Origin of the sequence: Cognatishimia activa (assembly GCF_026016445.1) — a bacterium.
GTDB lineage: Bacteria > Pseudomonadota > Alphaproteobacteria > Rhodobacterales > Rhodobacteraceae > Cognatishimia > Cognatishimia activa_B.
On record NZ_CP096147.1, the window covers coordinates 986,964 to 1,043,650 of the forward strand.

At 54.0% G+C, this 56,687-nt stretch carries 59 protein-coding genes (2 of these 59 cut by a window edge); 31 read left to right on the plus strand and 28 right to left on the minus strand.

The features are described 5' to 3' along the window. The 8 genes from rseP to lpxB form a co-directional block, all read left to right on the plus strand. Positions 1-757, plus strand: partial view of an RIP metalloprotease RseP gene (gene rseP, locus M0D42_RS04785; RefSeq protein WP_265020464.1) — the 3' portion only. The gene continues 590 nt to the left of window position 1, outside the view; 757 of the gene's 1,347 nt are visible here — the last part of the coding sequence; its start codon lies beyond the left edge, outside the window; the stop codon is at positions 755-757. 99 nt (positions 758-856) lie between these two features. After that, positions 857-997 carry a hypothetical protein gene (locus M0D42_RS04790; protein ID WP_265020465.1) on the plus strand — a complete coding sequence of 47 codons (141 nt, stop codon included), beginning with the start codon at positions 857-859 and terminating at the stop codon, positions 995-997. A 139-nt stretch (positions 998-1,136) separates the two neighbouring features. Further along, entirely contained in the window at positions 1,137-3,503 is a 2,367-nt protein-coding gene (gene bamA / locus M0D42_RS04795) for an outer membrane protein assembly factor BamA (protein WP_265020466.1), read from the plus strand. 1 nt (position 3,504) lies between these two features. Further along, a complete protein-coding gene (locus M0D42_RS04800; protein ID WP_265020467.1) occupies positions 3,505-4,077 on the plus strand; it encodes an OmpH family outer membrane protein in 573 nt (190 codons plus the stop codon). An 81-nt stretch (positions 4,078-4,158) separates the two neighbouring features. Continuing rightward, positions 4,159-4,623, plus strand: a complete 465-nt coding sequence (fabZ, locus tag M0D42_RS04805) for a 3-hydroxyacyl-ACP dehydratase FabZ (protein WP_265020468.1) — start codon at positions 4,159-4,161, stop codon at positions 4,621-4,623. 4 nt (positions 4,624-4,627) lie between these two features. Then, a complete protein-coding gene (gene lpxA, locus M0D42_RS04810; protein WP_265020469.1) occupies positions 4,628-5,425 on the plus strand; it encodes an acyl-ACP--UDP-N-acetylglucosamine O-acyltransferase in 798 nt (265 codons plus the stop codon). Then, positions 5,425-6,225, plus strand: coding sequence for an LpxI family protein (locus tag M0D42_RS04815; protein ID WP_265020470.1), 801 nt, complete (start codon positions 5,425-5,427; stop codon positions 6,223-6,225). Before lpxA ends, M0D42_RS04815 begins: the two co-directional genes overlap by 1 nt. Continuing rightward, positions 6,226-7,383 (plus strand): lipid-A-disaccharide synthase, encoded by a 1,158-nt coding sequence (gene lpxB, locus M0D42_RS04820; protein WP_265020471.1) that lies wholly within the window; start codon positions 6,226-6,228, stop codon positions 7,381-7,383. It begins immediately after the preceding gene. Positions 7,384-7,463: 80 nt separating this feature from the next. On the opposite strand, the gene mnmA is transcribed toward lpxB, so the two are convergent. Further along, a complete protein-coding gene (gene mnmA, locus M0D42_RS04825) occupies positions 7,464-8,606 on the minus strand; it encodes a tRNA 2-thiouridine(34) synthase MnmA (RefSeq protein WP_265020472.1) in 1,143 nt (380 codons plus the stop codon). Positions 8,607-8,733: 127 nt separating this feature from the next. Between mnmA and M0D42_RS04830 the strand changes: the two genes are divergently transcribed. From M0D42_RS04830 to M0D42_RS04850, 5 genes are all read left to right on the plus strand, one after another. Beyond that, positions 8,734-9,012, plus strand: a complete 279-nt coding sequence (locus M0D42_RS04830) for a DUF1153 domain-containing protein (protein ID WP_265020473.1) — start codon at positions 8,734-8,736, stop codon at positions 9,010-9,012. A 92-nt stretch (positions 9,013-9,104) separates the two neighbouring features. Beyond that, positions 9,105-9,827, plus strand: coding sequence for a response regulator transcription factor CtrA (gene ctrA, locus M0D42_RS04835; protein WP_265020474.1), 723 nt, complete (start codon positions 9,105-9,107; stop codon positions 9,825-9,827). A 110-nt stretch (positions 9,828-9,937) separates the two neighbouring features. Beyond that, positions 9,938-12,190 carry an NAD-dependent DNA ligase LigA gene (ligA, locus tag M0D42_RS04840; RefSeq protein ID WP_265020475.1) on the plus strand — a complete coding sequence of 751 codons (2,253 nt, stop codon included), beginning with the start codon at positions 9,938-9,940 and terminating at the stop codon, positions 12,188-12,190. Then, positions 12,187-14,277 carry an ATP-dependent DNA helicase RecG gene (recG, locus tag M0D42_RS04845; protein WP_265020476.1) on the plus strand — a complete coding sequence of 697 codons (2,091 nt, stop codon included), beginning with the start codon at positions 12,187-12,189 and terminating at the stop codon, positions 14,275-14,277. The genes ligA and recG overlap by 4 nt, the downstream gene beginning before the upstream one ends. Before the next feature lie 106 nt (positions 14,278-14,383). Then, entirely contained in the window at positions 14,384-14,506 is a 123-nt protein-coding gene (locus M0D42_RS04850; RefSeq protein ID WP_265020477.1) for a hypothetical protein, read from the plus strand. Positions 14,507-14,754: 248 nt separating this feature from the next. Here M0D42_RS04850 and M0D42_RS04855 read toward each other — a convergent pair whose 3' ends face one another. Then, positions 14,755-15,207 carry an iron-sulfur cluster assembly scaffold protein gene (locus M0D42_RS04855; RefSeq protein ID WP_265020478.1) on the minus strand — a complete coding sequence of 151 codons (453 nt, stop codon included), beginning with the start codon at positions 15,205-15,207 and terminating at the stop codon, positions 14,755-14,757. A gap of 65 nt (positions 15,208-15,272) precedes the next feature. Between M0D42_RS04855 and hisI the strand changes: the two genes are divergently transcribed. Beyond that, positions 15,273-15,647 carry a phosphoribosyl-AMP cyclohydrolase gene (hisI, locus tag M0D42_RS04860; RefSeq protein ID WP_265020479.1) on the plus strand — a complete coding sequence of 125 codons (375 nt, stop codon included), beginning with the start codon at positions 15,273-15,275 and terminating at the stop codon, positions 15,645-15,647. Between the two features lie 80 nt (positions 15,648-15,727). On the opposite strand, the gene gluQRS is transcribed toward hisI, so the two are convergent. The 3 genes from gluQRS to M0D42_RS04875 form a co-directional block, all read right to left on the minus strand. After that, on the minus strand, positions 15,728-16,567 hold the full coding sequence (gene gluQRS / locus M0D42_RS04865) for a tRNA glutamyl-Q(34) synthetase GluQRS (RefSeq protein WP_265021100.1): 840 nt from the start codon (positions 16,565-16,567) through the stop codon (positions 15,728-15,730). A gap of 27 nt (positions 16,568-16,594) precedes the next feature. Beyond that, a complete protein-coding gene (gene trmFO / locus M0D42_RS04870) occupies positions 16,595-17,953 on the minus strand; it encodes a methylenetetrahydrofolate--tRNA-(uracil(54)-C(5))-methyltransferase (FADH(2)-oxidizing) TrmFO (RefSeq protein WP_265021101.1) in 1,359 nt (452 codons plus the stop codon). Between the two features lie 368 nt (positions 17,954-18,321). Further along, positions 18,322-19,107 carry an enoyl-CoA hydratase gene (locus tag M0D42_RS04875; protein ID WP_265020480.1) on the minus strand — a complete coding sequence of 262 codons (786 nt, stop codon included), beginning with the start codon at positions 19,105-19,107 and terminating at the stop codon, positions 18,322-18,324. A 92-nt stretch (positions 19,108-19,199) separates the two neighbouring features. On the opposite strand from M0D42_RS04875, the gene M0D42_RS04880 reads away from it, so the two are divergent. The 5 genes from M0D42_RS04880 (at position 19,200) to rpsI (ending at position 23,537) form a co-directional block, all read left to right on the plus strand. After that, complete coding sequence (locus tag M0D42_RS04880) at positions 19,200-19,628, plus strand: PaaI family thioesterase (RefSeq protein WP_265020481.1); 429 nt, start codon at positions 19,200-19,202, stop codon at positions 19,626-19,628. 378 nt (positions 19,629-20,006) lie between these two features. After that, positions 20,007-21,380, plus strand: a complete 1,374-nt coding sequence (locus tag M0D42_RS04885; RefSeq protein ID WP_265020482.1) for a PLP-dependent aminotransferase family protein — start codon at positions 20,007-20,009, stop codon at positions 21,378-21,380. A gap of 64 nt (positions 21,381-21,444) precedes the next feature. Beyond that, complete coding sequence (locus M0D42_RS04890; RefSeq protein WP_265020483.1) at positions 21,445-22,422, plus strand: SLAC1 anion channel family protein; 978 nt, start codon at positions 21,445-21,447, stop codon at positions 22,420-22,422. Positions 22,423-22,587: 165 nt separating this feature from the next. Beyond that, positions 22,588-23,049, plus strand: coding sequence for a 50S ribosomal protein L13 (gene rplM / locus M0D42_RS04895; protein ID WP_265020484.1), 462 nt, complete (start codon positions 22,588-22,590; stop codon positions 23,047-23,049). A gap of 2 nt (positions 23,050-23,051) precedes the next feature. Next, the gene (gene rpsI / locus M0D42_RS04900; protein ID WP_265020485.1) at positions 23,052-23,537 is read left to right on the plus strand and encodes a 30S ribosomal protein S9; all 486 of its coding nucleotides are present in this window, start codon (positions 23,052-23,054) and stop codon (positions 23,535-23,537) included. A gap of 133 nt (positions 23,538-23,670) precedes the next feature. Here the strand turns inward: rpsI and M0D42_RS04905 are convergent, their stop codons facing one another. The 11 genes from M0D42_RS04905 to M0D42_RS04955 all read right to left on the minus strand — a co-directional run bounded on the left by M0D42_RS04905 (position 23,671) and on the right by M0D42_RS04955 (position 33,498). Next, a complete protein-coding gene (locus tag M0D42_RS04905; RefSeq protein WP_265020486.1) occupies positions 23,671-24,288 on the minus strand; it encodes a TetR/AcrR family transcriptional regulator in 618 nt (205 codons plus the stop codon). Then, positions 24,281-25,150: a polyphosphate kinase 2 gene (ppk2, locus tag M0D42_RS04910; protein ID WP_265020487.1), complete on the minus strand. Its 870-nt coding sequence runs from the start codon at positions 25,148-25,150 to the stop codon at positions 24,281-24,283. Before ppk2 ends, M0D42_RS04905 begins: the two co-directional genes overlap by 8 nt. Positions 25,151-25,191: 41 nt before the next feature. Continuing rightward, a complete protein-coding gene (locus M0D42_RS04915; protein ID WP_265020488.1) occupies positions 25,192-26,145 on the minus strand; it encodes an alpha/beta fold hydrolase in 954 nt (317 codons plus the stop codon). Next, positions 26,129-27,052, minus strand: a complete 924-nt coding sequence (metA, locus tag M0D42_RS04920) for a homoserine O-acetyltransferase MetA (protein ID WP_265020489.1) — start codon at positions 27,050-27,052, stop codon at positions 26,129-26,131. Before metA ends, M0D42_RS04915 begins: the two co-directional genes overlap by 17 nt. 45 nt (positions 27,053-27,097) lie before the next feature. Then, complete coding sequence (locus tag M0D42_RS04925) at positions 27,098-27,955, minus strand: ATPase (RefSeq protein WP_265020490.1); 858 nt, start codon at positions 27,953-27,955, stop codon at positions 27,098-27,100. Positions 27,956-28,071: 116 nt separating this feature from the next. Next, positions 28,072-29,187 (minus strand): OmpP1/FadL family transporter, encoded by a 1,116-nt coding sequence (locus M0D42_RS04930; RefSeq protein ID WP_265020491.1) that lies wholly within the window; start codon positions 29,185-29,187, stop codon positions 28,072-28,074. A gap of 108 nt (positions 29,188-29,295) precedes the next feature. After that, a complete protein-coding gene (locus M0D42_RS04935; RefSeq protein WP_265020492.1) occupies positions 29,296-30,162 on the minus strand; it encodes a DMT family transporter in 867 nt (288 codons plus the stop codon). A gap of 53 nt (positions 30,163-30,215) precedes the next feature. Beyond that, on the minus strand, positions 30,216-31,121 hold the full coding sequence (locus M0D42_RS04940; protein WP_265020493.1) for an NAD-dependent epimerase/dehydratase family protein: 906 nt from the start codon (positions 31,119-31,121) through the stop codon (positions 30,216-30,218). Positions 31,122-31,178: 57 nt separating this feature from the next. Then, entirely contained in the window at positions 31,179-31,457 is a 279-nt protein-coding gene (locus tag M0D42_RS04945) for a putative quinol monooxygenase (RefSeq protein ID WP_265020494.1), read from the minus strand. Positions 31,458-31,544: 87 nt separating this feature from the next. Further along, a complete protein-coding gene (gene guaA / locus M0D42_RS04950) occupies positions 31,545-33,104 on the minus strand; it encodes a glutamine-hydrolyzing GMP synthase (protein WP_265020495.1) in 1,560 nt (519 codons plus the stop codon). Positions 33,105-33,192: 88 nt separating this feature from the next. Further along, complete coding sequence (locus M0D42_RS04955) at positions 33,193-33,498, minus strand: DUF6477 family protein (protein ID WP_265020496.1); 306 nt, start codon at positions 33,496-33,498, stop codon at positions 33,193-33,195. Between the two features lie 235 nt (positions 33,499-33,733). Between M0D42_RS04955 and M0D42_RS04960 the strand changes: the two genes are divergently transcribed. After that, positions 33,734-34,828: a DUF6456 domain-containing protein gene (locus M0D42_RS04960; RefSeq protein ID WP_265020497.1), complete on the plus strand. Its 1,095-nt coding sequence runs from the start codon at positions 33,734-33,736 to the stop codon at positions 34,826-34,828. Positions 34,829-34,861: 33 nt separating this feature from the next. Here the strand turns inward: M0D42_RS04960 and M0D42_RS04965 are convergent, their stop codons facing one another. Both M0D42_RS04965 and M0D42_RS04970 read right to left on the minus strand, forming a co-directional pair. Further along, entirely contained in the window at positions 34,862-35,242 is a 381-nt protein-coding gene (locus M0D42_RS04965) for a VOC family protein (protein WP_265020498.1), read from the minus strand. Positions 35,243-35,311: 69 nt separating this feature from the next. Beyond that, the gene (locus M0D42_RS04970) at positions 35,312-35,857 is read right to left on the minus strand and encodes a peroxiredoxin (RefSeq protein ID WP_265020499.1); all 546 of its coding nucleotides are present in this window, start codon (positions 35,855-35,857) and stop codon (positions 35,312-35,314) included. Between the two features lie 222 nt (positions 35,858-36,079). Between M0D42_RS04970 and lipA the strand changes: the two genes are divergently transcribed. Then, positions 36,080-37,030 carry a lipoyl synthase gene (lipA, locus tag M0D42_RS04975; RefSeq protein WP_265020500.1) on the plus strand — a complete coding sequence of 317 codons (951 nt, stop codon included), beginning with the start codon at positions 36,080-36,082 and terminating at the stop codon, positions 37,028-37,030. 55 nt (positions 37,031-37,085) lie between these two features. Here the strand turns inward: lipA and M0D42_RS04980 are convergent, their stop codons facing one another. The 4 genes from M0D42_RS04980 to hpt form a co-directional block, all read right to left on the minus strand. After that, on the minus strand, positions 37,086-37,967 hold the full coding sequence (locus M0D42_RS04980; protein ID WP_265020501.1) for a c-type cytochrome: 882 nt from the start codon (positions 37,965-37,967) through the stop codon (positions 37,086-37,088). Between the two features lie 11 nt (positions 37,968-37,978). Further along, the gene (locus M0D42_RS04985) at positions 37,979-38,449 is read right to left on the minus strand and encodes a c-type cytochrome (protein ID WP_265020502.1); all 471 of its coding nucleotides are present in this window, start codon (positions 38,447-38,449) and stop codon (positions 37,979-37,981) included. 112 nt (positions 38,450-38,561) lie between these two features. Further along, positions 38,562-38,741, minus strand: coding sequence for a hypothetical protein (locus tag M0D42_RS04990; RefSeq protein WP_265020503.1), 180 nt, complete (start codon positions 38,739-38,741; stop codon positions 38,562-38,564). Continuing rightward, positions 38,738-39,277, minus strand: coding sequence for a hypoxanthine phosphoribosyltransferase (gene hpt, locus M0D42_RS04995; RefSeq protein WP_265020504.1), 540 nt, complete (start codon positions 39,275-39,277; stop codon positions 38,738-38,740). The genes M0D42_RS04990 and hpt overlap by 4 nt, the downstream gene beginning before the upstream one ends. 77 nt (positions 39,278-39,354) lie before the next feature. On the opposite strand from hpt, the gene M0D42_RS05000 reads away from it, so the two are divergent. Further along, entirely contained in the window at positions 39,355-39,810 is a 456-nt protein-coding gene (locus tag M0D42_RS05000) for a type II toxin-antitoxin system RatA family toxin (protein WP_265020505.1), read from the plus strand. Here the strand turns inward: M0D42_RS05000 and M0D42_RS16035 are convergent. The 5 genes from M0D42_RS16035 to M0D42_RS05020 form a co-directional block, all read right to left on the minus strand. Beyond that, positions 39,798-40,268 carry a GFA family protein gene (locus tag M0D42_RS16035; protein ID WP_419195960.1) on the minus strand — a complete coding sequence of 157 codons (471 nt, stop codon included), beginning with the start codon at positions 40,266-40,268 and terminating at the stop codon, positions 39,798-39,800. The genes M0D42_RS05000 and M0D42_RS16035 overlap by 13 nt on opposite strands. Before the next feature lie 56 nt (positions 40,269-40,324). Continuing rightward, complete coding sequence (locus M0D42_RS05005; RefSeq protein ID WP_265020506.1) at positions 40,325-40,771, minus strand: universal stress protein; 447 nt, start codon at positions 40,769-40,771, stop codon at positions 40,325-40,327. Positions 40,772-40,919: 148 nt separating this feature from the next. Next, the gene (locus M0D42_RS05010) at positions 40,920-42,101 is read right to left on the minus strand and encodes an ammonium transporter (protein WP_265020507.1); all 1,182 of its coding nucleotides are present in this window, start codon (positions 42,099-42,101) and stop codon (positions 40,920-40,922) included. A gap of 158 nt (positions 42,102-42,259) precedes the next feature. Further along, positions 42,260-42,733: a CinA family protein gene (locus M0D42_RS05015; protein WP_265020508.1), complete on the minus strand. Its 474-nt coding sequence runs from the start codon at positions 42,731-42,733 to the stop codon at positions 42,260-42,262. Next, positions 42,730-43,242, minus strand: coding sequence for a phosphatidylglycerophosphatase A (locus M0D42_RS05020; RefSeq protein WP_419195961.1), 513 nt, complete (start codon positions 43,240-43,242; stop codon positions 42,730-42,732). The genes M0D42_RS05015 and M0D42_RS05020 overlap by 4 nt, the downstream gene beginning before the upstream one ends. A 159-nt stretch (positions 43,243-43,401) precedes the next feature. Here M0D42_RS05020 and dusB point away from each other — a divergent pair, with 159 nt between their 5' ends. The 9 genes from dusB to hflX all read left to right on the plus strand — a co-directional run bounded on the left by dusB (position 43,402) and on the right by hflX (position 55,285). After that, the gene (gene dusB, locus M0D42_RS05025; protein WP_265020509.1) at positions 43,402-44,400 is read left to right on the plus strand and encodes a tRNA dihydrouridine synthase DusB; all 999 of its coding nucleotides are present in this window, start codon (positions 43,402-43,404) and stop codon (positions 44,398-44,400) included. Then, positions 44,397-45,476 carry a two-component system sensor histidine kinase NtrB gene (locus M0D42_RS05030; protein WP_265020510.1) on the plus strand — a complete coding sequence of 360 codons (1,080 nt, stop codon included), beginning with the start codon at positions 44,397-44,399 and terminating at the stop codon, positions 45,474-45,476. The genes dusB and M0D42_RS05030 overlap by 4 nt, the downstream gene beginning before the upstream one ends. Positions 45,477-45,479: 3 nt before the next feature. Next, positions 45,480-46,844 carry a sigma-54 dependent transcriptional regulator gene (locus tag M0D42_RS05035; RefSeq protein ID WP_265020511.1) on the plus strand — a complete coding sequence of 455 codons (1,365 nt, stop codon included), beginning with the start codon at positions 45,480-45,482 and terminating at the stop codon, positions 46,842-46,844. A gap of 100 nt (positions 46,845-46,944) precedes the next feature. Next, complete coding sequence (locus M0D42_RS05040; protein WP_265020512.1) at positions 46,945-49,191, plus strand: sensor histidine kinase NtrY-like; 2,247 nt, start codon at positions 46,945-46,947, stop codon at positions 49,189-49,191. Between the two features lie 16 nt (positions 49,192-49,207). Continuing rightward, on the plus strand, positions 49,208-50,608 hold the full coding sequence (locus M0D42_RS05045) for a sigma-54 dependent transcriptional regulator (RefSeq protein ID WP_330221188.1): 1,401 nt from the start codon (positions 49,208-49,210) through the stop codon (positions 50,606-50,608). A gap of 94 nt (positions 50,609-50,702) precedes the next feature. Next, entirely contained in the window at positions 50,703-52,082 is a 1,380-nt protein-coding gene (gene trkA / locus M0D42_RS05050; RefSeq protein WP_265020514.1) for a Trk system potassium transporter TrkA, read from the plus strand. 6 nt (positions 52,083-52,088) lie between these two features. Further along, positions 52,089-53,609 (plus strand): TrkH family potassium uptake protein, encoded by a 1,521-nt coding sequence (locus M0D42_RS05055; protein ID WP_265020515.1) that lies wholly within the window; start codon positions 52,089-52,091, stop codon positions 53,607-53,609. A gap of 123 nt (positions 53,610-53,732) precedes the next feature. Next, positions 53,733-53,972 (plus strand): RNA chaperone Hfq, encoded by a 240-nt coding sequence (gene hfq, locus M0D42_RS05060; protein ID WP_058314310.1) that lies wholly within the window; start codon positions 53,733-53,735, stop codon positions 53,970-53,972. A 41-nt stretch (positions 53,973-54,013) separates the two neighbouring features. Further along, complete coding sequence (gene hflX, locus M0D42_RS05065; protein WP_265021103.1) at positions 54,014-55,285, plus strand: GTPase HflX; 1,272 nt, start codon at positions 54,014-54,016, stop codon at positions 55,283-55,285. 64 nt (positions 55,286-55,349) lie between these two features. Here the strand turns inward: hflX and M0D42_RS05070 are convergent, their stop codons facing one another. After that, positions 55,350-56,687 carry the 3' portion of a penicillin acylase family protein gene (locus M0D42_RS05070; protein WP_265020516.1) on the minus strand. The gene runs 1,122 nt beyond the window's last position, so the window shows 1,338 of its 2,460 coding nt (coding positions 1,123-2,460); the start codon falls outside the window, past its right edge — the gene reads right to left on this strand; its stop codon occupies positions 55,350-55,352.

A 56,687-nucleotide genomic window follows, 5' to 3' on the forward strand; every position in this document is an offset into this window, starting at 1 on the left:
GCCAGTGCTGGATTATCTGGTTGTCCGCGATGGGGACGAGCAACTGGTCACAGGCCCACATCTGTATCCGCCTTATGTCACCCATGTGGCACCGCAAAGCGCTGCCTATGCGACAGGTTTGAAAGAAGGTGATGTGATCACCGGAGTTGATGGCACGCCGATACATGTGTTCAGGGAACTCAAGACTGCTGTAGAGTCCTCTGATGGCGCGACGCTCGCGCTCGACGTGTGGCGCGATGGGGTTGTTGATCAATTCGATCTTACACCAAAACGCGTTGACGAACCTCTGCCCGAGGGCGGTTTCCATACGCAATGGCGTATTGGTATTGGCGGAGGTCTGGCCTTCCAGCCTGCAACTGAACCTGCAGGTTTGGGAACAGCCCTCAGTGTGGCCGTGTCTCGTACAGGCGATATCATCCAAGGGTCTCTGTCTGGCCTCTATCACATGGTCACTGGGGCGATCAGCAGCTGCAACCTTTCCGGCCCAATTGGCATTGCGCAGGTGTCTGGTGCTATGGCGAGCCAAGGCTCTGGTGATTTCATTCGCTTCATTGCGGTTTTGTCGACCGCCATTGGCCTGCTTAATCTTTTCCCAATCCCGGTTTTGGATGGGGGCCATTTGGTATTTTACGCCTATGAAGCGGTCACGCGCCGGAAACCAAATGACAATGTGGTTCGCGTTATGATGACCTTTGGTCTTATGATCATCATTGCGCTTATGGTGTTTGGGGTCAGTAACGATCTTTTCTGCCCGTAAATTCTGACGATTAACCCTAAAAATCGTTTGTTGCCCTAATGTTGCCCAATTGCTGGTAGATACTCCCTGCAAAGAGGCAATTAAGCAGCGGAGCGACGCATGCAAACGATTCAAAACGGTTACCGCGCCATGAACGTGCTGTGGAATGTGAACTGGGAACGCGTGATGTTTCCGGCGGCAATTTTGCTGTCTTTGGGCATTGCAGCTCAGCTGGGCAGCATGGGCTTTTTTTGGCACTGATTGCTGATTTATTTCAGACCGTAACAACTTGAAATTATTAGCCACGCGTTCTTGCCGATCGCGTGGTTTGTGCTTTTGACATTAAGCCATATTCCCGGTACTCACGATGCCACTGGGATGTCTGACAGGAATTGGGTTAATGAGCGAGCAAGCAGGGGGCGTAAGCCGCCGTCGCAACCATAAAAAAGGGTTGCTACGCAGGACAACATTTGCATTTTCCGTAGTATTATCAATGGGTTTATTGGCTTCGCCTGAATTGGCTGAGGCGCAGAGCTACCGTTTTACGACGCTCGCCATTGAAGGGAACAACCGTATCGAGGACGCTGCCATCGCCTCTTATGCGGGAATCGCGCGGGGCCAAGTGGTCTCTGGTGGCGATTTAAACGATGCATATCAACGCATTTTGGGCAGCGGGTTGTTTGAATCCGTTGAATTGACACCGGCAGGCAATCGTCTGGTCATTCGCGTCGTCGAGTTTCCTACGATCAACGTGGTGCGCTTTGAGGGTAACCGTCGTCTCAAGGATGATGTGTTGGAAGCCGTGGTGGAGTCCCAGTCCCGCCGTGTGCTGAACCCAGCGACCGCAGAGCGAGATGCTGATGCCATCGCTGATGCCTATGCGCAAAGCGGACGTATTGCGGCCCGCGTGACCCCACGGATCATCCGCCGCTCGGAAAATCGCGCGGATTTGGTGTTTGAAATATTCGAAGGTTCGTTGGCTGAAATTGAACGCCTGAGCTTTGTTGGCAACCGGGTCTATTCAGATCGTCGCCTTCGCCGCGAACTGGATACGAAGCAAGCCGGTCTTCTGCGCGCTGTCGTGAAACGCGACACGCTGGTTGAGGACCGTATCGAGTTTGATAAACAGCTTCTGCGCGATTTCTATCAATCCCGCGGTTACGTCGATTTCCGTGTCACCGGTGTAAATGCCGAGCTTGCGCGTGAACGAGACGCATACTTCATCACATTTAATGTGGAAGAAGGTCAGCAGTTTACATTTGGTGAGATCACAGTCACTAGCGATTTGCCGGAAGTTGATGTCGAGACCTTCGAGAAGACGTTGAAGGTCCGCTCCGGCAAGACCTATTCTCCGCTCCATGTGGAGAGTGCTATCTCTCGAATGGAACGTGAGGCGACAAGGCAGGGCCTTGACTTTGTACGGGTTGAGCCTCGCATCAGCCGCAACGATCGTGACTTGTCGTTGGATGTCGAGTTCGCTCTGGTGCGTGGTCCGCGTGTCTTCGTTGAGCGGATTGACATTGAAGGCAACACAACGACATTGGATCGCGTTGTACGCCAACAGTTCAAAGTGGCCGAAGGTGACCCTTTCAACCCGCGTGAAATTCGTGACGCAGCAGAGCGTATTCGCGCACTCGGTTTCTTTTCAGCTTCTGATGTGAATGCACGACAGGGCTCAACACCTGATCAGGTGATCGTTGATGTGGATGTGGAAGAACAGCCCACCGGATCTTTGTCCTTTGGCGGTACCTATTCGACGGATTCTGGCTTTGGCTTGGTTGCTGGTTTTTCAGAGCGTAACTTCTTGGGTCGCGGCCAAACGCTCTCTGTGAATGTTTCAACATCCCCCGATGTGAATGACTATACACTGAGTTTTGTAGAACCAGCATTCCTTGGACGTGATGTCGCGCTTGGATTTGCTCTAAGTTATCAGGACAGCAACCAAAGCTCGGTTCGCTATACGAATACCACGGGTCAGTTCCAACCGTTCCTTGGCTTTTCACTCGGAGACCAAAGCCGTTTGCAGGTGCGCTATACCTATAGTGACGTAGATATGGTCGTGCCGACAGCTTCCGCTGTGGCTGGATCGATCATTGACACGGAAGCCGCGCGCGGTCGTCTGAATAGCAGCGAAGTGGGCTATACGTATACTTACGATAGCCGCATTGGTGGACTTAACCCCGATGCTAGTATTTTGCTTGAGTTTGGACAGGACTTTGCTGGTCCTGGTAGCGATGTTGAATACGTTAAGACAACAGCACGTGCGGTGGCTCAAACCAAAGTCTTGAATGGCGACGTTACATTGCGTGCGAGCCTGGAAGGCGGTGCGATTTATGCGCCTGACAACAATACGCGTGTTCATCAGCGCTTTGCCCTCGGCAGTCGCCAGTTCCGCGGGTTTGAGCCCTTTGGTATTGGTCCACGTGAAGTTTCTCTTGGTGATGGCGGCACCACCGTTAACGACGGTTTGGGTGGTAAATTCTTCGCAGTCGCGCGATTTGAAGCGGAATTCCCGCTCGGCTTGCCTGAGGAATACGGCATTTCAGGTGGTGTATTTTATGACGTTGGCTCGCTTTGGGGGACTGACGGTGCTGCTGGTGCGGGGACATTGCTCTATGATGACTTCACAGCCCGTCAAACAGTCGGTGTTTCGATATTCTGGGATACACCAATTGGTCCATTGCAGTTCAATTGGTCGAAAGCCTTGGACAAGCAGACATTTGACAGGGATCAGAGCTTTAACCTGACGATCAGGACAGAGTTCTAAGGTGACATCTGTACTGAAGGCCCTGATAATAACGATTGGCATGTGCCTCATGCCAATCGTCGCTGATGCGCAATCGCGAAGCCTTCCTGCGAGTTCCGTTCTAATTATTGATAGCGAAAGACTGTTTTTGGAGTCTGACTTCGGCAAACGAGTTGTGGCCGAGCAGCAAGCAGAAACGGCGCTTCTTGCCGCGGAATATCGACGCATTGAGGCAGAGCTATCCCAGGAGGAACTCGCGCTTACACAAAAGCGTCCTGATATGACACCTGAGGATTTCCGAAAGGTGGCTGACGCCTTTGATGAGCGCGTAGAAACCATACGCACAACGCAGGAACGACGCGAAGTTGAACTCGCTGCATGGGGAGAGCAAGAGCGTCAGAGGTTCATCCAATTGCTGAGACCAGTGTTTGAGACGGTTCTGAGCGAGAGAGGAGCCGTGGTTGTGATGGAGAAACGTACAGTGTTCGCATCTAGCAGCGCGCTTGATGTGACCCAGATTGTCCTTGAGCAGGCCAACCTGATGTTGGGCGATGGTGCCCAGCAAACCGAAGACAGTGAAACAAACGAAAACTAACGTGTTGCGGGTTCCCTTGCCCTGACGTCGAGCTGTTGTTAGGGACGGAAAGAGACCGCGAAAGAACAGCAGGAGCCAAAAATGAGCGAATCTTTGAAATCCGCCGACATCCATCTGATCCAACGGATAATCCCACATCGTTATCCTTTCCTGCTGGTAGACAAAGTGGTTGATATTGACGGCTACCAAACCGCGACCGGCATCAAGAATGTCACCATGAACGAGCCGCATTTTCAGGGCCATTTCCCGGGCAACCCGATTATGCCAGGTGTGACCATCATCGAAGCAATGGCGCAGACCGCAGCGATCATGGTGGGCACGGAACTTGGTATGGAAGACAAGAACATGCAGGTCTATTTCATGGCCATCGACAAGTGCAAATTCCGCCGCATGGTGGTGCCGGGCGATGTGCTGGAGATGAAACTGACAACTGTGCGTGGCAAGCCCGGCGGCAAGGTCTGGAAGTTCTCAGGTGTGGCGGAAGTTGAAGGTGAAATGGCCGCAGAGGCTGAATTCACCGCGATGATGGAATTGCCGAAGGCCTAAACGAATGGCAATTTCCCCCGAAGCTGAGGTCCATGTATCCGCGGTCATAGAAGATGGCGCAAGCATTGCTGCAGGCTGCAAAGTTGGCCCGTTCTGCGTTGTGGGACCCAAAGTCGTACTGCACGCGGGCGTCGAGCTCAAATCTCATGCCATCGTGATCGGTGATACTGAGATCGGTGAAGACAGTGTTGTTTTCAGCTTCGCCGTGATTGGAGAGATCCCGCAGGATCTGAAGTTCAAAGGTGAGGCGAGCAAGCTCGTCATCGGCAAGCGCAACCGTATCCGCGAACATGTGACGATGAACTGTGGCACCGAGGGCGGTGGCGGCTTGACCAAAATCGGAGACGATGGGCTCTTTATGGCCGGATGCCATGTTGCGCATGACGCACAAATCGGGGATCGGGTTATTCTGGTGAATTCGGTCGCCGTGGCGGGGCACTGTATCATTGAGGATGATGTGATTGTCGGCGGTCTGTCAGGTGTGCACCAGTTTGTTCGTATAGGCCGTGGCGCCATCATTGGCGCGGTTTGCATGGTGACAAACGACGTGATCCCGTATGGCCTCGTGCAGGGTCCTCGTGGGCAGCTTGATGGCTTGAACCTCGTGGGTCTGAAGCGCCGTGGTGTGCCGCGCGAGGATATCTCTGCCCTGCGCAAGGCGTTCCAAGAACTGGGCAACGGCGAAGGCTCTTTCCAGGAGAGAAGCAAGCGTGTTGGCGAAAACGCCGAGAGCGACTACGTCAAAGAAATCATTGATTTTGTACTGGGCGAAAGCGATCGCTCCTATCTGACGCCTCAATAATGGGGCGTCTTGCCATCATCTCGGCCAAGGGGCTGCTGCCAGTGGAACTGGCGCGCGCCGTGCCTGACGCTTTGATTGTCACGCTGAAAGGCGTAGCTCATGATCAAAGCGGACCAGTGCATGAACACCAGTTTGAAAAGCTTGGCGCGTTGTTTGTGGATTTGAAATCCGAAGGTGTAACTGAAGTTGTTTTTGCTGGGGCTATGTCGCGGCCAAAGCTAGATCCTGCGGACTTTGATGATTTCATGCAGGCCACTGCGCCGCGGCTGATGGCAGCCTTCGGTGCGGGGGATGATGCGCTGTTGCGTTTGGTTGTCTCTCTTTTTGAAGAAAATGGTCTCTCGGTTCGTGGTGCACATGAGATTTTGGAAATCACCGCCAAGACAGGTCTGATCGCAGGCCCTGCGCCGGATGAAACCGCGTTGAAAGATGCTCAACGAGGCACAGAGATTCTGTCGGTCATCTCTTCGCTAGACGTCGGGCAGGGTGCTGTTGTTGCTGGTGGGCTCTGCTTGGGAATTGAAACGCTTCAGGGCACCGATGCAATGTTGAGCTTTGTCGCTGAAACCCCAGAGCATCTGCGCCGCGCTAAGGGCGTTTTTGTCAAAGCCCCAAAGGCTGGCCAAGACCTGCGCGTTGATATGCCCGCCATCGGGCCTGACACCATCAGGAACGTTGCACAGGCGGGCCTCGCCGGTGTTGCGCTTGCTGCGGGTCGGGTTTTGGTGCTGGATCGCGAGGTATCGCTTAAACTTGCTGAGGATCTGGGCGTCTTTATCTACGGATTGGAGGACCTTTAAATGAAGGTCTATTTGATCGCTGGTGAGCTGTCTGGCGATAAACTTGGGGCCTCTCTGATGCAGGGGCTGAAGGCGCTTTATCAGGGCGATCTGGAGTTTCATGGTGTCGGTGGCCCATTGATGGAGGCCGAGGGACTGTGCAGTCAATTCCCGATGCAAGAGCTTTCTGTGATGGGCATTGCAGAGGTTCTGCCGAAATACTTCCATTTGAAACGCCGCATCAAGGAATGCGCTGAGGCCGTTGCAAGTTTGCAGCCCGAAGTGATGATCACCATTGATAGCCCGGATTTCTGTCTTCGCGTGGCGAAGCTAGTGAAGGCAGCAAGCGATATACGCACGGTGCACTACGTGGCCCCATCAGTTTGGGCTTGGCGTCCCGGACGCGCTGACAAGATGGCCAAGCACATCGACCAGGTGCTCGCCCTTTTGCCGTTTGAGCCGCCCTACATGGAAGCCGCAGGCATGCGGTGTGATTTCGTTGGCCATCCGGTCGTATCAGAACCAGTGGCGACAGTGGATGAGGCGATGGATTTTCGCGCAGTACATGGGATTGAAGAGGCTCCGCTGGCTTTGATCCTACCGGGAAGCCGCAAAAGCGAAGTCTCGCGCCTGCTGCCGATCTTTTTGCCTGCCATCGAGGCTCTGCAATCTGCGCGACCTGATCTGCGCTTTGTGCTGCCAACAACTGGCCCCGTGGCAGAGATGGTCAAAGAACAGGTTGCGGCTATGGCCCATCCGCCGGTGATCCTTGATCCAACCGGTCAGGACATCGAGGACTTCGCAGCCAAGAAACGCGCGGCTTTCAAAGCTGCTGACGTGGCGCTTGCCGCATCGGGGACGGTGTCTCTGGAACTCGCGGCTTCCGAAACGCCAATGGTCATTGCCTATGACGTCAGCCCGATCAGCCGCATGATTTTCAAACGGATGCTCAAGATCGACACGGTGACCTTGGCGAACCTGATCACAGATACTCGGATCATCCCGGAGCATCTTGCTGAGAATTGTACTGTTGAGAACATCGTGCCGAGTGTCCTGAGTGTCCTGGACGCACCTGATGCGCAGCTGAAGGTCGTACGAGATACGATGGTTAAGCTTGGACAAGGTGGAGAAGACCCGGGATTGCGGGCGGCCAAAGCTGTGCTGGATGGGTTGGCGTAGGCCGGGCTTTAACCCGGAAATCCCACTGTCATTTCAAAAGATAGAAAAGCCGGGCTGAAGCCCGGCCTACTAATTGCTGATCAGCCTTTCCAAATCCAGCCGCCGCCAAAGATGCGGCTGCCTTCGGAAGCATAGAACACGCAAGCCTGCCCCGGAGAGACGCCTTCTTCGGGTGTCAGCAGTTCGACTTCTGCCGTAGTTGGTCCGGTTGGGCGCACAATCGCTTCGCGTGGAGGACGTGTCGAGCGGACTTTCACCGAAAGATGCCATTCTTTTTGGCTCTCAAACGGCTCATCACCCAGCCAGTTGATTTCACGCACCGGAACGGTGCGTGTCGCCAGCATGCTTTTCGGGCCAACGATTACCTGTTTGTTTTCGACATCCAGCTTCACGACGTAAAGTGGTTCAGACAGACCGCCGATACCAAGTCCACGGCGCTGGCCGATGGTGTAGTGCAAAACACCGTTATGTTGACCGCGCACATTGCCCTCGTGATCGACAATATCACCGGGTTCAGCAGCGCCAGGACGCAGCTTCTCAATTACTGACGCATAGTCCCCGTTCGGGACAAAGCAGATGTCTTGACTGTCAGGTTTATCCGCAACCGACAGACCGTATTCTGCTGCCAGTGCACGTGTCGCTTCTTTGTTAGGCAAGTGCCCCAGTGGGAAACGCAGATAGGCCAGCTGATCGGGCGTCGTGGAGAACAGAAAATAGCTCTGGTCTTTGCTGGGATTCTCAGCGGAATGCAGCTCTGGGCCGTATTCGCCAACCTTGCGCTGGATGTAATGGCCCGTTGCCATGCAATCCGCATCCAGGTCCTTGGCCGTTTCCAGCAGGTCTTTGAACTTCACACGTTCATTGCAGCGAATGCAGGGCACCGGAGTGGCGCCGGCCAAATAGCTGTCAGCAAATTCGTCGATCACCGCGTCCTGGAAGATGTTCTCGTAGTCCAGAACGTAATGTGGAAAGCCTTTTTCCTCGGCCACGCGGCGCGCGTCATGGATATCGATGCCAGCGCAGCAGGCACCTTTCTTGGCCAAGGCCGCCCCGTGGTCATAAAGCTGCAGGGTCACGCCGACCACGTCATAGCCTTCGTCTGCCAGTTTGGCGGCCACAACTGAGCTGTCCACGCCACCAGACATGGCGACAACAACGCGCGTCTCTGACGGCGGTTTCGCGAATCCAAGCGAGTTGATCGGATGTGTTTCGTCTAGGGCCATTTTGCCGTCCAATGTGCAAGAAGGGGTGAAAGTGAGGAATATAGGAAAATCCTAATCACTCTCAACCCCTCGTTTCACCAGTCGTTAAGCCCCTTTCTGGCAAATACGCAAGCGAAAGGGGATGGCTATGTTTTTAAAGAAGGTGGAAGGCCGCCGTGCGGTGACCCTACAGGATGGATCTGTGTTCTCTCAGGCGGATTTGCCTCCGCGCAATACAAATCGCTGGGTGGCGTCGAGAAAAGCGGCAGTTGTACGTGGGGTAATCTATGGTTTGATCAGTCAGGAAGATGCCCTGGAACGGTATGCGCTGACGGAAGAAGAGTTTCTGGAGTGGTTGAAAGCCATTCGGACCCATGGTGAGGACGGGCTCAAAACAACAGCGTTACAAAAATATAGACAACTTTAACGGGTTTTTATAGTTTCAAATTGATATTAGCCAAAAGTTAAGACTTTGGTGTTCAAGGTTAATTTTAGCTGTACCATTCTCGGAGAAATTGTATGCGCGTTTTATTGATTGAAGATGACCCGGCAACGGCGAAAAGCATTGAGATGATGCTGACCCACGCCAACCTAAACGTCTATGCGACGGACCTGGGAGAAGAGGGCATCGATCTCGCGAAACTCTATGATTACGATCTTATTTTGCTCGATTTAGGTCTGCCAGACATGGTGGGGCATGAGGTGCTGCGCCAAATTCGTTTGGCGCGGGTTGAGACACCGATATTGATCCTCTCCGGTGCAGATGACACGGATAGCAAACTTAAGGGATTTGGCTTTGGCGCAGATGATTATCTGACCAAACCTTTCCATCGCGAAGAATTGGTCGCACGCATTCACGCCATTATCCGTCGTTCTAAAGGACATTCGCAGTCGATTATCAACACGGGCCGAGTCGCGGTTAATCTGGATGCTAAAACCGCAGACGTAGATGGCAAACAGGTGCATTTGACCGGCAAAGAATATCAGATGCTAGAGCTGCTTTCTTTGCGCAAAGGTACGACACTGACCAAAGAGATGTTCCTGAACCATCTCTATGGCGGCATGGACGAGCCGGAACTTAAAATTATCGACGTTTTTATATGCAAGTTGCGCAAAAAGCTTACCGAAGCGACCGGTGGTGAGAACTACATCGAAACGGTTTGGGGGCGGGGCTATGTGCTGCGCGATCCCGATCCACGCGTGGCAGAACCTGAGGAACCCTTAGCGCTCAAAGCCTCCTGATATTTGTCCTGACAAAAATTGGCCTGATAGAGGCCGATTGAACGAAGATGTCTTCTGGACGAAGCGCGAACCCCGATTTATCTAAATAGGTAAGCAGGGGAACGCGCCTAATGACAGAAGAAAAAGACATCTCACGGCTCACCGATTCTGAAGCCAGAGCTGAATTAGCGAAATTGGCGGAGCAGCTTGCTGCCGCCAATCAGGCTTATCACACCAATGATGCGCCTGATATTTCAGATGCCGAGTATGACCGGTTGAAACGTCGAAATGCTGCGATTGAAGCGGCATTTCCCGATCTAAAACGCGCAGATAGCCCAACTGACCAAGTGGGTGCACAGGTTGCCGATGGCTTTGGCAAAGTGACGCATGCGGTAGCCATGCTCTCACTTGGCAATGCCTTTGAAGACGAAGATGTGACGGGATTTGCCGACCGTGTGCGCAGTTTTCTCGGATTGCCTTCAGCGGCCCCGTTGGAGTTTACCGCAGAGCCAAAGATCGACGGGCTAAGCCTGTCTTTACGCTATGAAGACGGCAAACTTGTTCAGGCCGCTACGCGAGGTGATGGGGCGACGGGTGAGAATGTGACAGCCAATGCGCTGACCATCTCGGATATTCCTCATCAGATTGAGGGCGCACCACAGATTTTGGAGGTTCGCGGCGAAGTCTATATGAGCCACGCGGATTTTGCCGCGTTGAACGAGCGCCAAGAGGCTGCAGGTGATAAAGCTTTTGCAAACCCGCGCAACGCGGCTGCGGGATCGCTACGGCAACTGGACTCGTCGATTACTCAGTCTCGACCATTGAAATTCTTCGCCTATGCTTGGGGTGACCTTAGCGCTCCGCTCGCAGAGACGCAGTTTGAAGCGGTGGAGCGTCTTGCGACACTAGGGTTTTCAACCAACCCTTTGACAAAGAAATGCAATTCTGCACGCGAGTTGATCTCACACTATCGGTCAATCGAAGAACAGCGGGCGACGCTGGGCTATGACATCGACGGTGTTGTCTACAAGGTGAATGACCTGGCGCTGCAGAGCCGACTGGGGTTCCGGTCAACCACGCCTCGCTGGGCCATCGCCCATAAATTTGCTGCAGAGACCGCTTGGACCAGATTGGAAGCCATCGATATTCAGGTTGGGCGCACCGGGGCCTTATCACCTGTTGCACGGTTAACACCGGTGACCGTAGGGGGGGTCGTGGTTTCCAACGCGACGCTACACAACGAAGATTACATTCGTGGCTTGGACAACAAAGGCGAAGAAATTCGTGGTGGTAAAGATATCCGCGAAGGTGACTGGGTGCAGGTCTATCGCGCTGGTGATGTGATCCCGAAAGTGGCAGATGTGGACCTGAGCAAACGGCCTGCCGATTCAAAACCCTACGAATTCCCGCCGACTTGTCCTGAATGTGGAAGTCCCGCCGTCCGCGAAGAGGGGGATTCGGTTCGGTTCTGTACTGGCGGAATGATTTGTCCGGCGCAGGCCAAGGAAAAGCTGAAACATTTCGTGGCGCGTAAGGCCTTTGACATCGAAGGGTTGGGTGCCAAACAGATCGAGATGTTCTTTGACGATGAAACGCTGCCGATCAAAGAGCCTGCTGATATTTTCACGCTTGCAAAACGCGATGAGGCGCAGCTGACCAAGCTCAAAAACCGTATGGGCTGGGGTGAACAGAGTGCCACGAACCTCTTTGCGGCCATCGAAGACAAACGCGAGATTGCCTTTGGGCGGATGTTGTTTTCTCTTGGCATTCGCCATGTCGGAGAAACGGCGGCAAAAGATCTCGCGCTTCATTTCATGGAATGGGATGCTTTGGTGAAAGGCGCTGAGACTGCGCGCGAAGCGGCCGTTGCATGGCGGAAGGCAGATGAAGCTGAGGAGACCGAACGTCATGCGGCAAAGGCCGAAGGGCGTTCCGCCAAAATCAAAGCGACACGGGACGCCACCATTGCTGGCTGCAGTGTACCCATCACCTCAACCGCCGCTTGGCAGGACATGACCGGCATCGACGGGATTGGTGCCACGGTTGGTCTTTCTTTGACCGACGCTTTTGCCAACGCGCAAGAGCGTGCCGCCATCGACCGGCTGGTGGCGGAGTTGACGATCATTCCTCCTGAAGCACCCTCAAAAGAAAGCCCTGTGGCGGGCAAAACCGTTGTTTTCACCGGTAGTTTGGAAAAGATGACACGTGCCGAAGCCAAGGCGCGCGCTGAGGCGCTTGGCGCAAAAGTGGCGGGCTCTGTATCGGGCAAGACCGATCTACTGGTGGCAGGTCCGGGGGCAGGCTCCAAAGCCAAGAAAGCCGCTGATCTGGGTGTGGAAACCATCGATGAAGACGCATGGCTTGCGTTGACGGAAGGCCTGTGAGCAGCCGTCCCGAAATCCTGTTCCCGCTTTTTGCGGCGATCACCAAGCTGGATGGCGTTGGCCCGAAAGTCGCGCAACATATGGCGCAGATGGGCCTCGAAAAACCGCGCGATATGCTGTTCACACTACCGCATTCGGTGATTGATCGCCGTCGTCGCGATACGGTTCAGGGCGCAGAATTGCCGGGAATCGTCACAATCGCGGTGACGGTCGGTACACATCGTCCCGCCCGTAATCGCAACGGCGCCTATCGCATCACTGTGCAAGACTCGCAGACAAGCTTCCAGCTGGTTTTCTTTCATGCGCGTGGAGATTACCTGCAAAAACAACTGCCTGAAGGGGCGCGGCGTTTGGTGTCAGGGCGCGTGGAGCTCTTTGATGGCATCGCTCAGATGGTGCATCCGGATCATATGCTGGCTGAGGAAGATGCGGCCAGCATTCCGGAGTTTGAACCGGTCTACCCGCTGACTTCGGGTGTAACGCTGAAGACGATGACCAAAGCGGCGCGCTCTGCTTTGGGAATGGTCCCTGCCTTGGCTGAGTGGATTGATCCCAATCAAAAAGAACAGGCCTCATGGGCTGATTGGAACGAGGCTATTCCCGAAGCGCACGCACCGCAGGGCCTTAAGGATATTTCCGCCACAAACAAAGCACGGGAGCGGCTGGCATATGATGAGTTCTTTGCCCATCAAATGACGCTCGCTCTGGCGCGCAGTCAGCTGAAACGTGCGCCGGGGCGTGTCAGCCAGGCCACCGGCAAGCTGCAAGGTAAGGTGCTTGCGGCTTTGCCGTATCGTCCAACCGGCGCACAGCAACGCGCAATTTCCGAGATTGCCGATGACATGGCGACCCCGCACCGCATGAACCGTCTTCTGCAGGGCGATGTGGGGGCTGGTAAGACTTTGGTGGCTTTCATGGCTATGCTCAATGCCGTCGAAGCAGGTGGGCAGGGTGTGATGATGGCTCCGACAGAAATCCTCGCGCGCCAGCATTTGCAGGGGCTGCGGCCACTCGCAGAACAGGCAGGCGTGGTAGTTGAAATCCTCACAGGCCGCGACAAGGGCAAGGAACGTAAAGCTAAGCTGGATGCGCTGAAGGCTGGCAATATTCATATTCTGGTTGGCACCCATGCGGTGTTCCAGAAAGACGTGGAGTTCATGGATCTGCGCCTCGCCATCGTGGATGAACAGCACCGGTTTGGGGTGCGCCAGCGCTTGGAGCTTGGCAAAAAAGGTGCGCAGGCGGATGTCTTGGTGATGACAGCCACACCGATCCCGCGCTCGCTGGCTTTGGCGCAATATGGCGATATGGACGTGTCAGTGCTGGATGAAAAGCCACCGGGGCGGCAGCCGATCACCACTGTGATGGTGTCGGATAATCGCATCGATGAGGTCGTAGACCGGCTACGCCAGGCCGTGGCCGAGGGCAAGCAGGTCTATTGGGTCTGCCCATTGGTGGAAGAAAGCGAGGTCATGGATCTGACCGCCGCCGAGGATCGGTTCAAGATGCTGCGCGCGGCTTTAGGAGAAGGTGTTTGTGGCTTGGTGCATGGCCAGATGCCGCCGTCTGGGAAAGACGCCGCCATGGCTGATTTTGCGAGTGGTCAGACCAAGGTATTGGTTGCGACGACTGTGATTGAGGTGGGCGTAGATGTGCCTAATGCGACAATCATGGTGATCGAACGGGCGGAAAGTTTTGGTCTGGCGCAGCTCCACCAGCTACGTGGGCGTGTCGGGCGTGGGGATCAGGCTTCAACCTGCTTGCTGATGTATCAGGCGCCGCTCTCAGATAATGGGCAGAAACGGTTGAAAGTGATGCGCGATACCAATGATGGGTTCCGAATTTCGGAAACCGATCTGGAGATGCGCGGGGCAGGGGATTTGATTGGCACCGCACAATCCGGCCTGCCGCGCTTCCGTATTGCCGATATGGAATCACAGGCCGCACTAATGGCTGTGGCGCAATCGGATGCGCGCAAATTGCTGAATGATGATCCGGACCTGACATCTGAGCGTGGGCAGGCGGCACGCGTTCTCCTTTGGCTCATGGAGCAGGATCAAGCCATTCGTTTGATTTCAGTGGGTTAGCGTTTATTTCGCTTAATGTTCTCAAATGTTCTCAAAAAGTTCTTGCATGTGAGAACAAAAAATGAGAACAAATAGGCAACAAAGAATTGAGAGCAGGAGCAACACAATGATGACTCAGATCAAATCAGTGATCCGCAATTCACAATCTACTCTGCTGCAAGACGCAATTGGCGTTGGCGCATTGGCTGTAATGATGATTGTTGCCCTGCATATCCCTGGCATTGCCTAACCCCGAATTTAAAGGAATTTGACGAACCTCTGACTGCCTGGCGTTCTCAGGTGAGGGCTGTTCATTTTACGCACCTGTCCCCAATTTGTGCGTTTTGACGACACTGCCTGTCCCACTGTTTTCAGTACTGTCTTTATGGGTCTGCCTCACAACATCCCATTTAGAACATCCCTCGCGATAGAGAACGCGAACTCGCCGCCTTCCTCCCCGGGAAGTGCGGCGACTTTTTTTGGGTTTAAGGAATGAGCTTACGCGCAGGCGCTTTGATCTGCCTGATCAAAGGCTTCCAGTGTTGCTTCAAGAGAGAGCAGGATGGAGGCATGGCGGTTGCGGTAGTCTTGCGCCGGGCGCAGGACTTCCAGGCCTTCAAAAGGCGCAGGAGGTGTCTGTCCGCCATCCTTCAGCATGGCTTTCAGACCGTCACGGCCCGCTTGGACTTGAGCTTTGGTGCAGCCGACAATGTTTTTACCGACGACAGATGCGGCGGCTTGACCCAAGGCGCAGGCCTTCACGTCCTGCCCATAGGCGGCGATCTTGCCGTCTTCGATTTTGACGCCAACGGTGATGGTAGATCCGCACAAAGGCGCGCGTTTCTTTACCGTGGCATCGGGGTCGCTCAGCATATCCGTATGTGGCATATCCGAGGCCAGCGCCAGAATTTGGCCTGAGTAAAGTTTGATCAGATCGGTTTCACCGGACATGGCTGTTTCCTTTTGCCTAGATTTCCTAGATAGAGGCCCTGACCAGAGATGCAAAGGGGCTTGAGATGTCTTTTGATGTGAATGCGCTGAAGTTTAACGAGGCGGGTCTGATCCCGGCGATTGCGCAGGATGCAGACACTCATGAAGTCTTGATGTTGGCTTGGATGAATGCTGAAGCCATTGAAAAGACAATTGAAACGCGGAAAGTGACCTACTGGTCGCGGTCGCGTCAGGCGTTTTGGATCAAGGGCGAATCCAGTGGCCACACGCAGGAACTCATTGATTTTCGCTATGACTGCGACCAGGACTGCATCCTCGTGGTGGTGCGACAAGAAGGCCCGGCCTGCCACACCAACCGTCGGTCCTGCTTTTATACAGCTGTACGCGATGGGGAAAACGTCGAGCTGATGAAACCGATGTGTGACGATCACGATCACTAATTTCTAAGGGGCTTTGCCCCTCTGAACCTGCGGTCCATTCACCCCAGAGTATTTTTTGCAAAGAAGAAATGGAATTGGCGCTAGAGGCCGATCATGGCGCGCATGTCTTCGGGCGTGGCGCCGTCCTCTCGATATTTGGCGATGGCGCGCGCGTCGTCACGTTTGGCCAAGCGTTTCCCCTTGTCGTCGCGGATCAAACCGTGGTGGTGATAAATCGGGATTGGTTGATCAAGTAAGGCCAGCAGGATCACCTGGATCTGAGTGAAGTCAAAAAGGTCTTCACCACGCACAACATGGGTGATGCCTTGTGCTACGTCATCCAGTGCGGATGCGAGGAAATAGGCGACGATTTCTTCGCCTTTGCGCGAAAGGACGATGTCTCCAATTGCGCGTAGCGCTTGTTCTGGATCGAGTGTGTGGATGCCTTTGTGACGTTCTCCGGTTTCCTCAAAGCGAACATCGCGATGACTTAGAATATCCAGTGCGCGGTCCAAGTGTAAGCGTAAGGCGTCACCGGGTTTGCGATCCGACATCAGGCGATGTTTACAGGTGCCTGGATAGACATCATGCGCAACGCCTTCTTGAGGCGCGGAGAGCGCTGCGCGAATGTCGGCACGCGTGCAGGAACAGGGGTAGAGTAGGCCCATTGCTTCAAGCTTCTCAAGCGCAGGATCGTAAGAGGCCAGCTGATGTGACTGACGCAGAACGGGCTCGTCCCAAGTCAGACCCAGCCACGTCAGGTCATCGATGATCTGCGCATCCCACTCCGGCTTGGACCTTTGAAGATCAGTATCCTCCATCCGCAGCAAAAATTCTCCACCCGCCGCCTTGGCCATGTCATGCGCGACTATCGCTGAATAGGCGTGGCCGATGTGCAGAGGTCCGGTTGGAGATGGGGCAAATCGCGTGCGAAAGGTCAAAGGTTTCAAAGCCTTGTCTGGAACACCTCAGACCTTAACAGAGCTTTCTTGCGTGTCCAACCATACTTGCCATTCCGCCTTTGCGCGGTCTGTGTAGGCCTTGTAACGATCCTTGCGCCCGCGGCGTCCGCCCTTCAGGCCTTCTACCGGTTGGAAAAGGCCGAAGTTGACGTTCATCGGCTGGAATGTTTTTGCCTCGGCACCACCGGTGATGTGATGCACGAGGGCACCCATCGCAGTGTTCAGAGGCGCTGTTTCCATCGGTTGGCCGAGGATTTCGGCAGCGGCCAGACGTCCTGCAAGCAGGCCCATGGCGGCGCTTTCAACGTAGCCTTCGACGCCTGTGATTTGGCCAGCAAACCGAATATGCGGTTTGGATTTCATGCGCATCTGGTCGTCCAGAAGCGTTGGTGAGTTGATGAACGTATTGCGGTGAATGCCGCCCAGGCGCGCGAAGGACGCATTTTCCAGACCCGGGATCATTTTGAAGACCTCGGTTTGCGCTCCGTATTTCATCTTGGTCTGAAAGCCGACGATGTTCATCAGCGTGCCCAGGGAATTGTCGTGGCGCAGTTGGACTACCGCATGTGGTCGGCTTTCTGGGTCATGCGGGTTGGTCAGCCCAACCGGTTTCATCGGGCCAAAGCGCAAAGTTTCGCGGCCGCGATCCGCCATGACTTCAATAGGTAGGCAGCCGTCGAAATAGCCAGCGGTCTCACCTTCGTGGAATTCTGTTTTGTCCGCAGCCAGAAGCGCGTCAATGAAGGCTTCATATTGCTCTTCGGTCATAGGGCAATTGAGGTAGGCCTTTTGCTCTTCCTCGGTTTCGCCTTTGTCATAGCGCGACTGGAACCATGCAACGTCCATGTTCACGGACTCGGTATAAACAATCGGAGCGATAGCGTCGAAGAACGCAAGGGAATCTGCGCCGGTTTCGGCCTGAATGGCCGCTCCAAGGCCCGCGGAGGTCAGAGGGCCGGTTGCGATGATCCAGTGGCCTTCGGTTGGGAGTTCTGTGATCTCGCCATATTCAACCGAGATGTTGGGATGAGACTTGAGTGCTGCGGTCACGCTTTCCGCAAATGGCTCACGGTCCACGGCCAATGCACCACCTGCGGGAAGGCGGTGCTTGTCAGCGGTTTGCATGATCAATCCGTTTGCAGCGCGCATCTCCCAGTGCAACAGGCCAACGGCATTTTGCTCATCATCGTCAGAGCGGAAAGAGTTGGAACAGACCATCTCTCCCAGATTTCCGGTCTGGTGCGCAAAGGTCTCCACCTTCGGGCGCATTTCGTGGATGACCACCTTCACGCCCATGTTCGCGGCCTGCCAGGCGGCCTCGGATCCGGCCATACCGCCGCCGATGATATGCAATGTCTCAGTCATGCGCGCGACATAGGCCAGTTCGGGCAATTTGAAAAGAGCGCGGCTTAGATTGTGAGGGGTAAGAGTCATTTGGGTCGCTGCGGCTGGGACTGTCGAGGTCAGAGAGAGTTGACCTTGGAGGGACCGTCCGCCGTTCAGCGACCCAATGGTTCATCTGACGAAGTTGCCTTCGTTGGGATCGTTATGGCACGTGGATTTTCGGTGCGCTAGTGCAATTTGGGAAAAAGTTGGGCGCAAAATAGGAAACAATGCCTAAAATGGGCGAAAAATCGCTGAAGTGCATCAAAATCAATAGGTTAAAGTGTGGTTAACGCGGCTTTTTGGATGTGTGTTGCCATGATTTCGCCACATTTCGGAGGGGTTTCGCACTATTGATCCCAAGTTGGCGAACGTTTCTCTAAAAAGGCCGCGATTCCTTCTTCCGTGTCGCGGTAGAGCATATTTTGAACCATCACATCCGCGGTGTAGTCATAGGCTTCTGGTGTGGGCATAACGGCTTGGGCATAGAAAGCTTCTTTGCCGATTTTTACCACGGATCCAAGTTTTGCAGTGACGGCTTCAGCGAGCCTTTCGGTTTCTGACTGGAGATCCTCAAGCGGCGCTACTCTGTTCACCAGGCCAACCGCCTCAGCTTCCTCAGCAGTCAAGAAACGACCTGTTGTGAGCATTTCAAAGGCTTTTTTTCGCGGGATATTACGTGTCAGTGCAACCATTGGGGTTGAGCAAAAAAGGCCGATGTTGATGCCGTTGACCCCAAAACGTGTACCTTCAGCAGCCACGGCCATGTCGCAGGTGGCCACAAGTTGACATCCCGCAGCTGTGGCAATGCCATGGACCTCAGCGATGACGGGCTGGGGGAGGGCTTGGATGGTCAACATCAGCCTTGTGCAGCGCGCAAAGAGGTCTGCGAAATAAGCTTTGCCGCCATCTTCAGCCTGGCGACCGGCTGTCATTTGCTTCAGATCATGACCCGCGCAAAAGGCTTTGCCCGTGCCCGCTAGAATCACGGCGCGAATGCTGGGGTCAGATTTCAACTGTTCAAATTGATATTGCAGTGCGGTCAGCATCTTATCTGACAGGCTGTTGAGGCATTTGGGAGAGTTCAATGTAAGCCGAGCCACAGCCCCGGTGTCGCAACGTTCTAAAATTGCCATCTTGTTCTCCTATGCTTTTGCCGCAAGCCTAGGTGGCAACGAATGTCTGGGAAAGTCATTGCGCGTAAGACGTTGCGGCAGAAAGAGATGGGATGAAGCCAGTTTTAACAAGATCGGAAGCGATCAGCTTTCTTGATGAGGTGTTTCCACAGATCAACGGCGAGTTTCATTTGGATCAGATGGATGGGGAGACCACTATCATGCGCCTGTCGCCGCAGGAGAAACACCTACGTCCAGGCAATACCGTGTCTGGTCCGACGATGTTTGCACTGGTTGATGTCACCGCCTATGTCGCCACGCTTGCCATCATCGGCCGCGAAGCCTTGGCAGTGACCACACATTGTTCCATGGATTTCATGCGAAAACCGCTCCCGGATCGGGATCTGGTAGCGACGGGAACCCTGCTGAAACTTGGGCGTAGCCTCGCGGTGGTGGATGTGAAGCTGCATTCGGAAGGGCGCGAAGGCTTGGTGGCTTCAGCGAGCCTGACCTATTCCATTCCGCCGTTGAAGCAGACCTAGAAGAAAAAAACCGGGGACAGGCCCCGGCTAAAGTAAGTTCTGGCGTCCGACGGGGTTTGCGTCCGCCAGAAGGGTGGTTGGTTGCCCAAAGCAACCCGCTTCATCGGGAGTGACACCGAATCTGCGTTACGCCGAAGTACTGATCCAGTAGGACAAAGTACGGGAGTACGATGGCGCCGATCCCATGACTGCGGCCTTTGTGTCTCAAGCGCACGTTGAAAAGATCCGGAAGAGGTGTGGACCGATCAGCGATCAACTTGTCAACAACACGCAGGCTTACGCCACGGAAACCTTCTGAATTGTATTGATACAAAACGTTAGGTGTACTACGAGTGCTGGGTACAATAGCGAAATTGTTCAGTCTAGGAAAACATTGTAATGGGTACAAATTGGGAACCAATGTTGGCGCAAACGGGCCGGGCGAAATACAGAGCTTTGGTTGAAAGCATCGGCAAAGGGATCGCTGAAGGGGCGCTTGTGCCTGGGCAAAAATTGCCCCCAGTACGCGAGTTGGCTTTCCGGCTGAACATCACACCGGGCACTGTCGCGCGGGCTTATTCGATCCTCGTCGATGACGGAACCTTGGTCGCTGGCGTTGGTCGCGGAACCTATGTGGCGGAACCAACGCCGGCAGCGTTTGAGGCCGATGCGGGTGGGATGATTGATTTCTTCAGTCCGCGCATTCCCAAAATGGGGCAAGAGGAATTGATCCGTGATGCGCTCAAGAGAGTCGCCTTAGATTTGCCGTCTAACGCATTGATGCAATACCCAAAACGCGAGACCAATCTTCCCGCAAGGAAGGCCTTCGCAGACTGGATGAAAGATGCGCCGGTTGGACATTATTCGCTGGATGATATTGTCATCACCCACGGTGGCCAGAACGCCATTTTGCATGTCATGCAGGCGTTGCTGCGGGGGCATGATCCAGTTGTCTTGGTCGATGAAGTAACTTTTTCGGGCTTTCGAAAAGCAGCCGAGCTTTGTCGCGCGAGGGTTGTAGGAGTCCCTTGGGACGGCGAAGGTCCCGATCCTGTTGCGCTCGAAAATTTGGTACAATCGACGGGGGCAGGCCTGTATTGTACCTCCGCCGAGGTGAATAATCCGACCACCCGATCGACAACCGCGCGGCGTCGTCGTGAAATCGCCGCGATTGCCTTAAGGCATGGGATGCATGTGTTGGATGACGATTGTTATCACACAGGGAACCACACGGCAGAAAGCTACCGCGCATTATTGCCTGACCTCGGCTGGTACATCAGCTCTCCATCCAAACTTGTTTCCCCAAGTCTGCGAGTGGGTTTCACTATTCCGCCGCGAGGCTGGGTGGGAGAGATGCTGCGCAGCGTGCAATTCAGTCATTTTGGCGTCTCCAGCATCCTGACAGAGGCCTTTGCCCTGGTGATGTCAAACCCGAAGCTGCCGGGCATCATTGAAAAGGTTCAGAGCAGGATCAATTCAGATCTGAGGTTTGTGGTTAATCAGCTCGGTGGCTATCCAATCCGTTGGCGGAGCAACGTTCCCTTGGTCTGGGTCGAGCTGCCAAGTGGTTGGCGCGCGCCGGCCTTTGCTCAGGCAGCGGAAGCGCGTGGGGTTGAAATGAAGTCTGCGGATGAATTCACCCTTCGAGAAGGGCGCGCAGTGCATGCGGTGCGCATTGCATTGAATGGACAAATGGATCAGTCGCGGTTTGAAGAGGGTATCCGGATCATTCGCAGTCTGCTGGATAACCCACCGCGCAGTTTCACAACTTGAATTGAGCATTGAAAACACATTCCATTATTTGTATGTGATTGAAAAATGCCCCCGGAGATAGACAATGACCGATGCCACGGCGCCAGATACTTCGCTTAGCCTGAGACATTTTCCAATTGCTTTCTTTGCCGTGGTTATGGGGATGTGGGGTTGGGTTTTGGCGTCTCAGGCAGCGGTTGGGGCAGGGGTTTTACCCTCGGCGTTCTCAGTTAACTTACGCTGGCTTGCGGTTCTGATTACAGTTCTGATCTTTGTGACCTACGGAATAAAAGCGGTCCTCTATCCATCTGCCTGCAAGGCAGAGTGGCGCACACCACCGAAACTCGCATTTTTTCCTGCGGCGTCTATATCGCTTTTGTTGGTTGGAACGGCTTTTCTAGATGACGCTCCTGCTTTTGCTGAAACGATCTGGTTGATCGGCGCGATTGCGCAAGGAGTGTTGGCACTGGCGGTGGTGTCCAGTTGGATAAACCACCGATCTCTTGAAGTTGGTCAATTGAGCCCTGCCTGGTTCATTCCTGCGGTCGGGAATGTAGTTGCGCCACTCGCAGGGGCTCAGCTTGGCTATATCGAATTGTCGTGGCTGTTTTTGTCTGGCGGATTGATCTTCTGGCTGGTGCTTTTGACGCTGGTGATCAACAGGTTGATGTTTCACGATCCTTTGCCCGGAAAGCTCCTACCGACACTCGTTATTCTGATTGCACCGCCTGCGGTTGCTTTTTCTGCTTATGTTGGTTTGACCGGGCAGGTGGATGGCTTTGCCCGTATCTTGATAAACGCTGCATTTGTGTTTGGCCTTTTGGTGCTGATTCAATTGCCTAAATTCAGAACCTTGCCATTCGCTCTAAGCTGGTGGGCGCTAAGCTTTCCGGTTGCCGCACTTGTCGGCGCAACATTCACCTTTGGCAGGCTAGTTGACTTGCCTGTTTACACCAATATCGCGGCTTTGATCCTCGGGGCGCTGACGCTTGTCATGGTCGCATTGGTGCTGAAAACCCTCTTGGTGCTTGCAAAGGGGCATTTTTTCCGCCCAGAGGGGTGATTTTTATGGGGTAAAATAATACCTATTTTTTAAGTCGTTGATTTTAAACATATAATTAGCTATTGATGCGCTTGACTGCGTTTTCCACAGCTTTATAACCCGCCCATCGAATTAAGACATGTCGAGTGACTCGTCATGTTTGTCACCAAACTTAGGTAGACCATTATGAAAACCTTCTCTGCTACTCCGGCAGACATCGAGAAGAAATGGATCATCATCGACGCCGAGGGCGTGGTGCTGGGCCGTCTTGCATCGATCGTTGCTATGCGCCTGCGCGGCAAGCACAAGCCGTCTTTCACGCCACACATGGATTGCGGCGACAACGTTATTGTCATCAACGCTGACAAAATTCAGCTGACTGGCAAGAAACGCACTGACAAAAACGTTTACTGGCACACAGGTCACCCAGGCGGCATCAAATCCCGCACTGTTGGTCAGATCCTGGAAGGTCAGTACCCAGAGCGCGTTGTGACTGCAGCTGTTAAGCGCATGCTGCCAGGCAACCGTCTGTCCCGTCAGATCATGACAAACCTGCGCGTTTACGCTGGTGCTGAGCACCCACATGAAGCGCAAGCACCAGAAGTTCTGGACGTTGCGTCCAAGAACTCTAAGAACACGCGGAGCTAATCATGACTGATCAAATCAACTCCCTTGAAGAGCTGTCCGCAGTTGCAGGCGAAGAAGCTGTAGTCGAAGTTGCAGCACCTCGTGAGCCAGTCCGTGACGAGCTGGGCCGTTCCTACGCAACTGGTAAGCGTAAAGACGCTGTTGCACGCGTTTGGATCAAGCCAGGTTCTGGTCAGGTTGTCGTTAACGGCAAACCACAGAACGAATATTTCGCACGTCCGGTTCTGCAAATGATCCTGGCGCAGCCATTCTCTGTTGCAGGCGTTGAAGGTGAATTCGACGTATACGCAACCGTGAAAGGTGGCGGTCTGTCCGGTCAAGCGGGCGCGGTTAAGCACGGTATCTCTAAAGCTCTGCAGCTTTATGAACCATCCCTGCGTGGCGCACTGAAAGCCGCTGGCTTCCTGACACGCGACAGCCGTGTTGTTGAACGTAAGAAGTTCGGTAAGCGTAAAGCGCGTCGTTCCTTCCAGTTCTCCAAGCGTTAATCACTTCTGGATATCGATACGGAAAGGGCTGTCTTCGGACGGCCCTTTTTGCATTTCGTTAGGGCTGGAAATGCGCTTTGCGCACTGGGGATGTCATCCCCAGACCCCTGAAGGTATTTGGACCAAAAAGAAGTTAGGCGTCGGGTTTTATCAGCCCAAGTCCCCGTAAGTAAACGCCAATACCGGTTTCTAGAAGATCCTCGGGGGGGAAAGGGCTTTGGGTGCCAGGCGAGTTTCGCGCGAAGAGTTCGACCACGCCGTGGCTCATGGCCCAGATATGGGCCGAGAACATGCTCGCAGGAGGGCGTTTTTCCGGTGGGATGTGTTCTGAAAGGTCAGCTGCGGCTTGCTCCATCACACCGCGTGCACGGCTGGCCACTGTCGCAAGTTCAGGTGTACGATTGACGGAGATGCCGCTTTCAAACATCGCGATATAGTGGCCCGGGTATTTACGGGCAAACGCGAGATAGGCGCGGCCTGTGGCCTCAAAACTCGCGAGGGCTGAGGGTTGGCCTTTGTCATAGGCAAATTGCATCAAATCAGCAAAGATTTCATAGCCTTGGCGGGCCGCCTCAGCGATCAGATCTTCGCGGCCTTCAAAGTGGCGATAGACCGCAGCGGGGGTCACGCCAGCGGTTTTGGCCGCTTCTGACAGAGTGAATCCTGTCGGGCCCTTGGCTTCGATCAATGTCAGGGCCGCTTCGACCAAAGCCTGGCGCAGGTTGCCGTGGTGATAGCCGCGTTTAGGCATTCCAGATGTCCTTTGAGCCGCAGACCTGCAGATCACAGGACCCAACCGAATTGGCGTCTTTGCGGCTGTAGTCAATGTGACTGAGAACATGGCGGATCGCATTCAAGCGCGCGCGGCGTTTGTCGTCGCTGCGGACAACTGTCCAAGGTGCTGTCTCGCTCTCTGAACGCTCCAGAGTTTCGCGGATTGCATCGCTGTAGGCATCCCATTTCTTCAGGCCTTCAACATCAATCCAGCTGAGTTTCCATTGTTTCAGGGGGTCGCTTTCGCGGCTCAGGAAGCGGCGGAGTTGTTCGGCTCGTCCTACGTTAAGCCAGAACTTGAAGAGTAGGATACCGTCCTCAACCAGCATTTTTTCAAAGTCTTGAACCTGAGCGAAGAAGTGCTCGCGCTGGGTGTCGTCACAAAAGCCAAAGACCTTTTCGACGACGCCGCGGTTGTACCAGCTGCGGTCAAAGAAAACGATCTCACCCGCCGCAGGCATGTGCTGGATATAGCGTTGGAAATACCACTGTGTGCGTTCGGTCTCTGTTGGTTTGGAGAGAGCCACGACGCGCGCGCCACGCGGATTGAGGTTTTCGCGAAAGCGCTTGATGGTGCCGCCTTTGCCAGCGGCATCCCGGCCTTCAAAGACAATCGCAACCCTAGCGCCGCTTTCTTTGGCCCAGGCTTGCAATTTCACAAGCTCGATCTGTAGCGCGGCTATTTCGCGCTCATAGTCCTTACGGCCCATGCGTTCTGAATGTGGGTAGGAGCTGTCAAGGATATCGCCTTTATCCGCAGTTGCGATGGCTTCACGGATCCCTTCCGGCGCTTCGGAAGAATAGAAGGTGCTGATTGCGCCATCAAAGGGCAGATCCATATGCGGTCTCCATTTTTTCTTAATATGGCAATGGGATGGCGTTAGTGCAATGCAGCGCGGGTGGCCGCGCGATGCACTGCGGCAATGATGTCATCTTTGGCGGAATGATGTGGCATATGGCCGATACCCTGCAGAACCATCAGTTCTGCGAGCTCCAATTGCGCGGCGAGCGGGCGAGAATGGATTTCCAGACCGACCGTTGTATCTGCATCGCCGTGCACGAGTTGGATGGGCACGGTGATTTCATCGTAGCGCTTTGAGAGCAATTGGATCTCATCAAGAAGCCCCGCACGTTGCAGGGCATTTGCGCGCAGGGACTTGCGGCGCAGGGTGAGGCCCGGCCCAAAGTGATCTGCGTATCCCTCCGGTGCGGCTTGCGGTGCAAACACACTTTCGACTTCGTTCGCCACGCGCTCGTTGCTGACCCATGCGGTGAGCACGGGTGCTGCGATGGGGCTCAGAACCGGGTGAGACATGACTTTGTAGAAAGTCGAGAGCCCAGAGGTCCAAGGCAGGGATGGGGTTGCAAGACCGACTAAGGCAGACAGATTGTCTGGATGGTTCACAGCCCAGGCAAGGGCGACTGAGCCGCCGTAGCTTTGGCCCATCACGATGGGTTTTTCAGCACCGAGCTGCGCGGTAGCCTTTTGTAAAAGAGATGCCTGGCGATCGATTGTCGCGTCATCAATGGCGTCTGAATACCCTAGCCCAGGACGATCAAGGGCGATTACGCGGTAGTCACTGGCCAGAGCTTCCATCAGACCAAAGGTGAAGTCGCGCGTGCTGCCCGAAGAGCCATGGATTAGCACCAGATCGGGGCCCTCGCCACGGACAACCGCGTGAACATTCACGCCGTCCACCACAAGGATTTCTCCCTCAGGCGGGAAGGCGGCTTCTGCCCGCGCCTCATTGCTGCGGGCTTTCCACAGGGTGGATGCTACAAAGACAACCACAAGGATCACTAATAAAATGAACAGTTTAGCTGCCAATTTCATTCAGATTATAATGTGTGGTTTCATAAACTTCGGTGATCCAGTTGCCGTAGAGCAAGTGCGCGTGGCTGCGCCAGCGGTTCTGAGGCGGCTGGGAAGGATCGTCATCCGGATAGTAGTTCATCGGCACATTGATCGGAGTGCCTTCGGCAACATCACGGTCATATTCCTGCTTCAGCGTATCACTGTCATATTCGAAGTGATTGAAGATATAGAGCGCGCGGTGCTTGCTGTCTTCGACCAGACAAGGCCCAGCCTCATCGCTGCCCAGAAGCGTTGTCAGGGCGGGGGCCGCATCAATCTCTTCCTGTTTCATCTCTGTCCAGCGGCTGACAGGGATGACGCAGTCATCGGAAAACCCGCGTAGATAATGGCTGGCAGGATCAAGGTTCTGATGACGGAAGCAGCCAAAGGCCTTGGCGTCCAATATGTGTTTCTTCACACCGTGGAAGTAGTTGATCATCGCCATGCCACCCCAGCAGACGCCAAAGGTCGAATGCACATGGCTCTGGGTCCAGTCAAAGACCTCGCAGAGCTCGTCCCAATAGGTGACGTCATCAAAGGGCAGATGTTCAATCGGGGCGCCGGTGATGATCAGGCCATCAAACTTCTCGCCAGAGGCTTTCACTTCTTGGAAGGAACGGTAGAACTCTGCCATGTGTTCTGCTGCAGTGTTTTTGGTCTGATGCTCGCTCATGCGAATGAGCGTCAGCTCAATCTGCAGCGCAGTCGCCCCAATCAGACGGGCAAATTGGTTCTCCGTCTGAATTTTCTTTGGCATCAGGTTCAGAAGGCCAATGCGCAGAGGGCGAATATCCTGCCGGGCCGCATCACGCTCCGACATGACCATCACGCCTTCGCGCGAAAGCACGTCGAAAGCAGGCAGGTCGGAGGGTAGTTTGATCGGCATTGGATAGACTTCCTATATGTTGGAAGGTTGTATGTAGGGCAGTTGTTATGTGCGCTCAAGGGCGTCTGCGATCAGGGCATCAAAGTCTGACGCAGATGTGACCTTGGAAACCTCTTTGGCATCCACTGTGATGCCCCATTTCGACATGGCTTCATAACGCGGCTGCCGGTGCGCCAGCGCCTTGGCATAGGCGAAACGCACAAAGGCATCCGGGTCGACATCTTCCGGCGCACACCTTTCTTGTGCGAGGAACTCGCTCCAACGCGCGTGTAGAAATTCTGGCTGATAATACATGGGCTTAGGAGACTTGTCGAAACGGCGGATCAACTCTTCTGAATGGGCCTCAGAACCTTTGATCCAGACCATCAGTGTGTTTTCAGATAGCGCGTTCAGGACTGGATCGTCAGGGTTGTCCGGGTCCACAACTTCGCAGATCGAACCACCGGTGTCACAGATAAAATTGTCATAGCCATAAAGCGCGCGCGCGCGGTTGATGAAATGAGCTGTGTCCAGCAGGGCGGAAATTTCTGCTTCGCGATGCAGGTCTTGCCGGCGCATGTATTCATCAAAGGCCACGCCGCCTTTTTCAGGATTGCCGGGTTTGCCCAGATAGGTCGACAGGGGGTTGAGGTTATTGAAGGTGATGTTTGAACCGATGTAGATGCTGTCGGTTAGCAGAAGTTCCCGCAGAAAGGGGACTTTCATCGCTTCAGCTTTAGCGTTGTCAGCAATATGTTCGCCCATGTAACGCGTGCCGATGCGATAGTCGATTGAGTAGTGAAACCATTCGCGAGTGTCGCGCAACATGTTGGAAAGATGTGTCTTTCCAAGGCCTGACATGGCGAAAAGCAGCACTTTCTTTTGCTTGGCGTTGCGCCAATCATCTGCGGATTTATAAATCATCTCGGGCCTCAAACATGGTCGATTGTTGGTAGCGGCCCGCAGCGCAGCGGTCAACAAGTGCCACAAGAAAACCCCGCCGGATGGGCGGGGCGTAGAGGTCTGCAAATCAGTTCTTACTAGAAACGGTAGCGAATACGCAGACCCGCGCCAATAGCGGAGTTGTCCGTAAAGCTCGCGACGGCTGCCCCTGCTGCAGAAGAAACAGTTGTTTCAGCATCGCCGATCATAACGTAACTAACGCCACCGGTGACTTCGATTTTGTCCATCTTGTAGGTGGCTCCAACGGTTAGTGCAGTGCGTCCGTTTGTTGGACCAAGGTTGGTATAAAAGCCATCATTGCTTGGTTCATGTGTTATTGAAATCGCTCCAGACCAAGTCTCGTTGAAGCGACGTCCGACACCAAGCGTGTAGGTGAAAGTGTCACTTGGATAGCTTACCAGAGCTGAGGTTGTCGTAGTTGTGTAGCTGTTTGGTGACAGATTTAATTCTGACCAATCCACCCAGCGTACACTACCGAATAGCAGTGTGTCTGCGGCAATTCCGGTTTGGAAGTCCAAGTTTAAGCTCTGCGGTGTTTCATATGATAACGTCGACGGGCCTGGTGCAACGCCGCCTATTTCTGTGACCGAATTGCTATGTTCGATCGCCGAGTTATAGGTCAAAGCTACCCGCAACGCGATTTCCGGCTTTTCATAGGCCACACCAGCGGTGTAGCCCCATGCCCCATTGGTATCGCTGCTGACGGAATAGCCGCCTGGAATAAACGGAATGTTTGCCTCTGCTCTTATGGTTTGGTAGCGGGCGACGCCATATACGCTGATGTTTGAATCAGTCGTGTACTTCAAAATTCCGGTCAGTGCGTTGCTCTCTAGCGTCGCAGTGGCGTCGCTCGCAAAATAACTGGGCGAAGTTGGATATGCTGTGTTGGCTCCGAATGGTTGATCATAGATCAACGCGAAAGACAGATTCTCTGAAAAATCCTGTTTGATTGCAAATCCTAAATTTGAGTAGCTTTCTGCCAAATCGCCAGATTCAAGCCCAGCTGGCCCAAATGGTGCGAAGTTCCCGGTCGTTTCCCCAGAGACAGAAGGATTCACAAAACCAAGACTAAATTCCACAAGATTGCCATCTTCAAACAAAATAGTTGGCGATTGCGCTGTACGCTCAATGCCCCCAGCGGATGCCGTTGTTGCGGTCAAAACTAACCCAGCGGCGAATTTCCATGCCTGCATGCTCCCACGCCTCCCCACGTGTACTTTTAAAGTGTGAAGAGGCTAAGGAATGGTTGACGTGCACGTCAACTGTTGACCAAGCGTTAAACTGGTCAGTCTACCGCAAAGTTATGTGCCTTTGTTTTTCATTTCTGATATAATATTCAGATAGTTACCGCCAAAAATGAATATGGCCCCCAAGAGCACCATCAAGTCCATAGGCTCCGCATAAAAGAGCGCGCCGACCACAGCGATGGCTGGAAGACGCACAAAATCGATTGGCGCGCAGACAGAGGCAGGGGCCAAAGTCAGCGCCATCGAGATGCAGAGATGGGCAACCAGGCCAGTGATTGTGATCACCGTAAGGGGAATAAACATTGCTGCGCTTGGAAGGGCGATATCTCCGTCAAAACCTGCAAAAATGAGGCTTAACACTGTTTGCATGAGCAGCATATGAAGCAAGAGCGCAAAGATGCTTTCATGCAGCAGGAGCTTCTTTGAATAAATGTAGGTCAGCGCAAAACCGATCGCGCAGCCTAGGGCAGCGAAAGTGCCCGTTCCAAGGGGAACTGCGCCGGGTCGCGCTACGATCAAGATACCAATAAATGCGATCAATGCCGCGGCTAGGCCGGCCAATCGCAATGGGTTTCCCAACAACAGCGGGGCGAGCAAGATCACCCAAATCGGCGTGGTGAACTCGAGCGCAAAGAGCTGTGCCAGTGGTAGGAGTGTCAGCGCATAGAACCAGAGGTTCTGCCCCATGAAGTGGAACAGGTTTCGAGAGGCATGCAGCCTGAGGTTTTGCACAGTAATATCCGCCCAACGCCCATAATAGCTGATCACAACAACCATAATCAGCGCTCCGAAAACGCTGCGATAGGCCATGATCTCGAATGTATCGAGCTCAACACTTACGGCGCGACCGGCGACGGCCATGGCCATAAATGAGACAATGGCGCCGCTCATCCAGATGGCGGCTTTGGCATATGCGTGCATGGCGCTCCCTCTTCAGGCGGAGATTGGCGGAAAAGCCATTGCTGGAAAAGCGATTATTTTGAGGTGACGCAGCGCTTTAGAGCTTCCTGAGGGGACAAAGGCGGTGTCCACCCACAAGAGGTTGCAGAAAACTGAAGCGTTTCAAACAGTTGATCGTAGAGATATGGCCGCCGGACAAGGCGAGAAACGCTGCGCATTAAAGGTTTCGGCAGGGTGAATAGCCGACGTGGTTTGCCCATCGCCTTGCGCAACTCTGTGCATATGGCCGTCGTGCCAAGGTCTTCGTGATCCGTGGCCAGAATGGTCTGAGGCAATTCCTGAGTCTGAACGCAGTGCCGGATCAGATCAGCAAGGTTTTGAACAGCAATCATGCTGCGCCGATTACCTGCATAGTCAAACGGCAGCGGATAGGGGCTTTGGCAGAGTCGCATCAGCTTGCGCCATAGCCCTGGTGCGTGCGGACCATAGACCTGCGGGACGCGTAGAATGGTGACCCGTATCGCGCTGTCCTTTAGCAGATCTTCAGCGGCAAGTTTGGATTTACCATAGGCTGTTTGTGGAAATGTCGGGTGATCAGCAGAGACTACCTGGTCGGAGTGATCAATGCCATAGACGGCAATTGTCGACATAAAGATAAAATGGCCAACACCCGCTGCCTCTGCCTGCCGAATCAGTTCTGCCGTGCCATCGCGATTGGCTTTCATCTGGTCAGCCAGTTCGGTTTTGGGGTCTTCCTTTCCGTGCACGCGCGCGGCGCAATGCACGACCGCCTTTGCACCCTTTAAGACGTTAGACAGGTCGCCCATATCCTCAAGGTCAAACCCGTGCACCAACCCAGTTGCTGGCTTTCGACAGAGCCCAACGGGGTATTCTCCGGCCTCGGCCAGAGCGCGCATCACATGTGTACCAACAAATCCGCTGGCTCCTGTCACAACGATGTGGGGCTGTTTTTCTGTCATCTCGCGTTCCATCTGCTTAAGACCGTTCATAGGCAAAGATGACAGAATTCCAAAGGCTTAATCTTCGATCTCTTCAACATTGAAATGACGCGGAATATCCTTCGTGACTTGCGCCCAAGCCGACGTGCGTGTGCGAGTCTGATGAAACTCAAAGGCTTTGCGATCGACAAATGTTTCGGCGACATCAAAACGGAATGGCATCTTCGGGTTCGGTGTTACTTCAAAAGTGAGATTGCCAGCTTCCGCTCGCGTAAGTTCGATGTGCAGTGGCAGTGCCTCTGTGACCTCAGCATAGCGATTTTCAGGAATGTCGATGTATCCAGTGAGGCGGATCATGCACTGCTCCTTACTAAGCTTTTGACCTTGCAAAAGTAAAAAGGCCAAGCGTGATCAAACGCTTGGCCCATTTTAATGCGAAATGCATCATTCCCATTCGATGGTGCCCGGAGGCTTCGAAGTGATGTCATAAGTACAGCGGTTGATACCTTTGACTTCGTTGATTATCCGCGTTGCGGTTTCACCAAGAAATTCATGGCTGAACGGGTAGTAGTCAGCGGTCATTCCGTCGACAGACGTCACTGCACGCAGAGCGCAGGCGTAGTCGTATGTACGGCCATCGCCCATAACACCAACGGTGCGTACTGGCAGGATTGCGACGAAGGCTTGCCAGATTTCATCATAAAGGCCGTGCTTGCGGATCTGGTCGATGTAAACCGCGTCGGCTTCGCGCAGAATATCAAGTTTCTCACGTGTGATCTCACCTGGGCAGCGGATCGCGAGACCCGGTCCAGGGAAGGGGTGGCGGCCAATGAAGCTTTGAGGCAGACCGAGTTCACGACCCAGCGCGCGCACTTCGTCTTTGAACAGCTCACGTAGCGGTTCAACCAGCTTCAGCCCCATCTTTTCTGGCAGGCCGCCCACGTTGTGGTGGCTTTTAATGGTCACAGATGGACCGCCGGAGAAGGAGACGGATTCAATCACGTCAGGATAAAGCGTGCCTTGCGCAAGGAACTCTGCACCGTCAATGGTATCGGCGTGTTTTTGGAACACATCGATGAACAGTTTACCGATGATCTTACGCTTGGTTTCTGGATCAGACTGACCATCAAGCTCGCCAAGAAAGAGTTCCTGTTCGTCGGCGTGAATGAGCTGCATGTTGTAGTTGTCACGGAACATGGTGACAACTTCTTCAGCTTCGCCTTTGCGCAGCAGGCCATGATCCACAAACACACAGGTCAGCTGATCGCCAATTGCTTCGTGGATCAGAACTGCGGCAACAGAGCTGTCCACACCGCCAGAGAGACCACAGATGACTTTCTTATCGCCAACTTGCTCGCGGATCTTTTCGATCATGATCTCGCGGTAGGCGCCCATGGTCCAATCGCCTTCGAAACCCGCCAGTTTGACGAAGTTCTCATATAGCTTCGCGCCATTTGGTGTGTGGTGCACCTCTGGGTGGAACTGAACCGCATAGAAATGGCGGGAGACATCCGCTGTAATTGCATAAGGCGCGTTCGGGGAGGTGCCGTAGACCTCAAAACCCGGTGCAATCTCTGACACGTGATCGCCGTGAGACATCCAGACTTGCTCGTCGCCATCTGCGAACCACCCATCCAGAATGTCGAGCTTGTTTTGCGGGGTTACATAGGCACGGCCAAATTCAGCGGTGCCATGGCCGCTTTCCACCTTGCCGCCCAATTGGGTCATCATGGTTTGCTGGCCATAGCAAATACCAAGAATAGGTACACCCAGATCAAAGATCTCCTGCGGTGCACGTGGGCTGCCCTCGCGGGTCACACTGTCCGGGCCGCCGGAGAAGATCACCGCTTTTGGTGCCATCTCACGCACGAAATCCATCGTGACGTTCTGATATGGGTGGATTTCACAGTAGACGTTCAGCTCGCGAAGGCGACGCGCAATCAGCTGCGTGACCTGGCTGCCGAAGTCGATGATGAGGAGGCGGTCATGGGATGTCTCTGTCATGGCTGCTGACTAGGGCCAGATGACTTGTTTAGCAAGCCAAATAGAGTGGCTGGGCGCAGCCTAGAGGTAAAAAATGTGAAGTTTTGTACTAGCGGGTCGGGGCTGAGCGATTGCGGAGCTCCGAAAGCAGTTGAAACTCTCCGATCAGGGCAATCAAAACGTCTAAATGATCTGCGAGCGAATAGCCTGCACGTCGATGCAAGCGACGGTCATTGTGCTCGTTTTCCAAATCCAAAAGAAGTTGCAAGGCTGCGCCGTGCTTTTGTGCAGCTTTACCCGGGAAAAGGCGTGCCAAATAGGTTTCCCGTCGATAGTCTTTTACTGCTGATTTCGCAGTTCGCACGAGCAGCTTTGGGCGATTGAGTTGCGCAACTCGCATTAGAACATCCTGCATGATCTCTCCTTTTGGTCGGAAACAGAATGGCAAGCCTTGCACAACTTATAGGGGTGTTGCGTCGCAGGAGTGCGCAGCGTGCTGCGGGTTTTACAACTGTTTAGTAATTACCAACACACTCGGTGCCACTCACAGGTGTTAACGCATGGGTAACCTCTGCGACCTAGGTTTTTCTACATTCCGGGAGAACATCAGTGGGTTTTGAAACTGTATCAGATACCCACCGGGGGCAAGAATGACAAAACATTGGCAGGCGGATTCCACATTCTGCCGCGTTCCAAACTGGGTGCCGCATTTTGCATTGCGCTACCTAGCTCACACAGAAAAAGGTATTTCAATCAGAGAATTGGCGCGTGACTCGCAGGTGCATGCTTCTACCGTTCTAAGGCAAATTCGACGGGTTGAGAGCAAGCGTGACGATCCTTTGTTTGATGAAGCGCTTTCTGAACTGGCCGCTATGGTTTCCGATCTCCCCGACGCGGATCTGCAATTGGAGGCGCGTCAGATGGCAACGCAGATAGTGCGGTCAAATGGACATGAAACCGAGCTAGGAGGGGAAGTAAGGCTAATCCTCCAAGAGTTGAGTAACTCCGGCGCAATCCTAGCTTTCGCCAAGGAAATGGAAAAGGCTGTGGTTGTATGTGAGAGGCCCGATGGGAGCACCAAACGCAGTGCGGTTGTTGACCGATCCGTTGCACAGGCAATGGCATTGCAGGACTGGATCAGCTGCCAGGTGCCAGGGCGGATATCGAGGTATCAAATCACAGCAAATGGGCGCGCGGAACTGGCGCGACTTTTAGCCCTGGACAGCAATTCAGCAAGTGGCTTCGCCGCTGCCTCGACGGAGTTTGATGGGGCAACCGGCCCCACAAAGCCAAGCAAATGCGTTCGTTTCACCACGCAAGAAAATCCAATTTCAGTTCTGGCCCGCCGGAAGGACAAGGGTGGTCAGCCGTTTTTGACCTCCGATCTTGTCGCTGCAGCTGAACGGCTGCGGGAAGATTTTGAATTGAGCCAGATCGGCGTGGCTGTCACTCAGAATTGGGATCGGTTCCTGACCCCGGGAACTCGTGGAGGCGCGATAAACACGTCTGGCCCTCTGAACTCTCAGGAAGCCCAGAAACGCCTGAGCGCTGCTTTGGACTGCTTGGGTGAGGGACTATCAGAGGTCGCTTTACGATGCTGCTGCTATCAAGAAGGTATGGTGACCCTGGAGAAACGCCTCGGTTGGCCTGCACGGTCAGGCAAAGTGGTGCTACGGATCGCGTTGATTAAGCTGCGAGAGCACTACACGGCACAGCCTTCGGATGTGCATGATCTGATTGGATAGGCGGCGAAACCTATATGCCTAAAGCGTTGTTCTTTAGGTATATTCAGAGATCTCAATGAGGTTCATATCGGGGTCGCGGATATAGATGGATCTGATTGGCCCTGTGGCGCCGGTTCGATCGACAATGCCGTCTTCCAGCGGAACCTTAAGCGCAGTGAGATGAGCAAAGACGTCTTCAATAGGTAGGTCTGTGATCAAACAGAAGTCTGCGCTGCCGGGAGTTGGACGCTCGGCTTTGGGCTCAAATTCCTGTCCCTTCTGATGCAGGTTGATTTTCTGATTTCCAAATGAGAGCGCTTTGCGACCGCCAGCGAATTCCGTGACCGCCATTCCAAGAACGTTCACATAGAAGGCACAGGTTGCCTCGATGGAGGCGACCGTCAAAACGAAATGGTCGATGGATTTGATCTTCACAGCATTCACCCAATAAAAAACCCGGCAATCTGAAGATTACCGGGCTTTCATTCAAGGGGGTAGCAGAAGTTACGCTGCAACTTCCTCTTTGGTTTTCAGCGCTTTCAGAACATTCTCTGGAGAGCTTTCGCCATATGGGTCTTCTGGGTGGTTGTCGTCGCGGCCTGGCTCTTCGAACCATGCTTCAACAACACCGTTGTTGACGATCGCAGCGTAGCGCCAGGAGCGCATGCCAAAGCCGAGGTTGTCTTTGTCGACCAGCATGCCAACTTTCCGAGTGAATTCGCCGGAACCGTCTGGGATCACTTTGACGTTTTTGATGCCCTGAGCTTCGGCCCATTTGTTCATCACGAAGCTGTCGTTCACTGACATGCAGTAGATTTCGTCGATGCCCTCTGCCGCGAAGTCAGCAAAGCCGTTTTCGAAACCTGGCAGCTGATAAGTAGAGCAGGTTGGGGTGAACGCGCCCGGCAGGGAGAACAGAACAACACGCTTGCCGTCGAAGTAATCGGCGGTGGACATGTCCTGCCAGCGGAATGGGTTTGAGCCTTCGATGCTCTCGTCACGAACGCGAGTGCGGAAGGTCACATTAGGGAGTTTTTGGCCTGCAAACATAATTGGTCCTCAATGCTCAGGTTGAACTGCGCGATGACTTAAAATGATTCTAATTATTCGGCAACGCAGGAATCTGAGTTTGAGCGGCATTTTGTCAGGATAATCCGGTAACTGCCTGCAAGATCGGCAAAATGCATAACGGCCATGCACCACTGGCACTGGTCTCAATCTGTCGCTATGTTAGCCTGAAATGACGCAATTCATGTGCAAGGAATTCCCCGCGTGCGAGACCTGAAAATCCCAGAGCAGCGCCACCCTGAAAAGGCGCACCGCCCGGACAATGCCCAGCCAAAGAAACCCAAGTGGATTCGTGTGAAAGCCCCTACGGGTGAGGGCTATAACGCCACGAAAAAGATCATGCGTGAAAACAAGCTGGTTACGGTTTGTGAAGAAGCGGGCTGCCCGAACGCCGGCGAATGCTGGAGCCAGGGCCACGCCACCATGATGATCATGGGCGACATCTGTACCCGCGGCTGTACCTTCTGCAACATCGCGACGGGTCGCCCGGATGATCTGGACGTATTTGAGCCAGGCCGTGTGGCTGATGCAGTACAAAAACTGGGCCTGAACCACGTGGTCATTACATCGGTTGACCGTGACGACCTGAAAGACGGTGGTGCAGAGCATTTCGCGCAAACCATTCGCGCCGTGCGTCACCGCTCTCCTCAGACCACAATCGAAATTCTGACACCGGACTTCCTGAAATGTGATGACTCGGTTCTGGAAGTAGTTGTCGAAGCCAAACCAGATGTCTTTAACCACAACCTTGAAACCGTTCCGGGCCTCTACCCAGAGGTTCGTCCGGGCGCGCGCTACTTCCACAGCCTGCGCCTTCTGCAGCGGGTGAAAGAACTGGATCCGTCGATATTCACCAAATCAGGCATCATGGTTGGACTGGGAGAAGACCGTCAGGCCGTGCTTCAAGTCATGGACGATGCGCGCGCGGCAGACGTTGATTTCCTGACCATCGGTCAGTATCTGCAGCCAACGCCAAAGCACCACGGTGTGGATCGCTTTGTGACGCCTGAAGAATTCGAAAGCTATGAGAAGGCCGCTTACGGCAAGGGCTTCCTGATGGTGTCAGCCACACCGCTAACCCGCAGCTCTTATCACGCAGGTGATGATTTCGCGAAGCTACGGGCGAACCGTCTGGCGAAGCTTGGGCAGGGTTAAACCAGCTAATAAATCGAATAACAGTCGGCGCCTTAGGGCGCCGTTTTTGTTTGTGTTATTGAACGAGGGCTTGCAGATAGGCCGCAATTGCCAGTCGATCTTCTGCGGTCAATTGCCCCATGTTTTCAACCACATGCGCCATAGGGCCACCCGCGCTATCAAATTCCGGGGTGAACCCGGTTTCAAGATAATAGGCGACATCTTCTGGCGACCAGTCCAGCACTGCAGGCGTAATCCCAGGCACTTTTCCTTCACCCGGCAAGAATGCACCGGTCAGCCAGTCAGCTGTATTCAATCCGCCCAATGGATTGCGTGGCGTGTGGCATTCCGCGCAATGCGCCTGTGCTTCGACAAGATAGCGGCCGCGGACCAGTTCCGGTGTGTTGGCCTCTTCAAATACCCAATCCGTCCCGGCGAATAGCAGTTTCCAACCTCCCAGGGTGCGCCGGATGTTAAAGGGAAAGCCCACTTGATGCGCCTGACTTGCTGTTTCGCTGGCGGGCAGGGTGTCCATGAAGGTCTTGAGGTCGGCAATATCCTGTTCTGTCATACGCGCATAGGCGGTGTAAGGGAAAACAGGAAAGTAGTGTTTGCCGTCCGGGGACACTCCGCGCTGCACTGCATTGGCAAATTCCACCAGGGTCCAACCTCCAATGCCGTATTCAGAGCTTGGTGAGATATTGGGAGCCAGGAAAGTGCCGAAATCAGATGGGAAGGATTGGCCGCCTGCCAAAACTGGCGCCTCGGAGAATTCAGACTTTGGTTCGGTATGGCAAGAGGCACAGCCTGAAGCATGAAAAACTGTCGCGCCGCGTATGGCGTTGCCGGTCAGCCCCTCAAATCGGGCTTCATCCACCCCGCGTGGGATGGTTATCACATAAAATGCTGCGAGGCCCGCAAGCCCCAAAACAATGAGGTAACGTAAGATGCGGGCCATCGGTGTGCTTTCTATTTACCGCGGAAGGCTTTGTGGCAGGAACCGCATGCCCCGCCAACCGGCCCCATGGCGGCTTGCAAGGAGGCAAGGTCTTTGCCCGCTGCATCAGCCATAGCGTTGGCTGCGGTGGCCATAGCGGTCGCGTTTTCGACAACAGCAGGGAAGGTTGTCCAGATTTCGGCCTTGGCACGTGTGCCTTCGACGCTGTCCATATCTGAGCCCTGCGGCCAAAGCGTCATCGCGTCGAGATTTGCGACAGCTTTCAGGTTGTTTGCTGCGGCAGAAGCCGCGGCCGCATCATAAGCGACTTCGCCCTTTGCCATTGCACCAAGAATGCCGAGGTTGTGTGCGTAAAGCTGCATCTGGCCTTGGCGTGCTTTGATGGCACCCTGAATGGCAGGGTCTGCGTGGCTACCAGCAAACGTTACGCCCGCCCCCATAGCAATCGCGAGAGCGGCGGTGATCATTACCTTTGTTTTCATGGCAAACTTCCCTGTTCTAAAGCAGTTAAAGTGAAATCAGTTTAGGGGAAGCTTCTTAAAAACGAAGGAATGAGTCACCAAAATAATTCACGATTAGTTGATTGGGCGGGCTTCAGCGCAGGCCTTTATTGCCAATTTTCTCGGCTGTCAGTGCCTCAGGCCAGCCGAAATATTGCTCAATTCCATAGAGAATGGCCGTGCAGACCACTGCGAAAAGGACGATCTGAATGCGCCGCCGAGAGGGCGGGTTGCGCGCCCAAAGCGCCATTTTCATCAGCCAGCGCGGGTTCATTCCACAAACCGGACTTTGCCAATGAAGGGCAGGTTGCGATTGCGCTGCGCATAGTCGATGCCGTAGCCCACAACAAATTCGTCTGGGATTTCAAACCCAATCCAATCCGCGCGCACATCAGCTTCGCGGCGGGTTGGTTTATCGAGAAGCGCGATGGTTTTCATCTTGCGGGGCTCGCGGCTTTCCAAAAGGTGCTTGACGTGATGCAGGGTGTGACCTGTGTCCACAATATCTTCTACAACCAAGACATCGCGGCCATGAATTTCGCCGCGCAAGTCTTTGAGAATGCGGACCTCACGGCTGCTTTCCATGGCGTTGCCATAAGATGATGCTTCAAGGAAATCGACTTCGACCGGGAGGTCCAATTCACGCACCAGATCCGCAATGAACACAAAGGAGCCACGCAGTAGACCCACAACAACCAGCTTATCAGTATCAGAGAACTCGCTGCGAATTTCCTCACAAAGCCCTTCGATCCGCGCCGCGATGCTTTTGGCTGAGATCATTTGATCAATCACATAATCTGGCTGTGTCATGCTGCCCTCTTGATTTTCCGCGCCCAGCATACGAAATGGGCGCACACTGTCTATGACGATCCGAGCAGAAAAACCAGATGCCAACGCATTCAGAAACACGCACTTTGCCGTATACGGCGCAGCAGATGTACGATCTGGTTGCAGATGTCGCGGCCTATCCGAAGTTTCTACCGTGGTGCGCGGCGGCCCGTATCCGATCCCGCACACCAGAGGGCGATGCAGAGCTAATGCTGGCGGATTTGGTAATCTCGTTCAAAGTCTTTCGTGAACGCTTTGGCTCCAAGGTATTGCTGCATCCGGTGGAGAAAAGTATCGACACCGAATACCTGGATGGCCCCTTCAAGTTTTTAAAATCCACCTGGGATTTCAAAGATGTAGAAGGCGGATGTGATGTTTCGTTCTATGTCGATTTTGAATTCAAGAACGCGATCCTGCAGGGGATTATCGGGGTGGTCTTCAATGAGGCCATGCACCGAATTGTGCGGGCTTTTGAAACGCGGGCCGCAGAGCTATATGGACATCAGCTTTCGTGAACGGCAATGCCGGGCCAGTTTATGCGCTCTTCGCTGTGATACTCTGAGCTTGGGCTAATTTTCGCTGGATCTTCTAAGAGAGCCGCATAGAAATGTACTTCGTTTGGATAGCGTTCTGACTTGTAGTACAACTGTGAACCACAATCTGGACAAAATCCGCGCTCCGCGTGGTCGCTGCTTCTATAGGTTTTAGGTTGTATTCCCCAAAAGCGCCAATTCCCATTTGGATTGCCAATCCAAGTTGTCATCGGCGATGCAGTGGCGCGTCTGCAGCTTTCGCAATAGCAGTTGCCGACCCAATTATGAGGCCCCGCCAGCTCAAACTTACAGGCTCCGCATAAGCAGTGGCCTTTCAGGACCTGCGATTGTGCTGTTTTCACTTTTGCACCTCCTTTAGATCGGAAGATACAGATAAGTTTTGAATATGGAACGTGTTCTTTTCCGCTGTCAATCGTCATAAATCAAACATGCCGGAGGCATGTGAAAGCTTGACGGGATGATGTCCAGATTGAAGTCAAGCGACGGTCAAACAGGCGCATTTGGCATTGTGAGCCACGCCCTGAGCTGTGCTCCCTTGGATCAGGGCTCCTAAACTTCCAAGGCCGCGCCGACCAGTGACAATCAGGTCTGCATCACACCCCTCCGCGCAGGCAACGATTTCTTCCACCGGATCACCTCTATGGCTATAGGTTTTGACCGCGGACAGATCATAGTCCTGTGCAATGCCTTTGCCCCGTCCAATAATCATATTGGCCGCCTTCGTGACCTCTTCATCATTGGGCATGGTTGTAACGGTGTGATACCCGGCGACGGCTCCCATCGCGAAGGCAACTGTTTTGGGCTGTGGGGTGTGTACAAGATGGATCTCTGATCCATATTTCTGAGCCAAATCACAGGCTGTACGGAGTGCCTTGTCAGATGTTTCTGAACCGTCCAAGCCAACAACAATTTTCTCAAACATTGCAGATCTCCCTTTTTGCTAACACTGCCAGTCTAGGACAGTCCGGGAAATCGGCCCTTGATTCACGTCAATGTGGCTAGATCCCGGGGGCACAAACAAAAATGGCGACCAAATAGGTCGCCATTCTTAGCAATATCGTCAACCAGATTTAGGAACTGACGTCGTAAGCACGCTCTCCGTGCACAGCCAGATCCAGACCATTGGTCTCGGTTTCTGCATCGACACGCAGAGGTGTGATGGCTTTGACCACGTAGATCAGAACCATGGTGACAACCACTGTGAAGACCCCAACAATTGCGAGGGAGCCCAGCTGAGCCGCCCATGCGCCCTGACCGAAGACTGCGATCATGATGGTGCCGAAGATGCCGCCAACTCCGTGGACAGCGAATACGTCCAGAGTGTCGTCGATTTTCAGTCCATTGCGGATCACGTTAACGGCTTCCTGGCACAGGATACCCGCGACGGCACCGATGACCAGAGCTTCCACAGGGCCAACAAAACCAGATGCCGGAGTGATGGACGCAAGACCTGCGATGGTACCTGTGACCAGACCCACCAGAGATGCCTTGCCGTATTTGATCTTTTCCCAAATTGCCCAGGTCAAAGATGCGGTTGCAGCAGAGATATGTGTAACAGTCAGAGCCATTGCCGCACCGCCGTCTGCGGCCAGCTGCGAGCCGCCATTAAAGCCGAACCAGCCAACCCAAAGCATCGCTGCGCCAATCATCACCATCCAAGGTGCATGCGGTGGTGTTGTCTTGTTTTTGCGTGGACCAAGAACAACCGCCAGCAGGAGCGCTGCGATACCTGCTGTTTCGTGAACCACGATGCCGCCAGCAAAGTCGCGCACGCCGGTTTCGCCGAAGATGCCGCCATCTGCAAGAAAGCCGCCGCCCCAGACCCAGTGAACCACCGGTGCGTAGCAAAGCAGCATCCAAAGAGCAGAGAAGAGAAGAACAAAGCCAAAGCCAATGCGTTCTACATAGGCACCGACGATCAGTGCCGGGGTGATGATCGCAAAGGTCATCTGAAAGGCAAAGAAGAGAACTTCGGGCAGGGTGCCTGACAGGGTGTCAGCAGTGATGCCTGAAAGGAACATCTTGTCCAGACCGCCCCAGAAGCCTGATGTGCCACCGCCGAAAGCGATGGAGTATCCTGCGACCAACCACAAGACGCTCATCAAGCAGGCGATGGCGTAGCAGTGCATGAAAACGCTCAATACGTTGCGCGCGCGCACAAGGCCGCCATAAAACAAAGCCAGACCCGGCAGGGTCATAAACAGCACTAGGGCTGTGGCGACGATAATCCAAGCGGTATCCGCTCCGTTCATTGTCCCGTTCCTTCTTCGAAATGTTCCGTTGCAGGCGGTCAAAGCGGAAGTGGGCTGCAAAACAAAGCAGCATGCGCTGCAGAAACGCTAATAATATAGACAATATGAATACTGATTAAAAAATAGACGATAAGTTTGGCGTTATGCTTAATAATTCATCAGTATTGAGAAATTGCCTTTTGGAGCAGCGACAATGCGTGATTCTGCGCCGCCTTGCGCACATTTTCGCGGCCAAGTGCTCCGAATTCAACCGTTTCAGTAATCGTACTCTTGCCATTTGTGATGCCAAAACAGACACGACCTTCCGGCTTGTGCTCTGAACCGCCGGGGCCGGCGATGCCCGTGATCGATACCGCGATCTGAGCCTTGCTGTTGGAAACAGCACCTTCAGCCATTTCTTTGGCCACGTCCTCTGAGACAGCGCCAACTGCATCGAGTGTCTTGGAAGAGACGCCCAGCATCTCTTGCTTGGCGTCATTCGTGTAAGTCACGAAGCCACGTTCCATGACTGCGGAGGACCCAGCGATGTCTGTCAGTGCTGCAAAGACTAAACCACCGGTGCAGCTTTCGGCGGTCGCGATCATCACGCCTTTGGATTTGGCGGCTTCTAAGACATCGTTAGCAAGGCTCATAGGATCACCAGATGAAAGAGCGCGGCCAGTATGCCCGTGCAAATCGCTGCATATACACCCGCGATCACGTCATCCAGCATCACGCCGAGTGCATCGCCGCGTCGATCCGCCCAACCCACGAGGTTCGGCTTGGTGATGTCAAACAGGCGGAACAGTAAGAAGCCTGCAATCCATCCGGGGTACAGCGCGAGCGGATCAGCCCCCATTCGCCAAGCGCCATAGCTGGTCACAAGTAATGCGATCCACTGTCCGGCCACCTCATCGATGACCACTTCGCTTGGGTCATGATCGTCAGATTGCTGCGTGTACTGTGCGGTTGCCCACCAGCCGATTGGGAAAACCAATAGGGTCGCAATGGCCAAAACCGGGAAGCCGCCTAGATAATGAAGTAATAGCGCAAGGCCGACGGCAACGGCTGATCCCCAGGTGCCTGGGGCAGGGCGTAAAAAGCCAGCACCGCCGACCGTTGCGACCCATTTGGCCGCTGAATTTTGAGACATAGTTTGCATGATGCCTGTCTATGAGGTGCTGCGTGAAGACGCAATCTCCCCCTTTTGCTTGATTAAAATTTAGGCACTTGCATATTTCTGATACATTTTTTGGCGTAGATTCGTTGAGGGTGGTCTGATTCCTCCTTAAATTGAGCGCAAGTGACAAGGATTAGACAGTTGAGCATTCGTCTCGGAGACCTGACATTGGACCCGCCTGTGTTTCTGGCCCCATTGGCCGGGATCACCGATTTGCCATTTCGCGAACTTGTCGCGGAATTTGGCGCGGGTCTTGTCGTATCTGAAATGATCGCCTCTCAGGACCTGCTGAACGCCAAGCCCGGTGTGCGCGAAAAGGCTGAACTGGGTTTTGGCGTCGAAGGTACAGCTGTTCAGATAGCAGGATGCGAAGCCTACTGGATGGCCGAAGCCGCGCGTTTCGCAGAAGCCAGCGGTGCGCGGATCATAGACATCAATATGGGCTGTCCGGCAAAGAAGGTAACCAGCAGCAGCGGGGCCGGGGCTTCTGGTTCAGCGTTGCTGCGTGATTTGGATCATGCACTGACGTTGATTGAAGCTGTCGTGGATGCGGTCAGTGTGCCTGTATCGCTTAAAACCCGGTTGGGCTGGGATGATGCGCTTCTGAACGCACCGGAACTTGCTAAACGGGCAGAAGATGCTGGCATTCAAATGATTACTATTCACGGGCGGACCCGCTGTCAGTTCTATAAGGGCTCTGCTGATTGGGCTGCCATTCGCAATGTGAAAGAAGCAGTGTCGCTTCCGGTTATTGCCAATGGAGACATCGTCGATGCGACCACCGCACGCGAGGCTCTTGAGCTTTCCAACGCGGATGGCGTCATGATGGGGCGTGGTGTTCAGGGTGCGCCTTGGACGCTTGCTCAAGTGGCTGCAGAGATATTCGGTGGAGCATCTCCTGAAGTTCCACAAGGGCATGATTTTATTGAAATGGTTTCAAAACATTATCAGGCAATGCTGAGGTTCTACGGTAGCGACCTAGGGGTGCGCGTTGCTCGTAAGCATCTGGGTTGGTACATGGACCACGCTCAGACGCCCAAGGTGCTTAGAAATCAGGTTCTTACCGCGAAAACCGAACGTGAAGTACTGGCGCTATTGCCGGTTGCGCTTTCACCCGCTGAAGAAAGGACCGCCGCATGATCGATAACGCAGCTTTGTGGTCTTCTTTGCCGGTTCCTGCTGTGCTTGTGGATGCGGATGACAACATCTTAGAGATCAATGGTGTCGCTGAAAGCTTCCTGAATGCCTCGGCGAAATCCCTCCGTGGTGTGCCTGTTTGGGATCGCATCGCTGTCGACGCACCATTAGAAGACGCCTTCAGCCGGGCTAGGAATTTGGGAACACCACTGTTCGTAAATGACGTTGATGTCGGCACCGGCAACGCACCACCGCTGCAATGCAACGTCCAAGTTTCTCAATTGGTCGACGGAGATGGGGAAATGATCATTCTGATCTCCCCAAGAGAGCTTGCAAGCCGCGCAGGTAAGTCAGATTCTGTCAAAAGCGCCGCGAAATCGGCGATTGGTATGGCAGAGATGCTGGCCCATGAGATCAAAAACCCTCTTGCAGGCATAACTGGTGCCGCGCAGCTGTTGTCTATGAACCTCTCTCAGGCCGATTTGGAATTGACTGATCTGATCGTAGAAGAGAGCCGCCGTATCGTGAAGCTTTTGGAGCAGGTGGAGCAATTCGGAAACCTGCAGCCACCCGCCAAACACGCGGTGAACATCCACGACGTGCTGGATCGCGCGCGCCGGTCCGCACTGCTTGGTTTCGGCGGGCACATGACCATTGTCGAAGACTATGACCCATCACTTCCTTACGCATTGGGAGACGCGGATCAGTTGCTTCAAGTCGTGCTAAACCTTCTTAAGAATGCAGCAGAAGCCGCTGACAAGAAAGGTACTATTCGCATTCGGAGCTACTTCGAGCATAGCTTTAAGTTGCGCCGTAGCGACGGCACTGGTCAGTCGTTGCCGCTTCAAATCGAAATCACGGACGATGGCCCTGGATTGCCGCAGGATATCAAAGGCGACATCTTTGATCCTTTTGTCTCTGGCAAAGAGAATGGCACCGGTTTGGGCCTAGCGCTCGTCAGCAAAATCATCTCGGATCACGGGGGGTGGATTTCAGTGGATTCCATTCCTGGCCGCACCGTTTTCAGAATTTCACTTCCAAGGGCCCCAAAAGACCTTGTTCCTCCAGAGGAGAGCTAAACCATGGATGGCACCGTACTAGTCGCGGATGATGACCGCACAATCCGCACCGTTTTGACCCAAGCGCTGACACGCGCGGGGTGTAAAGTGCATGCGACCAGCTCTTTGACAACCCTGATGCGTTGGGTTGGTGAAGGCAAAGGCGATGTGGTGATCACTGACGTGGCCATGCCAGACGGCAATGGCTTGGAAATGCTGCCAAAGATTTCCGATGATCGTCCGGGGCTTCCGGTGATCGTGATCTCTGCACAAAACACCATCATGACAGCCATTCAAGCTGCAGAAGCAGACGCCTATGACTATCTGCCTAAACCGTTTGACCTGCCGGATTTGATGAAGCGCACAGCCAAAGCGTTGAGTGAAAAACGCACTGTATCTGCGAGCCCGACGCAGGATGGGGAGCGCCCGGAAGAGTTGCCTCTTGTTGGTCGTACTCCGGTAATGCAGCAGCTTTATCGCGTTGTGGCACGGGTTATGAATACGGATTTACCAGTGCTCGTTTCTGGTGAATCTGGAACCGGTAAATCGCTGATTGCGAAGGAGATTCACGATTTCTCCGATCGTCGGAACATGCCGTTTGTGACAGTTACCAAATCTGATCTGAGTGACATCGAAGGCCCAGCCAGGATTTTCGCCCGCGCCAAGAGTGGCACCATTCTGTTGGATGAGGTTGGCGATTTTGACGATGAAGATCAGGCGCGTCTTGTGCGAATGATCGACAATCCCGGAGATCAGGCCCCACGCTTTATGGCGACAAGTCAGCAGGACCTGATGGAGTTGGTCGAAAAAGGCAAAGTGCGACAGGATCTCTTTTATCGTCTCAACGGTGCAGCCCTGCACGTGCCCAGCCTGCGTGAGCGCGTGGATGACATTCCGCTTTTGATCGAACATTTTCTTGGACGTTCTGAACGCGATGGGGGTCCGCTTCGTGTCTTCTCAGCAGACGCGCGCGAGCTTTTCCGGGCCTACAGCTGGCCTGGGAATGTGCGCCAGCTTGAAAACGCAGTTAAGCGATTGATTCTCACTGCACGTGGCGAGGAAATCTCGCGTTCCGAGGCCGAAGCAGTACTTGGCAGCCAACCCGAAGCGGTTCCACTACTGGGTGGCGGCGAAAGCGAGAAACTGTCCGGTGCTGTCGAGCGTCATCTGCGTCGTTACTTTGACCTACACGGAAATATCCTGCCACCGCCCGGATTATACTCACGAATCCTGCGTGAAATAGAATTGCCACTGATCGAAATCGCACTTGATGCGACAGGGGGCAATCAGGCGAAATGTGCGGATTTGCTTGGCATCAATCGCAATACTTTGCGCAAGAAGATCACCGATCTGGATATTCACGTGACACGCCGCCGCAAGTTGATGTAAAACTGCCACATAGAGTTGCGGATGGGTCTCATGACTTCAGTTCGCCACAACATATAGCAGTTTCGCGCCCATTAGGCGCAAAATCAATTGGGGGCAGCGGGTGGCAACCCGGACAAAAACATCACATTGGTTGCGTCTAAGACGGCTTAGACGCCAGCGCCGTGCGCAGAATTTCGCCACTTACGGATTGGTCATTTTGGGGCCAATTCTTGCTGCAACGACGTTCTACGTATTTGGTCCATTGGATCAGGGCAGCTCATCAAATTCGCTTAGATCAATACTGCTCGCGGATTTGGTCTATGTGCTTCTTGTCGCTGCATTGGTCATGCAGCGTGTTGTGCGTATGATTGCCTCTCGCCGCGCGAAATCAGCGGGCTCTCGGTTGCACCTTCGTTTGACGGGGGCCTTTGCGCTAATGGCGCTGGCACCAGCGGTCACCATGGCGATCTTTGCTGGCCTCACCATCAATATCGGCCTGGAAGGCTGGTTTTCAGACCGCGTGAGCAAAGTGGTGGGCAGTTCTGTTGCCGCAGCGGAGGCCTATGAAGCTGAGCATGTTAGCAATTTGGAAATCGATGTTCGGGCAGTCGCAAATTTCATAAATTCTAGCCGCAAGAACAGCGATAAGGTCTTTCTCACCGGCGACTTTCGCGGTTTGCTAAGCCAAGCCCAGACCGGCATTCAGCGTGGGTTGCGTGAAGCTTACATTATTGATGGCACCGGCGAATTGCTCGCGCGTGGTGAGCGATCCTACCTATTTGATTTTGAACGCCCGACAGAGGACCAGATTGCTGAGGCAACTGAAACAGGTCTTCTGATCATTCGAGATCTGGAACAAAACGAATTGCGGGCTTTGGTTCCACTACAGAGGTTTGTTGATCGATTCCTCTATGTCAGCCGTTCGGTGGACGGCGACATTTTTGGATTGCTGGATGAAACCAAAGAAACTGCCAAGCTTTATGCTCAGCTTGAAAATGAACGCGGTGATGTCTTTATCCGCTTTGGCCTGATTTATATGGGGTTTGCTGTCATTCTGATCTTGGCGGCGACCTGGCTTGGCTTGCTGTTTGCTGAGCGTCTTTCGCGTCCGGTCGGGCGCCTGACAGATGCGGCTCAGCAAGTTGGGGGCGGCGATCTGAATGTGCAGGTGGTCGAGGAAGATGGCGACGATGAAATCGCCATGCTCGGTCGGTATTTCAACCAGATGACCCGCCAATTGAACGCGCAGCGCCAGACTTTGCTTGAAAACACCGATCAGATCGAGCGCCGTCGGCGTCTCTTTGACTCGGTTCTGGGGTCTGTGACCTCTGGCGTGATTGGTCTGGATGCATTGGGGCGAATTACTTTCCTGAACCGATCAGCCGAACATGTACTGGACCACGATCAGCATGAAGCCATGGTGCCTTTGGCCGTGGCCATTCCGGAATTTGATGAGATTTTCACGGGATTACGCGAGTCTGGTGCTGAAGTCGCTCAGGAAGAGATCAAAGTGGTGCGTGACGGCAAGCTGGAAAGCTTGCTTGTGCGCATCGCGACGCGACGCAACGAGGATGGTGCGCTGGAAGGCTATGTTGTGGCCTTTGATGAGGTGACGGACCTTGTGACGGCTCAGAGGATGGCGGCATGGGGTGATGTGGCGCGCCGCATTGCGCATGAGATCAAGAACCCGCTAACGCCCATCCAGCTGTCTGCAGAACGTCTAAAACGCAAGTTTTCTCCGCGTGTGGGGGATGACTCTGAAAAGCTCGATCAGATGACGGATGTGATTGTGCGTCAGACAAATGATCTGCGCCGCATTGTTGATGAGTTTTCGAAATTCGCCCGTATGCCAGAGCCCGAGCGGCGTGATGTGGATATCTCTCAGCTCTTGCAAGACGCAGTTCTATTGCAGGAGGCTGGTCAGCCAACGGTGACCTTCAAGACCGACATTGCCGCCAAGGGCGTCCGCGCGCATGCGGATGACACGATGCTTAATCAGGCGCTGACCAATCTGATCAAGAACGCCGGTGAAGCGATTGAAAGCCTTGAGAATAAGGGCACGGTTGAAGGACTAAAACCGGAAATCCGAGTCACTTTGAAACTTCGAGATACGGATTGCGTGATCTCAATTGCCGACAATGGCATTGGCCTACCGGAAGATCGCGCGAAACTATTTGAGCCCTATGTCACGACGCGTGACAAAGGCACTGGGTTGGGTCTGCCCATCGTGAAAAAGATCATAGAGGAGCATGGCGGGGCCTTGGCACTGCTCGATGCGCCTGTGTTTGAAGGGAATGCCCATTATGGGGCGATGGCAGAAGTTACTCTGCCGGTAACAAGTGCGGCGATTGCCGAGCGTAAAGACTAATGTTGGGGGAAGTATGATGGGCGATATTCTTATCGTGGATGATGAAAGGGACATTCGGGAGCTGATTTCCGATATTCTTGAAGACGAAGGCTATACAACGCGTCTCGCTGGTACCAGCGATGAAGCGATGAACGAGGTGACCTCTGAAAAGCCGGCGTTGATGATCCTGGATATCTGGCTGAAAGACAGCAACATGGATGGGATCGACATCCTGAAGGTTGTGAAGCGGGATTATCCGGATGTGCCGGTGGTGATTATCTCAGGTCACGGTAACATCGAAATTGCGGTGGCTGCGATTAAGCAGGGTGCCTATGACTTTATTGAGAAGCCGTTCAACATTGATCAGCTGCTTGTCGTGATCCGCCGCGCGATGGAAACCAGCCGTTTGCGGCAGGAAAACCATGCTTTGAAACGCCAGGACGGCAAGGCGACCACGATGATTGGTCAAAGTGCCTCCCATAAGGCTCTGGTGTCACAGCTTGACAAAGTCACCAAATCCAATGGCCGTGTGATGCTTTGCGGACCCGCTGGGTCCGGCAAGGAAGTCGCGGCGCGCTATATCCATGCAAATTCCAACCGTGCGAGTGCCCCCTTCGTCACAGTGAATTGCGCAGGCGTGGAGCCAGAGCGGATGGAAGAGGTGCTCTTTGGTCGTGAAAGCGCTGAACGTGGTGTTGAGCAGGGATTGTTGGAGAAGGCGAACGGCGGTGTGGTCTATTTTGACGAAGTCGCCGATATGCCGCTTGGCACTCAATCCAAAATCCTGCGCGTGCTCGTGGATCAAAGTTTCACCCGTGTGGGCGGCAGTGACTCACAAAAGGTCGATCTGCGGGTGATTTCCTCGACCAGCAAGGATCTGGCGGCCGAAATTGCTGCAGAACGCTTCCGTCAGGAGCTGTTTCATCGTCTGAACGTAGTGCCAATCGCTGTGCCATCCTTAGAGGAACGGCGCGAAGACATTCCGGGGCTAGCAGAGCATTTCATTGCGGAATTCAATGACACGCAGGGGCTTCCGCTGCGCAAACTCACCGATGAAGCGGTCGCCTTGATGCAGACCATGACCTGGCCGGGCAACGTTCGACAGCTGAAAAACCTGATTGAACGCGTGCTGATCCTTGGGGATGGCAACGGCGATATCGACGCAAAAGAGCTGCCGGGCAACGAAGGCCCAGCAGAAGAAGAGGGTCGGGTGGTCCTATCAGGTGCATTGGCCACATTGCCTCTGCGTGAAGCAAGAGAAGCCTTTGAACGGGAATATCTGCTGACCCAGATCAACCGGTTTGGCGGCAACATCAGCCGAACGGCGACTTTTGTGGGCATGGAGCGTTCTGCGCTGCACCGTAAGCTTAAATCGCTTGGTGTTGTAACCTCTAACAAGGCAGGCAACCGTGTCGCCAGTGTGGATCAGGTTGAATAATCAGACATTCTTGCGCATGGGGCGCTAAGCACTCTTTCTTGACCCGCCCCGTCGGGTCTGCCAAACCAAGAGCCTGACGAATGCGGAGGCATGCATGAAAGTCATCATTTGTGGCGCCGGTCAGGTGGGTTGGCAAATCGCCCGACACCTGTCCAATGAGCGCAATGATGTCACGGTGGTGGACAACAATGCCGATCTCGTGCGGCGCGCAACGGATAGCCTTGATGTGCAGGGTGTTGCGGGATTTGCGAGCTATCCGGATGTTCTGGATCGGGCAGGGGCGCGGGACGCGGACATGATCATTGCCGCTACCCATTCTGATGAGGTGAATATGGTGACCTGTCAGGTTGCGCATTCCGTCTTTGATGTCCCACGCAAAATCGCGCGTCTCAGGGCGCAATCCTATCTGGATGCAATTTATTCTGACCTTTATCGGCGCGATCACATGCCGATTGAGGTTGTGATCAGCCCGGAACGCGAAGTGGCGGCAGCGGCTTTGAAGCGGCTTGCTGCGTCCTCAGCATTTGACACAGAGTTCTTCCTTGATGGGAAAATGCAACTCATCGGGATTGTGCTTGATGAAGATTGCCCTGTGGTCAACACGCCTCTGCGCCAGCTGTCAGATCTCTTTTCCACCCTGCGCGCGGTCGTTGTTGGTGTGCGCCGGGATGGCACGCTCTTTGCGCCTGAACCGGGTGACCAGCTGTTTGTCGGCGATGATATCTACGTCATGACCGATGTGCGCGATGCGCAGCGGACGATGGAAATCTTCGGCAAAACCACTCGCAAACAAGAACGTGTTGTGTTGATTGGTGGCGGTAATGTTGGGCGCATGGTGGCAGAAGAGCTCGAAGCCCTGCCAAATCGCGCTATTCGCGCCAAGATGATTGAGAAGGACCGAAAGGTTGCTGAAATCTCTGCGGATGCTCTTGAACGGACGATTGTCCTGCATGGTGATGGTATGGATGCGGCTTTGCTGCGCGAAGCTGGTATTCAGCGCGCGGATGCGGTTCTTGCTGTAACGGACGACGATAAGACCAACATCCTTTCAGCTGTGCGTGCGAAATCACAGGGCTGCCCGATGGCAATCGCACTAATCAATGATCCCACGCTAGTGCCTTTGATGGCACCCTTAGGCATCGATGCGCACATCAACCCGCGTGGCACTACGGTGTCCTCAATCCTGCGCCACATTCGCCATGGACGGGTGCGTGATGTCTATTCCCTTGGAGATGCAGAGGCAGAAATCATTGAAGCAGAGGTGCTGTCGACCTCGCCAATCGCGGGACAAGACCTGCGAGATGTGGATTTCCCGGAAGGTGTGCTTCTTGGTGGCATCCTGAAGAACGGTGAATTGGTGAAACCCGTCGGCAAAACGCGGATCGATGAAGGCGACATCATTGCTCTCTTCGCACTGTCTAAAGATGTGGGCGAAGTCGAACGATTGCTTCAGGTTTCAATCGACTATTTCTAGGTTCGAATGATACGTGCGCTTCAAAACATGCCGCTTCTGTTGCAGTTCACTGCAATTGCAGGGGTGGCGATGCTCCTGCCAAGCATCTATGCGCTGCGGCTTGAAGAGTTCCATATTGCGCGGAGTTTCCTCTATAGCGGTGTGCTGACGCTTTTTGTGACCAGTTTGATTGCGGTTGCCGTCAGAGCCGAAAAGGACGACGAAGTACGTCTGCAGCGCTACCTATTTGCGCTTTTTGCGGCCTATACCATTCTGCCCATCGCGCTGGCCTTCCCATTTTATGAAGCACTTGGCACGACCAGTTTTCTGAATGCCTATCTGGAAATGGTGAGCTGCCTGACCACAACAGGTTTTGTACTCTTTGAAGACCCCGGACGCTTGTCGCCAGCCTTGCATCTGTGGCGCGCCATTGTGGGCTGGATGGGGGGCCTGATGATGTGGGTCGCAGCGGTAGCGGTATTTTCTCCTCTTAGTCTAGGTGGATATGAGGTTTCTGCGCGATCCGACTTTGATCAATTTAATGAACACGGTCAAAGACTTGGTCGCCTTGATGCAGGGCGCCGCTGGCGCCGAACGGCTTTGCATCTGGTACCGGTCTATGTCGGGCTGACTCTGGTGCTTTGGATTTTGCTGATGGTGATCGGGGAGCGTTCCCTGACAGCCATGACCCACGCTATGTCGGTCATGGCAACCAGTGGCATTTCAAATGTTGGCGGTATTCAAGAAGCCTCCACTGGCTTGGCAGGTGAAATCCTTGTTTTCCTGTTTTTGTTTTTTGCGCTCTCCCGAAAGACCTTTGCTACAGAGCTCGGAGCGACACGGCGCGAAAAGCTGTTTGACGATCCTGAGTTCCGCTTTGCGATTTTTCTGGTCCTCGTGGTTCCAACTTTGCTTTTGCTGAGACATTGGTTTGGTGCAATCGATGTGGATGAAGAGTTTAATCTGACAGCGGCCTTCAAAGCGGCCTGGGGCTCGATTTTCACTGTCCTGAGCTTCCTTTCAACCACCGGATTTGAAAGTGCGGATTGGCAAACCGCGCAAAACTGGTCCGGTCTAAGCACTCCGGGGCTGATTTTGCTGGGACTTTCCATGATCGGTGGGGGCGTGGCGACGACGGCGGGCGGTGTGAAGCTCTTGCGCGTTTACGCGCTTTATCTACAAGGCCTTCGCGAAATGGAGCGTTTGGTACACCCCAGCTCTGTATCCGCATCCGGCAGTAAAACACGACGTATCCGGCGTCAGGGAGCCCTGATTGCATGGGTCTTTTTTATGCTCTTTGCGCTTTCTATGGCAGCTGTGACCCTCATGCTGACCGGGCTGGGTATCGGCTTTCAAGACGGTTTGGTCTTGGCCATTTCAGCCCTTTCAACAACTGGTCCCCTTGCACAGGCCGCTGTTCAAAGCCCAATTGAAATTCTTTCTGAAGCGGCTGGCGTTAAAATTGTTCTTTGCGCTGCCATGGTGCTTGGACGCCTTGAAACATTGGCGATCATTGCCCTTCTGTCGCCAAATCTTTGGCGCAACTAGGCGAATTCTGCTGAACTAAGTGAAGATACACTGTTTTTTGGGGTAGAAACTTATCTCCACTCGTTTCATACTCGGTCTGAAATACTAAAACCGTGGCATAACAAGAATAAAGGCGAACAAGCAATGGCTTCGGATCGACAGAACCTCCAGGACGCATTCCTAAATCACGTACGTAAGACCAAGGTTCCGGTCACAATTTTCCTAATCAACGGTGTAAAACTTCAGGGTGTCATCACTTGGTTTGACAACTTCTGTGTTTTGCTGCGCCGTGATGGGCAAAGCCAGCTTGTTTACAAGCATGCGATCTCTACGATCATGCCTGCGCAGCCGATTAGCTTGTATGAAGGCGAAGACGCCCAATAAGCCTGCTGCCCGGTTCAGATACCGAGTAAAGATATCCTATGATGGAACATGAAACGCATGTCACCCGCGCTTGGGTGCTGCGTCCCGAAGTTAAGTCAGCTGATCAAAAACGCGACGCCTCCTCCGCATTGGAAGAGGCGGTTTCGCTTGCGGCCGCTCTGCCCAACTTAGAGGTTGTGGGGGCGGATGTGGTGCGCCTGCAGAAAATTCAGCCGGGCAAACTTTTTGGTTCAGGCAAAATCGAAGAGCTTAAAGCACGTCTGAAGGCTGAAGAGGTTGAGCTTGTTTTGATCGATGGCCCGGTGACGCCGGTACAACAGCGCAATCTGGAAAAGGAATGGAAGGTCAAACTTCTGGACCGGACCGGGTTGATCCTTGAAATTTTCTCGGATCGCGCGCGCACCCGCGAAGGTGTGCTGCAGGTCGAAATGGCGGCCTTGTCGTATCAGCGCACGCGTTTGGTGAGGGCGTGGACCCACTTGGAACGTCAGCGTGGTGGTCTTGGCTTTGTCGGTGGTCCGGGTGAAACACAGATCGAGGCCGACCGTCGTGCGATTGACGATCAACTGGTGCGCCTGCGCCGCCAATTGGCCAAAGTGGTGAAAACCCGCGAATTGCACCGTGGGGCCCGTGCCAAGGTGCCGTATCCGATTGTTGCATTGGTGGGCTATACCAACGCCGGCAAATCCACGCTCTTCAATCGCGTGACAGGTGCCGAAGTCTTGGCCAAAGACATGCTTTTTGCAACGCTGGATCCGACCATGCGTCGCCTGGAACTGACAGATGGCCCTGAAGTTATACTGTCTGACACGGTGGGTTTCATTTCTGACCTGCCAACCGAACTGGTTGCTGCCTTCCGCGCGACTCTGGAGGAAGTGCTATCAGCCGATATCATCCTGCATGTTCGCGATATCTCTCATCCGGAATCCGAAAACCAAGCCCAAGACGTGGAAACCATCCTCAGCCAACTGGGCGTCAACGAGGACATCCCGCAGCTTGAGGTCTGGAACAAAATCGACCTGCTGGAGGCCGATGACATCGACGCAATGCATGCCAAGGCGGCGCGCAGCGAAGACATCTTCTCAATTTCTGCCATCACCGGCGAGGGCATCGATCTGCTGCTGACAGAGGTGTCACATCGATTGCAGGGAGATGTCAGTATCGAGACGCTGAACCTGCCATTCTCCGCAGGGAAAGAACGCGCCTGGCTCTTTGCTGAAAACATCGTTGAAGGTGAAGAGCAGACCGAAGAGGGTTTTGATATCACCGTTAAATGGACCGCGCGTCAGGCGTCGAAATTCAAGACGCTTTAACCTTCTTCTTTGCCTAAATACTCAAAAATGCGAGGGGCTTGCCCCTCGCTCCTGTATTTTCAGTTTAAGGCAGCAGTCGCGTAACGCCGACCGCTGCCGCGCGCGCGAGCTCCTCATCGAGTGACATAGGAACATATTCCCCACGTCGCCACAGCTGAGCCATATCGTCATAATATCGGCTCAGGAAATGACCTGACTGTCCGGTCGAGATGATGAAAACGGAGCTGTCAGGGTCCGCAAAGTCATAAACCCCACGGTAGGCTGCAGAGTGGCTGTTGAGGAAGGGATCAGGTCCTTTGCCGATGGTTTTGCCCCGTTGCAGCGTGTTATCGCCACCGCTGGTCGACTGGCGGATATTCACAAAGTTCTTCAGGAACGGGATTTTACCCAACACTTGGTGGTCATGTGTCGCTTGGTGCGCATCTCCCCAGCGCAGGCTTTCCAGGTTGCGCCCGTATTTCTCTTCAATCCAGATCAAAGCGTCATCTAACGCAAGGCGCGCCACGTCCGTACAGCTTTCAGTTGCCGCGCTTTGAATAACGTCACACCAGACACCGGCGCCTTCGACATCACGGAAAACACGTTCAATGAACAGTGGCTCCAAATGGGTAAACTCTGGCTCCAGAGGTCCAAGTTCGTCCTTGATGATCCGGGTTTGCAGCGCTCGCATCCATGCAGAATAGATCAGCGGTTCAGGCAGATGTTCGTTCATCTCCCCATTCCACTCGGCAAGCAGAGCCAAGGCGCGTTGCCGCTGGCGCTCTGGCGTGCCCTCTGGTGCGGATTCCCCTGTAAACCAAAGGTCTGCCGCCACCAAAGGCAGAAGGCTGCGCGCGGTAAAGCTGACGGTGTCGAGTTGTGCCTCGATAAAGCTATCACGCGTATGCACCTGACGACCTTGCATCAGGCGTTCCCAACGATGAACCCTTTGGCTATCGCCCCAGGTGAAAGACATATGCAGCGGGAAGGCGCGATCGACGATCTTATTGTTGGTATTGCCCACAATGCCGCCAATCGGTGCGATGAACTCTGGGTTTGAGGCATAGGGCAGGCGGCCTTGCCAACGGTTCTCTGGTCTCCAGCCGAGGCTCGGCAGGCGTCCTTTGGACTGATGCAATGCCGCGCGGCGTGGATTGGCACCAACGGTCTTCATTGCAATGGTTTCTCGATCGACCAAGGTCAGGTTTTGCGCGGGCGAGATATATTTCTCAGCAGAATTAATGGCTTGTCGCACATTGTCGGCATACATCAGGTCGATGGCCGCATCCATAGACGTGTCATTCGGGCTAAGCGCGGTCCAGCTGATCGCGGCCACATGGCCTTTCGGGGTCACTGTTTTCAGATCAAACACACTGCCCGGCAGGATAGGGCCATTGTCAGACCAGCGCAGGGTCAGCGTGAT

Coding starts and splice junctions, on each gene's coding strand:
- M0D42_RS04790 (WP_265020465.1), top strand. CDS start 857: ATGCAAACGATTCAAAACGGTTACCGCGCCATGAACGTGCTGTGGAAT.
- bamA (WP_265020466.1), top strand. CDS start 1,137: ATGAGCGAGCAAGCAGGGGGCGTAAGCCGCCGTCGCAACCATAAAAAA.
- fabZ (WP_265020468.1), top strand. CDS start 4,159: ATGAGCGAATCTTTGAAATCCGCCGACATCCATCTGATCCAACGGATA.
- lpxA (WP_265020469.1), top strand. CDS start 4,628: ATGGCAATTTCCCCCGAAGCTGAGGTCCATGTATCCGCGGTCATAGAA.
- M0D42_RS04815 (WP_265020470.1), top strand. CDS start 5,425: ATGGGGCGTCTTGCCATCATCTCGGCCAAGGGGCTGCTGCCAGTGGAA.
- lpxB (WP_265020471.1), top strand. CDS start 6,226: ATGAAGGTCTATTTGATCGCTGGTGAGCTGTCTGGCGATAAACTTGGG.
- mnmA (WP_265020472.1), bottom strand. CDS start 8,606: ATGGCCCTAGACGAAACACATCCGATCAACTCGCTTGGATTCGCGAAA.
- M0D42_RS04830 (WP_265020473.1), top strand. CDS start 8,734: ATGTTTTTAAAGAAGGTGGAAGGCCGCCGTGCGGTGACCCTACAGGAT.
- ctrA (WP_265020474.1), top strand. CDS start 9,105: ATGCGCGTTTTATTGATTGAAGATGACCCGGCAACGGCGAAAAGCATT.
- ligA (WP_265020475.1), top strand. CDS start 9,938: ATGACAGAAGAAAAAGACATCTCACGGCTCACCGATTCTGAAGCCAGA.
- M0D42_RS04850 (WP_265020477.1), top strand. CDS start 14,384: ATGATGACTCAGATCAAATCAGTGATCCGCAATTCACAATCTACTCTG.
- M0D42_RS04855 (WP_265020478.1), bottom strand. CDS start 15,207: ATGTCCGGTGAAACCGATCTGATCAAACTTTACTCAGGCCAAATTCTG.
- hisI (WP_265020479.1), top strand. CDS start 15,273: ATGTCTTTTGATGTGAATGCGCTGAAGTTTAACGAGGCGGGTCTGATC.
- trmFO (WP_265021101.1), bottom strand. CDS start 17,953: ATGACTGAGACATTGCATATCATCGGCGGCGGTATGGCCGGATCCGAG.
- M0D42_RS04875 (WP_265020480.1), bottom strand. CDS start 19,107: ATGGCAATTTTAGAACGTTGCGACACCGGGGCTGTGGCTCGGCTTACA.
- M0D42_RS04880 (WP_265020481.1), top strand. CDS start 19,200: ATGAAGCCAGTTTTAACAAGATCGGAAGCGATCAGCTTTCTTGATGAG.
- M0D42_RS04885 (WP_265020482.1), top strand. CDS start 20,007: ATGGGTACAAATTGGGAACCAATGTTGGCGCAAACGGGCCGGGCGAAA.
- M0D42_RS04890 (WP_265020483.1), top strand. CDS start 21,445: ATGACCGATGCCACGGCGCCAGATACTTCGCTTAGCCTGAGACATTTT.
- rplM (WP_265020484.1), top strand. CDS start 22,588: ATGAAAACCTTCTCTGCTACTCCGGCAGACATCGAGAAGAAATGGATC.
- rpsI (WP_265020485.1), top strand. CDS start 23,052: ATGACTGATCAAATCAACTCCCTTGAAGAGCTGTCCGCAGTTGCAGGC.
- M0D42_RS04905 (WP_265020486.1), bottom strand. CDS start 24,288: ATGCCTAAACGCGGCTATCACCACGGCAACCTGCGCCAGGCTTTGGTC.
- ppk2 (WP_265020487.1), bottom strand. CDS start 25,150: ATGGATCTGCCCTTTGATGGCGCAATCAGCACCTTCTATTCTTCCGAA.
- M0D42_RS04915 (WP_265020488.1), bottom strand. CDS start 26,145: ATGAAATTGGCAGCTAAACTGTTCATTTTATTAGTGATCCTTGTGGTT.
- metA (WP_265020489.1), bottom strand. CDS start 27,052: ATGCCGATCAAACTACCCTCCGACCTGCCTGCTTTCGACGTGCTTTCG.
- M0D42_RS04925 (WP_265020490.1), bottom strand. CDS start 27,955: ATGATTTATAAATCCGCAGATGATTGGCGCAACGCCAAGCAAAAGAAA.
- M0D42_RS04930 (WP_265020491.1), bottom strand. CDS start 29,187: ATGCAGGCATGGAAATTCGCCGCTGGGTTAGTTTTGACCGCAACAACG.
- M0D42_RS04935 (WP_265020492.1), bottom strand. CDS start 30,162: ATGCACGCATATGCCAAAGCCGCCATCTGGATGAGCGGCGCCATTGTC.
- M0D42_RS04940 (WP_265020493.1), bottom strand. CDS start 31,121: ATGACAGAAAAACAGCCCCACATCGTTGTGACAGGAGCCAGCGGATTT.
- M0D42_RS04945 (WP_265020494.1), bottom strand. CDS start 31,457: ATGATCCGCCTCACTGGATACATCGACATTCCTGAAAATCGCTATGCT.
- guaA (WP_265020495.1), bottom strand. CDS start 33,104: ATGACAGAGACATCCCATGACCGCCTCCTCATCATCGACTTCGGCAGC.
- M0D42_RS04955 (WP_265020496.1), bottom strand. CDS start 33,498: ATGCAGGATGTTCTAATGCGAGTTGCGCAACTCAATCGCCCAAAGCTG.
- M0D42_RS04960 (WP_265020497.1), top strand. CDS start 33,734: ATGACAAAACATTGGCAGGCGGATTCCACATTCTGCCGCGTTCCAAAC.
- M0D42_RS04970 (WP_265020499.1), bottom strand. CDS start 35,857: ATGTTTGCAGGCCAAAAACTCCCTAATGTGACCTTCCGCACTCGCGTT.
- M0D42_RS04980 (WP_265020501.1), bottom strand. CDS start 37,967: ATGGCCCGCATCTTACGTTACCTCATTGTTTTGGGGCTTGCGGGCCTC.
- M0D42_RS04985 (WP_265020502.1), bottom strand. CDS start 38,449: ATGAAAACAAAGGTAATGATCACCGCCGCTCTCGCGATTGCTATGGGG.
- M0D42_RS04990 (WP_265020503.1), bottom strand. CDS start 38,741: ATGAACCCGCGCTGGCTGATGAAAATGGCGCTTTGGGCGCGCAACCCG.
- hpt (WP_265020504.1), bottom strand. CDS start 39,277: ATGACACAGCCAGATTATGTGATTGATCAAATGATCTCAGCCAAAAGC.
- M0D42_RS05000 (WP_265020505.1), top strand. CDS start 39,355: ATGCCAACGCATTCAGAAACACGCACTTTGCCGTATACGGCGCAGCAG.
- M0D42_RS16035 (WP_419195960.1), bottom strand. CDS start 40,268: ATGACGATTGACAGCGGAAAAGAACACGTTCCATATTCAAAACTTATC.
- M0D42_RS05005 (WP_265020506.1), bottom strand. CDS start 40,771: ATGTTTGAGAAAATTGTTGTTGGCTTGGACGGTTCAGAAACATCTGAC.
- M0D42_RS05010 (WP_265020507.1), bottom strand. CDS start 42,101: ATGAACGGAGCGGATACCGCTTGGATTATCGTCGCCACAGCCCTAGTG.
- M0D42_RS05015 (WP_265020508.1), bottom strand. CDS start 42,733: ATGAGCCTTGCTAACGATGTCTTAGAAGCCGCCAAATCCAAAGGCGTG.
- M0D42_RS05020 (WP_419195961.1), bottom strand. CDS start 43,242: ATGCAAACTATGTCTCAAAATTCAGCGGCCAAATGGGTCGCAACGGTC.
- M0D42_RS05030 (WP_265020510.1), top strand. CDS start 44,397: ATGATCGATAACGCAGCTTTGTGGTCTTCTTTGCCGGTTCCTGCTGTG.
- M0D42_RS05035 (WP_265020511.1), top strand. CDS start 45,480: ATGGATGGCACCGTACTAGTCGCGGATGATGACCGCACAATCCGCACC.
- M0D42_RS05045 (WP_330221188.1), top strand. CDS start 49,208: ATGGGCGATATTCTTATCGTGGATGATGAAAGGGACATTCGGGAGCTG.
- trkA (WP_265020514.1), top strand. CDS start 50,703: ATGAAAGTCATCATTTGTGGCGCCGGTCAGGTGGGTTGGCAAATCGCC.
- M0D42_RS05055 (WP_265020515.1), top strand. CDS start 52,089: ATGATACGTGCGCTTCAAAACATGCCGCTTCTGTTGCAGTTCACTGCA.
- hfq (WP_058314310.1), top strand. CDS start 53,733: ATGGCTTCGGATCGACAGAACCTCCAGGACGCATTCCTAAATCACGTA.
- hflX (WP_265021103.1), top strand. CDS start 54,014: ATGGAACATGAAACGCATGTCACCCGCGCTTGGGTGCTGCGTCCCGAA.